Annotated in this window: 49 protein-coding genes (2 of these 49 cut by a window edge); 26 read left to right on the top strand and 23 right to left on the bottom strand. The window is 72.4% G+C overall.

Going from position 1 to position 56891, the window contains the following annotated elements; all coding sequences use genetic code 11:
- A protein-coding gene (locus WBK31_RS25060) for a sulfatase-like hydrolase/transferase (protein ID WP_378787254.1) crosses the window boundary here: on the top strand, positions 1–329 show its 3' end. The gene continues 1033 nt to the left of window position 1, outside the view; the window shows 329 of its 1362 coding nt (coding positions 1034–1362); its start codon lies beyond the left edge, outside the window; the stop codon is at positions 327–329.
- 135 nt (positions 330–464) lie between these two features.
- Here the strand turns inward: WBK31_RS25060 and WBK31_RS25055 are convergent, their stop codons facing one another.
- A complete protein-coding gene (locus WBK31_RS25055) occupies positions 465–2084 on the bottom strand; it encodes a M28 family metallopeptidase (protein WP_378787256.1) in 1620 nt (539 codons plus the stop codon).
- 146 nt (positions 2085–2230) lie between these two features.
- Here WBK31_RS25055 and WBK31_RS25050 point away from each other — a divergent pair, with 146 nt between their 5' ends.
- The gene (locus WBK31_RS25050) at positions 2231–3076 is read left to right on the top strand and encodes an aldo/keto reductase (protein ID WP_364056527.1); all 846 of its coding nucleotides are present in this window, start codon (positions 2231–2233) and stop codon (positions 3074–3076) included.
- Between the two features lie 75 nt (positions 3077–3151).
- Here the strand turns inward: WBK31_RS25050 and WBK31_RS25045 are convergent, their stop codons facing one another.
- The 3 genes from WBK31_RS25045 to WBK31_RS25035 all read right to left on the bottom strand — a co-directional run bounded on the left by WBK31_RS25045 (position 3152) and on the right by WBK31_RS25035 (position 7062).
- Positions 3152–4738: a glycosyl hydrolase family 18 protein gene (locus WBK31_RS25045; protein WP_406673256.1), complete on the bottom strand. Its 1587-nt coding sequence runs from the start codon at positions 4736–4738 to the stop codon at positions 3152–3154.
- A 138-nt stretch (positions 4739–4876) separates the two neighbouring features.
- Entirely contained in the window at positions 4877–5605 is a 729-nt protein-coding gene (locus WBK31_RS25040; protein WP_364056521.1) for an aspartate/glutamate racemase family protein, read from the bottom strand.
- Positions 5602–7062, bottom strand: a complete 1461-nt coding sequence (locus tag WBK31_RS25035; protein WP_364056518.1) for an NCS1 family nucleobase:cation symporter-1 — start codon at positions 7060–7062, stop codon at positions 5602–5604. The genes WBK31_RS25040 and WBK31_RS25035 overlap by 4 nt, the downstream gene beginning before the upstream one ends.
- 96 nt (positions 7063–7158) lie before the next feature.
- On the opposite strand from WBK31_RS25035, the gene WBK31_RS25030 reads away from it, so the two are divergent.
- The 4 genes from WBK31_RS25030 to WBK31_RS25015 all read left to right on the top strand — a co-directional run bounded on the left by WBK31_RS25030 (position 7159) and on the right by WBK31_RS25015 (position 10406).
- A complete protein-coding gene (locus WBK31_RS25030) occupies positions 7159–7767 on the top strand; it encodes a helix-turn-helix domain-containing protein (protein ID WP_364056515.1) in 609 nt (202 codons plus the stop codon).
- Positions 7768–7878: 111 nt separating this feature from the next.
- Positions 7879–9114, top strand: coding sequence for a Tm-1-like ATP-binding domain-containing protein (locus WBK31_RS25025; RefSeq protein WP_406673255.1), 1236 nt, complete (start codon positions 7879–7881; stop codon positions 9112–9114).
- A 43-nt stretch (positions 9115–9157) separates the two neighbouring features.
- On the top strand, positions 9158–9973 hold the full coding sequence (locus tag WBK31_RS25020; protein ID WP_364056509.1) for a phosphoenolpyruvate hydrolase family protein: 816 nt from the start codon (positions 9158–9160) through the stop codon (positions 9971–9973).
- 19 nt (positions 9974–9992) lie between these two features.
- Positions 9993–10406, top strand: a complete 414-nt coding sequence (locus WBK31_RS25015; protein WP_406673254.1) for a cupin domain-containing protein — start codon at positions 9993–9995, stop codon at positions 10404–10406.
- On the opposite strand, the gene WBK31_RS25010 is transcribed toward WBK31_RS25015, so the two are convergent.
- Entirely contained in the window at positions 10393–11382 is a 990-nt protein-coding gene (locus WBK31_RS25010; protein ID WP_406673253.1) for a catechol 2,3-dioxygenase, read from the bottom strand. The two genes, WBK31_RS25015 and WBK31_RS25010, sit on opposite strands and share 14 nt — an antisense overlap.
- Positions 11363–11749 (bottom strand): hypothetical protein, encoded by a 387-nt coding sequence (locus tag WBK31_RS25005; RefSeq protein WP_406673252.1) that lies wholly within the window; start codon positions 11747–11749, stop codon positions 11363–11365. Before WBK31_RS25005 ends, WBK31_RS25010 begins: the two co-directional genes overlap by 20 nt.
- Before the next feature lie 323 nt (positions 11750–12072).
- Here WBK31_RS25005 and WBK31_RS25000 point away from each other — a divergent pair, with 323 nt between their 5' ends.
- Positions 12073–12585, top strand: a complete 513-nt coding sequence (locus WBK31_RS25000; protein WP_378787267.1) for a DUF1932 domain-containing protein — start codon at positions 12073–12075, stop codon at positions 12583–12585.
- 375 nt (positions 12586–12960) lie between these two features.
- On the opposite strand, the gene WBK31_RS24995 is transcribed toward WBK31_RS25000, so the two are convergent.
- Positions 12961–13602 (bottom strand): GntR family transcriptional regulator, encoded by a 642-nt coding sequence (locus WBK31_RS24995; RefSeq protein ID WP_364056494.1) that lies wholly within the window; start codon positions 13600–13602, stop codon positions 12961–12963.
- A gap of 896 nt (positions 13603–14498) precedes the next feature.
- Here WBK31_RS24995 and WBK31_RS24990 point away from each other — a divergent pair.
- The 5 genes from WBK31_RS24990 to WBK31_RS24970 are packed head-to-tail and all read left to right on the top strand — an operon-like array spanning position 14499 to position 21856.
- Positions 14499–14990 (top strand): hypothetical protein, encoded by a 492-nt coding sequence (locus tag WBK31_RS24990; RefSeq protein WP_364056492.1) that lies wholly within the window; start codon positions 14499–14501, stop codon positions 14988–14990.
- 46 nt (positions 14991–15036) lie between these two features.
- On the top strand, positions 15037–16428 hold the full coding sequence (locus tag WBK31_RS24985) for a hypothetical protein (protein ID WP_378787269.1): 1392 nt from the start codon (positions 15037–15039) through the stop codon (positions 16426–16428).
- Positions 16429–16436: 8 nt separating this feature from the next.
- Positions 16437–17948, top strand: a complete 1512-nt coding sequence (locus tag WBK31_RS24980; RefSeq protein ID WP_364056486.1) for a VWA domain-containing protein — start codon at positions 16437–16439, stop codon at positions 17946–17948.
- Positions 17949–17963: 15 nt separating this feature from the next.
- Positions 17964–19076: an AAA family ATPase gene (locus WBK31_RS24975; protein ID WP_364056483.1), complete on the top strand. Its 1113-nt coding sequence runs from the start codon at positions 17964–17966 to the stop codon at positions 19074–19076.
- The gene (locus WBK31_RS24970; RefSeq protein ID WP_406673251.1) at positions 19073–21856 is read left to right on the top strand and encodes a DUF5682 family protein; all 2784 of its coding nucleotides are present in this window, start codon (positions 19073–19075) and stop codon (positions 21854–21856) included. Before WBK31_RS24975 ends, WBK31_RS24970 begins: the two co-directional genes overlap by 4 nt.
- Here the strand turns inward: WBK31_RS24970 and WBK31_RS24965 are convergent.
- Both WBK31_RS24965 and WBK31_RS24960 read right to left on the bottom strand, forming a co-directional pair.
- The gene (locus tag WBK31_RS24965; protein ID WP_406673250.1) at positions 21814–22782 is read right to left on the bottom strand and encodes a hypothetical protein; all 969 of its coding nucleotides are present in this window, start codon (positions 22780–22782) and stop codon (positions 21814–21816) included. The two genes, WBK31_RS24970 and WBK31_RS24965, sit on opposite strands and share 43 nt — an antisense overlap.
- 748 nt (positions 22783–23530) lie before the next feature.
- Complete coding sequence (locus WBK31_RS24960; RefSeq protein WP_364056474.1) at positions 23531–24178, bottom strand: polysaccharide deacetylase family protein; 648 nt, start codon at positions 24176–24178, stop codon at positions 23531–23533.
- Positions 24179–24955: 777 nt separating this feature from the next.
- On the opposite strand from WBK31_RS24960, the gene WBK31_RS24955 reads away from it, so the two are divergent.
- Complete coding sequence (locus WBK31_RS24955) at positions 24956–25156, top strand: hypothetical protein (RefSeq protein WP_364056472.1); 201 nt, start codon at positions 24956–24958, stop codon at positions 25154–25156.
- Here the strand turns inward: WBK31_RS24955 and WBK31_RS24950 are convergent.
- Positions 25122–26594 carry a cytochrome b N-terminal domain-containing protein gene (locus WBK31_RS24950; RefSeq protein WP_364056469.1) on the bottom strand — a complete coding sequence of 491 codons (1473 nt, stop codon included), beginning with the start codon at positions 26592–26594 and terminating at the stop codon, positions 25122–25124. The two genes, WBK31_RS24955 and WBK31_RS24950, sit on opposite strands and share 35 nt — an antisense overlap.
- A gap of 93 nt (positions 26595–26687) precedes the next feature.
- A complete protein-coding gene (locus WBK31_RS24945) occupies positions 26688–27338 on the bottom strand; it encodes a hypothetical protein (protein WP_378787279.1) in 651 nt (216 codons plus the stop codon).
- 165 nt (positions 27339–27503) lie between these two features.
- On the opposite strand from WBK31_RS24945, the gene WBK31_RS24940 reads away from it, so the two are divergent.
- Together WBK31_RS24940 and WBK31_RS24935 are read left to right on the top strand one after the other, a co-directional pair.
- Positions 27504–28721, top strand: coding sequence for an Ig-like domain-containing protein (locus WBK31_RS24940; RefSeq protein ID WP_406673249.1), 1218 nt, complete (start codon positions 27504–27506; stop codon positions 28719–28721).
- Positions 28722–29258: 537 nt separating this feature from the next.
- On the top strand, positions 29259–30125 hold the full coding sequence (locus tag WBK31_RS24935) for a fumarylacetoacetate hydrolase family protein (RefSeq protein ID WP_406673248.1): 867 nt from the start codon (positions 29259–29261) through the stop codon (positions 30123–30125).
- 135 nt (positions 30126–30260) lie between these two features.
- Here WBK31_RS24935 and WBK31_RS24930 read toward each other — a convergent pair whose 3' ends face one another.
- The 8 genes from WBK31_RS24930 to WBK31_RS24895 form a co-directional block, all read right to left on the bottom strand.
- Complete coding sequence (locus tag WBK31_RS24930; RefSeq protein ID WP_364056451.1) at positions 30261–30557, bottom strand: hypothetical protein; 297 nt, start codon at positions 30555–30557, stop codon at positions 30261–30263.
- Between the two features lie 3 nt (positions 30558–30560).
- Positions 30561–31481 carry a hypothetical protein gene (locus WBK31_RS24925; RefSeq protein ID WP_406673247.1) on the bottom strand — a complete coding sequence of 307 codons (921 nt, stop codon included), beginning with the start codon at positions 31479–31481 and terminating at the stop codon, positions 30561–30563.
- 121 nt (positions 31482–31602) lie between these two features.
- Positions 31603–33072 (bottom strand): sulfatase-like hydrolase/transferase, encoded by a 1470-nt coding sequence (locus WBK31_RS24920; RefSeq protein ID WP_364056445.1) that lies wholly within the window; start codon positions 33070–33072, stop codon positions 31603–31605.
- Entirely contained in the window at positions 33069–34037 is a 969-nt protein-coding gene (locus WBK31_RS24915; protein ID WP_406673246.1) for an aliphatic sulfonate ABC transporter substrate-binding protein, read from the bottom strand. The genes WBK31_RS24920 and WBK31_RS24915 overlap by 4 nt, the downstream gene beginning before the upstream one ends.
- A gap of 43 nt (positions 34038–34080) precedes the next feature.
- Positions 34081–34860 (bottom strand): ABC transporter ATP-binding protein, encoded by a 780-nt coding sequence (locus WBK31_RS24910; RefSeq protein ID WP_364056439.1) that lies wholly within the window; start codon positions 34858–34860, stop codon positions 34081–34083.
- Entirely contained in the window at positions 34857–35666 is an 810-nt protein-coding gene (locus WBK31_RS24905; RefSeq protein ID WP_364056436.1) for an ABC transporter permease, read from the bottom strand. The genes WBK31_RS24910 and WBK31_RS24905 overlap by 4 nt, the downstream gene beginning before the upstream one ends.
- A gap of 19 nt (positions 35667–35685) precedes the next feature.
- The gene (locus WBK31_RS24900; RefSeq protein WP_364056433.1) at positions 35686–36930 is read right to left on the bottom strand and encodes an ROK family protein; all 1245 of its coding nucleotides are present in this window, start codon (positions 36928–36930) and stop codon (positions 35686–35688) included.
- 482 nt (positions 36931–37412) lie between these two features.
- Positions 37413–37745 carry a putative quinol monooxygenase gene (locus WBK31_RS24895; RefSeq protein ID WP_364056431.1) on the bottom strand — a complete coding sequence of 111 codons (333 nt, stop codon included), beginning with the start codon at positions 37743–37745 and terminating at the stop codon, positions 37413–37415.
- Between the two features lie 152 nt (positions 37746–37897).
- Between WBK31_RS24895 and WBK31_RS24890 the strand changes: the two genes are divergently transcribed.
- Together WBK31_RS24890 and WBK31_RS24885 are read left to right on the top strand one after the other, a co-directional pair.
- A complete protein-coding gene (locus tag WBK31_RS24890) occupies positions 37898–38812 on the top strand; it encodes an ABC transporter ATP-binding protein (RefSeq protein WP_378787289.1) in 915 nt (304 codons plus the stop codon).
- Positions 38809–39345: an NAD(P)H-dependent oxidoreductase gene (locus tag WBK31_RS24885; RefSeq protein WP_364056422.1), complete on the top strand. Its 537-nt coding sequence runs from the start codon at positions 38809–38811 to the stop codon at positions 39343–39345. The genes WBK31_RS24890 and WBK31_RS24885 overlap by 4 nt, the downstream gene beginning before the upstream one ends.
- Before the next feature lie 263 nt (positions 39346–39608).
- Here the strand turns inward: WBK31_RS24885 and WBK31_RS24880 are convergent, their stop codons facing one another.
- On the bottom strand, positions 39609–40886 hold the full coding sequence (locus WBK31_RS24880; RefSeq protein ID WP_406673245.1) for a serine hydrolase domain-containing protein: 1278 nt from the start codon (positions 40884–40886) through the stop codon (positions 39609–39611).
- A gap of 131 nt (positions 40887–41017) precedes the next feature.
- Here WBK31_RS24880 and WBK31_RS24875 point away from each other — a divergent pair, with 131 nt between their 5' ends.
- The 9 genes from WBK31_RS24875 (at position 41018) to WBK31_RS24835 (ending at position 52845) form a co-directional block, all read left to right on the top strand.
- The gene (locus WBK31_RS24875) at positions 41018–42049 is read left to right on the top strand and encodes a LacI family DNA-binding transcriptional regulator (RefSeq protein ID WP_406673244.1); all 1032 of its coding nucleotides are present in this window, start codon (positions 41018–41020) and stop codon (positions 42047–42049) included.
- A 226-nt stretch (positions 42050–42275) separates the two neighbouring features.
- Positions 42276–43367 carry a Gfo/Idh/MocA family protein gene (locus tag WBK31_RS24870; protein ID WP_406673243.1) on the top strand — a complete coding sequence of 364 codons (1092 nt, stop codon included), beginning with the start codon at positions 42276–42278 and terminating at the stop codon, positions 43365–43367.
- On the top strand, positions 43364–44266 hold the full coding sequence (locus WBK31_RS24865; protein WP_364056410.1) for a PmoA family protein: 903 nt from the start codon (positions 43364–43366) through the stop codon (positions 44264–44266). The genes WBK31_RS24870 and WBK31_RS24865 overlap by 4 nt, the downstream gene beginning before the upstream one ends.
- Complete coding sequence (locus WBK31_RS24860; RefSeq protein WP_406673242.1) at positions 44263–44982, top strand: cupin domain-containing protein; 720 nt, start codon at positions 44263–44265, stop codon at positions 44980–44982. Before WBK31_RS24865 ends, WBK31_RS24860 begins: the two co-directional genes overlap by 4 nt.
- A 12-nt stretch (positions 44983–44994) precedes the next feature.
- Positions 44995–46050, top strand: a complete 1056-nt coding sequence (locus WBK31_RS24855) for a LacI family DNA-binding transcriptional regulator (RefSeq protein ID WP_364056404.1) — start codon at positions 44995–44997, stop codon at positions 46048–46050.
- A gap of 103 nt (positions 46051–46153) precedes the next feature.
- Positions 46154–46894, top strand: a complete 741-nt coding sequence (locus WBK31_RS24850; RefSeq protein ID WP_406673241.1) for a class I SAM-dependent methyltransferase — start codon at positions 46154–46156, stop codon at positions 46892–46894.
- A gap of 112 nt (positions 46895–47006) precedes the next feature.
- Complete coding sequence (locus tag WBK31_RS24845) at positions 47007–49178, top strand: fibronectin type III domain-containing protein (RefSeq protein ID WP_364056398.1); 2172 nt, start codon at positions 47007–47009, stop codon at positions 49176–49178.
- Positions 49175–50299, top strand: coding sequence for a DUF58 domain-containing protein (locus WBK31_RS24840; protein ID WP_364056395.1), 1125 nt, complete (start codon positions 49175–49177; stop codon positions 50297–50299). Before WBK31_RS24845 ends, WBK31_RS24840 begins: the two co-directional genes overlap by 4 nt.
- Positions 50287–52845 carry a transglutaminaseTgpA domain-containing protein gene (locus WBK31_RS24835; RefSeq protein WP_406673240.1) on the top strand — a complete coding sequence of 853 codons (2559 nt, stop codon included), beginning with the start codon at positions 50287–50289 and terminating at the stop codon, positions 52843–52845. Before WBK31_RS24840 ends, WBK31_RS24835 begins: the two co-directional genes overlap by 13 nt.
- A 123-nt stretch (positions 52846–52968) precedes the next feature.
- Here the strand turns inward: WBK31_RS24835 and WBK31_RS24830 are convergent, their stop codons facing one another.
- The 3 genes in view from WBK31_RS24830 to WBK31_RS24820 are tightly spaced (at most 10 nt apart) and all read right to left on the bottom strand, a layout consistent with a single transcriptional unit that may run on beyond the window.
- Positions 52969–55077: a protein kinase domain-containing protein gene (locus WBK31_RS24830; RefSeq protein ID WP_406673239.1), complete on the bottom strand. Its 2109-nt coding sequence runs from the start codon at positions 55075–55077 to the stop codon at positions 52969–52971.
- On the bottom strand, positions 55074–56321 hold the full coding sequence (locus WBK31_RS24825) for a hypothetical protein (protein WP_406673238.1): 1248 nt from the start codon (positions 56319–56321) through the stop codon (positions 55074–55076). Before WBK31_RS24825 ends, WBK31_RS24830 begins: the two co-directional genes overlap by 4 nt.
- 10 nt (positions 56322–56331) lie before the next feature.
- On the bottom strand, positions 56332–56891 hold the 3' portion of the coding sequence (locus WBK31_RS24820; RefSeq protein ID WP_378787297.1) for a hypothetical protein. It continues 64 nt past the right edge of the window; the window shows 560 of its 624 coding nt (coding positions 65–624); its start codon lies beyond the right edge, outside the window; it ends in the stop codon at positions 56332–56334.

Raw genomic sequence — 56891 nt, 5'->3', positions numbered from 1 at the left:
TCCGTACGTCCCGGTGGAAGTACTACGCCGTCGCCGAGGACGCCGACCCCTGGGACGACCCGGCCGCCGCCCGCTATCGCGAGCAGGCGCTGTACGACGTGGTCAACGACCCGTACGAGCTGGTCAACCTGGCCGGGCACGCCTCGCACGCGCAGGTCGCGGCGGAGCTGCGGGAGCGGCTGGTACGCCGGATCGTCGCGGCGGGCGAGGCCGAGCCGGTCATCGAGCCCGCCGAGCCCGTCCCGAGCCGCAACCAGGCGATGCCCGACCCGGCGGCCCGGACGCACGGCGTGAAACCGGTCCGCTTCGGCCACCAGCCCCGCCCCTGAGCCCGGCGTGGCCTGAGCCGGCGCTGGGCGTGTCTGAAGGCGCGGCCCCTGCGCCCGGGCGAGCCGGCACGGCCCCGGCATGCGTGCGCCTCTCCACCCCCCTCCTCTTGCAGGGTGGAGAGGCGCACGCGGGGATCAGCTCGCCGAGCCGGCGGGCTGGTGCGTGTGCTTCCCGGCGCTGCGCGCCGCGCTCGCCGGGGCGGGCCGCGTGGCGCCGATGTCGCCGATGTCGAACGCGTACGTGCCGGTCAGCGTCGCGATGGCGTCGGAGTTCACGTCAAGAGCGAAGTCGTTGATGTTCGTGATCGTGTCGCAGGCGCTGTGGTAGCACGGGTCGAGCGGGAGGCCCGCCGTGCCGCCGAAGATCGCCGCCTCCTCCTCGGTCTTGCGCTCCTCGGCCCCGGTGAACAGGCCGCCCGCCGGGATCCCGGCCTCGATGAACGGCCCGTAGTCCGAGCGTCCGGTGAACGCGGAGGCGGTGAAGGGCAGCCGCCGCCCGGTGAAGAACTTCTCGAAGTCCTCTTCGATCTTGTCGGAGCCGGGAGGACCGGCGGTGCCGAACGCGTCGCCGTCACCGTCGTAGATGCCGAACGTGTAGTTGGGCGAGCCGATCATGTCGAAGTTCAGGTACAGCTTGATCTTGGCTCGCTCCTCCTCGCTCAGCGAGGCCACGTAGTGCTCGGAGCCGAGCAGGCCGAACTCCTCTGCGCCCCAGAAGGCGAAGCGGAGCTGGTTCCTGGGCTTGAGCTTGGCCGCCTGCAGGGCCACCTCGAGGACGCCCGCGCTGCCGGACCCGTTGTCGTTGATGCCGGGCCCCTCCTGCACGCCGTCGAGGTGGGCGCCGAGCATGACGACCTTGTTCGGGTCGCCCTTCTTGCTCTGTGCGATCACGTTGTAGGTGGTCCTGGTCTCCACGATCGGGTCCCAGTTCATGGTGACCGCGGTGCCGGCCGCGGCCAGCTCCTCGCCGACGGAGAAGCGGGTGAAGAACGTCGGAATCGTCACGCCGGGCCCGCCGAGCACCGGGTTGAGGTCCACCTCGGTGCGTCCCTCCTGGCCCTCGTTGAAGACGATGGCCCCGATGGCGCCCGCGGCCGCCGCGTTGTCCGCCTTCACGCGGAAGTCGCAGGTGCCGCGCTGCATGAGCGCGATGTTCCCGGGGGTGAAGCCGGCGAAGTCCTCAGGCTCGCAGCCGGAGGTCGAGCTGTTCTCCGGTCCCGGCGGCAGCGTCAGGTCCACGGCCTGCACGGTGCCGCTGACCGACCCGGCGGGCGAGTCGCCCATCGCCACGTAGTCGCTGAAGAACCCGTACGTGTACGTCTTCGGCGTCCCGCTGGTCCGCTGCAGCACGGGCGGGGTGATGTAGCCGTCGAAGACGAACTCGAAGGGCTGGATCGTCACCTTGTCGCCGGCCCTGCGCAGCTTGCCGGCCACGTAGTCGCGGGAGGCGTCGAACCCGCGGGTGCCGGAGACGCGGGTGCCGTCGTTGGCGTCGGCGATGGCCTGGAACTCCCTGAGGTGCTTCTTGACGTTCTTGCCGGACACGGCCTTGACGAGCTTGGCGACCTCCTTCGTGACGGGGTCCTTCGGCCCGTGCCCGCCCGGTCCGCCGGGCTTGCCGTGACCGCCGTGACCACCGTGCCCGCCGTGCTGGCCGCCGTGCGCGGCGGCGGTTCCGGTGAAGGCGAGGGGTGACAGGGCCACGGCCACGGCGGTGATGGCGCCGAGCATGCCGTTACGTAAGCGGGAAGCCATGGTGCTCCTCGAACGTGGAGGGTGAACCGGGTCATTATTCGCACGTGCCCCGAAACGTATTCATCGGGCGGGTGATAGGGAAGATTTGTCCGCGTATCCGTTGCATCACGGACTTGGAACGTCACTCTCGGAAACGAGGAACTGTCATGTCCATCTCCCTCCCGTCCACCGGCACCGTCACCATCGGCGGCAAGACCGTGCACCGTCTCGGCTTCGGCGCCATGAGCCTGACCGGCCCGGGCGTCTGGGGGCCGCCCGCCGATCGGGACGCGGCCGTCAAGCTTTTGCGGCGCGTTGTGGAGCTGGGGGTGAACCTCATCGACACGGCCGACTCCTACGGCCCGTACGTCAGCGAGGAGATCATCCGTGAGGCGCTGCACCCGTACCCCGAGGATCTGCTGATCGCCACCAAGGCCGGTTTCGTGCGCACCGGGCCCGGCCAGTGGCACGCCGTGGGCCGTCCCGAGTACCTGCGGCAGGAGGTCGAGATGAGCCTGCGCAGGCTCGGCCAGGAGCGGCTCGACCTGCTGCAGCTGCACCGCATCGACCCGAAGGTGCCGCTTGAGGACCAGATCGGCGAGCTGAAGGCGCTGCAGGACGAGGGCAAGATCGCCGCCATCGGCCTGTCGGAGGTGACCGTCGACGAGCTGGAGCAGGCGCGGCGGATCGCCGACATCGTCTCCGTACAGAACCGCTACAACCTGACCAACCGCTTCTCCGAGGGCGTGCTCGACCACTGCACCGAGCAGGGCATCGTGTTCATCCCCTACAGCCCCATCGCCAAGGGCACGCTGGCCGCGCCCGGCGGTCCCGTCGACAACGTCGCCAAGCTGCTCGGCGCGACGCCCGCGCAGGTCAGCCTGGCCTGGCTGCTGGCCCGCTCGCCGGTGGTCGCGCCGATCCCCGGCACGTCGTCGATCGCCCACCTGGAGGAGAACCTGGGCGCCTCCACCGTGACGCTCACCGCCGAGCAGTTCGCCGAGCTCAGCTGAGCCGGGGACGGTGATGTAGACGCGGAAAGGCCGGCCCTCCGCCGCGCGGGGAGGGCCTGCCCACCGTGATGGGGATCAGCTCAGGCCGTTCTTCATGGCCGTGAGCAGCTCGGCGTTCGTCGTGTCGCCGCTGAGCTCCCAGAAGAACGCGCCGCCGAGGCCCTGGTCCTTCGAGTAGCTCATCTTGCCGCCGATCGTGGCCGGCGTGTCGTAGCTCCACCACTGGTTCCCGCAGTACGCGTACGCCGTGCCTCCGACCGTGCCGGTGGCCGGGCAGCGCGTCTTGAGCACCTTGTAGTCCTCGATGCCCTGCTCGTACGTGCCGGGCGCCGGACCGGTCGCGGTGCCGCCGGGCGCCGCCTGCGTGACCCCGGCCCAGCCGCGGCCGTAGAAGCCGATGCCGAGCAGCAGCTTGCTCGCCGGCACGCCCTTGCTCTTCAGCTTCTGGATGGCCGCATCCGAGTAGAAGCCCTGTGTCGGGATGCCGGGGTAGGAGGTGAGCGGCGAGTGCGGGGCCGTCGGGCCCTGCGGCGCGAAGGCACCGAAGTAGTCGTAGGTCATGACGTTGTACCAGTCGACGTACTGCGCGGCGCCGGCGTAGTCGGCCGCGTCGATCTTGCCGCCGTCCGTGCCGTCGGCGGTGATCGCCGCGGTGACCAGGTAGTCGGGGCCGAAGCGGGCGCGCAGCGCCTGCATGAGGTTCCTGAACGCGGCGGGGCCGCTGGAGTCGCAGGTCTCACCGCAGGCGTTCGGGTACTCCCAGTCGATGTCGATGCCGTCGAAGACGTCGGCCCAGCGCGGGTCCTCCACCAGGCGGTAGCAGGACTCGGCGAACGCGGCCGGGTTCTGCGCGGCCTGGCCGAAGCCGTCGGACCAGCTCCAGCCGCCGAAGGAGTACAGCACCTTGATGTGCGGGTACTTCTGCTTCAGCTTGCGGAGCTGGTTGAAGCTGCCGCGCAGCGCGCCCTGGTCCCAGGTGTCGGCGACGCCGTCCACGCTCTCGTTCGCCTGGTAGAAGCGGTCGTAGTCGGCGTAGCTGTCGCCGATCGCGCACTGGCCGTTCGTCACGTTGCCGAACGCGTAGTTGATGTGCGTCAGCTTGGCCGCCGAGCCGCTCGTGTCGATGTTCTTGACGTGGTAGTTGCGCTGGTAGACGCCCCAGTTCACGAAGTAGCCGAGGACCTTCTTGTCCCCGTCGTCGCCGCCGTCGCCGTCACCGGGGCCGCCGTCGTCTCCGCCGTCGCCCCCGTCACCGGGGCCGCCGCCGTCGCCAGGGTCGCCGTTGTCTCCGTCGCCGTCACCGGGGTCGCCGCCGTCACCGGGGTCGCCGCCGTCACCGGGGTCTCCGCCGTCGTCGCCTGAGACCTGCTTCCACAGGGCGGGGACGTTCGGCGGCTCCCAGCCGGGCAGCGCGGTGTGGCTCTGGATGCATTCGTACTCGACGCCGTTGTACGTGACGCGCGTGCCGGCCGTGTACGAGGTCCCGGCCGCCCACTCGGTCGCCTGCGCGGCGGCGAGCGGGGCCGAGAGCGGGGCGGACAGCGCGGAGGAGGGGGAGGTGGTGGAGGCGAGGGCCGGGCCGGACCCGGCGACGACCGCGGTGAGCGGCAGCGCCAGAGCGGCCAGCCCGGCGAGGGCCTTGCTCAAGGTGGGGTTCTTCATGATGCTCCGACATCCGGTCGAGGGGTGTACGGGGGATGGGATGTCTGGGATCAACTATTAGGAAACTTTCCTGTCAGTTGTGTGCCGACAGTAACCCCGACCTGTGCAGGCAGTCAAGACCTCTGTGTCAGGAACGTGTCAGATCGTGAAGTCGCGCAGCAGGCCCGAATAGCGCTTGGGGCGTGGCGGGGCGTACTCGCCGCGCGTGCTCGTCCGCAGCCCCAGCGCCACCAGCGACTCGGCGAACCGCGTCGCCACCGCCACCCCGTCGATCACCGGCACGCCCGTCGCCCGCGACACCTCGGCGCAGAAGTCCGCCATGCCCGCGCAGCCCAGCACGATCGCGTCGCTGCCGTCCCGCTCGGCCACCTCCGCGCACAGCTCGGTCACCGCCGCGCGGGCCGGCGGCTTCTCCAGGTCGAGCACGGGGATCTCGCAGGCGTGCACGCCCCGGCAGGCGGCGGCGAAGCCGTACCGGTGCGCGAGGTCCCACGCCCTGCCGGTGGTCCTGGCCAGCGTGGTCACCACGCTGAACGTCCTGCCGACCATCGTGGCGGCGTGCATCGCGGCCTCGGCGATGCCCAGCACCGGGCCCGTCGCAAGCTCGCGCGCCGCGTCCAGGCCGGGGTCGCCGAAGCAGGCGATCACGTACGCGTCCACGCCCTCGCGCTCGCCCGCCGCGATCTCCGCCAGCACCCCCGGCACCGCCAGCGCCTCGTCGTAGTGGCTCTCGATCGACTCCGGCCCCATGGCCGGGCTCACCGCCGTCACCTCGGTGGACGGCGACGCCACCGCCCTGGCGCACCGGCCGATGGACTCGGTCATGGCCAGGGCGGTGTTCGGGTTGATCACACGGATACGGGTCATGCCGGAATGATCCTCGGTACGCGCCGCTCCAGCAGCACCATCGCCGCGAACCCGAGCCCGCAGCCGATGAACCAGCTGAAGTCGGCCAGCCAGGCCAGCTCGACCGCCGTGACCCACTTCGGCACCAGCACCGCGGCGATGGCCGGCACCCCGGCCGCCGCCGTGGCCCACACCGCGTTGGGGTTGTAGCCCTTGCTGAACCAGTAGCGCCCGCCCGGGTCCAGCGTGAACATCTCGTCCACCGAGACCCGCTGCCGCGCGCACACGTAGTAGCCCGCGATCAGGATGCCGAACAGCGGCCCGATCAGCGCGCCCAGCAGGCCCAGCGTGTAGTGGATGGCATCGGGGTTGCCGTACCAGTTCCACGGGGTGAGCAGCACCGAGCCGACCGCCGCGATCATCCCGCCGGTGCGCCAGCTGATGCGCTGCGGGCTGACGTTGGAGAAGTCGAACGCCGGCGAGATGAAGTTCGCCACGATGTTGATGCCCACGGTCGCGATCACGAACGTCAGGCCGCCCAGCAGGATCGCGAACGGCGTGTCGATGCGCTGCACGGTGTGGATCGGGTCGGTGATCAGCTCGCCGAACACCGGCACCGTGGCCGAGGCCGTGATGACCGTCAGCAGGGAGAAGAACAGGAAGTTGACCGGCAGGCCGAGGAGGTTGCCGCGCTTGACCGCCTCGAACGAGCGGCCGTAGCGGGAGAAGTCGCCGAAGTTCAGCATCGGCCCCGAGAAGTACGACACGACCAGTGCGATCGCGCTCAGCATCACCGGGATCGACTCGGCGAAGCCCAGGCTCTCGCCCTGCGACAGGTCGAGGCTGATGTTCTCCCATCCGGCCCGGCTCACCAGGTAGACGGCCAGCACCAGCATGACCACGTACACGGCGGGCCCGGCCCAGTCCACGAAGCGGCGGATCGCGTCCATGCCGCGCCAGAACACCGCCGCCTGCGCCACCCACAGGATCGCGTAGCAGATGTAGCCGAGCGCGGACAGGCCGAGGAACGTCGGCTCGTTGAGCGCGGCCGTGGCCGGCCAGAACTTCAGGAAGATGATGATGAGCGACTGCGAGGCGAGGTAGGTCTGCACGCCGTACCAGGCGATGGCGATCGAGCCGCGCACGATGGCCGGGATGTTCGCGCCGAGCACGCCGAACACCACCCGGTTGATCACCGGATACGGCACCCCGGTGACCTGGCTGGGCCTGGCCACCAGGTTGCAGAAGACGTTGACGATGACGATGCCGGCGAGCAGCGCGAAGAGCACCTGCCAGCTCGCCAGGCCCAGCGCGAACAGGCTGCCCGCGGTGACGTAGCCGCCGACGCTGTGCACGTCGGACATCCAGAAGGCGAAGATGTTGTACGACGACCAGGTCTGTTCGCGCAGCGGAGCGAGGTCCGCGTTGGTGAGCCGTGGGTCGTGGGGCGGGGCTTGGGCGACGGTGGGCTGTGTCATGTGCGGCATCCTTGGGGGGTAGGGTCGCCGGACGGTGTTAAGCCATCACTTAACACTTGAGGGCGTTCGGCCCGATTGCGCAAGTGTTAAAGACGTGTGACGGAGGCCATGGAGGGCCTGGAGGCGATCAGCGGCGAGCGGCTCGGCAAGCGGCTGCGGGAGCTGCGCACGGAGTCCGGCAAGTCGCTGCGGGCGGTGGCCAGGGAGCTCGGCATCTCGCCCAGCGCGGTGTCCCAGATCGAGCGCGGCACGATGCGGCCGTCGGTGAGCAGGCTCATCGCGTACGTGTCGGCCATCGGAGCGCCGCTCGCGGCGGTCTTCGACGGGTACGAGCCGGGACCGCCCGGCAGTAGCGCTGGGAGCGAGGTTCTGGTGGCGCGGGCGGGCGAGACGGCGCCCATCAGGCTCGGCGGGGGAGTGACGTTCCGCAGGCTCTCACCCCGCCCGACCCCAGACGTCGAGTTCTTCGAGTCCACCTATCCGCCGCACGCGGTCTCCACCGCGCACGGCCGCTTCCTGCACCACGAGGGCTACGAGGTCGGCACGGTGACGGCGGGGGAGCTGACGATCGAGTTCGAGTCGGAGACCGTCACGCTGGCCGAGGGCGACTCGATCACGTTCCCGTGCAGCCGCCCCCACATCATCGGCAACCGCTCGGACACCGTCACCGCCGTCGCCACCTGGCTGATCGTGCACGGCCGCTGACCTGCTCCTCCACCGGCTCCTTCACGGGCGCGATGTCGCAGGCGTGATCCCCTGTGCGGCTGGGCAGGCTGTCGGATGGCAGCGAACGCGTCGTCCCTGAAGGAGACCGGCATGGCGGTACTACTGCTGGGCACGCTCGACACCAAGGGCGCCGAGTACGCCTACGTCCGTGACCTGATCACGGCGGCGGGACAGGAGGTCGTCCTCGTCGACACGGGCGTCATGGCCGGCGCCAGAGCGCTGGTGCCCGACGTTGCGGCCGAGGAGGTGGCCGAGGCGGGCGGGGAGAGCCTGGAACGGCTGCGCAGTGCGGGCGATCGGGGCGCGGCGCTGCGCGCCATGGCCGCCGGTGCCGCGCGCATCGCCCGCGACCTGCACGAGCAGGGCCGGCTGAGCGGCGTGCTGGCGCTGGGCGGCAGCGGCGGCTCCTCGATCGCGGCCGCCGCCATGGCGGCGCTGCCCGTCGGCCTGCCCAAGCTGCTCGTCTCGACCATGGCGTCCGGCGACGTGTCGGCGTACGTGGGGCAGAGCGACGTGACGCTCATGTACAGCGTCGTCGACGTGGCCGGGGTCAACTCGATCTCCCGGCAGATCCTCGGCAACGCCGCCGCGGCGATCGCGGGGATGGCCGCCGCGTACGACGCCCGCAGCCGTACCGGACCGACCGGCGACGATCGGCCGCTGGTGGCGGCCACGATGTTCGGCGTCACCACGCACGCCGTGGACGCCGCCCGCGCGCGCCTTGAGGAGCTGGGCTACGAGGTGATCGTCTTCCACGCCACCGGCTCGGGCGGCCGGGCCATGGAGGCGCTCATCGCGAGCGGCTACTTCGCCGGGGTGCTCGACCTCACCACCACCGAGCTGGCCGACGACCTCGTGGGCGGCGTGCTGTCGGCGGGGCCGGACCGGCTCACCGCGGCGGGAGCCGCCGGGGTTCCCCAGGTCGTGAGCCTGGGCGCGCTCGACATGGTCAACTTCGGGCCGATGGAGACCGTCCCCGACCGGTTCCGCGACCGCAACCTCCTCGTGCACAACCCGACCGTCACGTTGATGCGGACGACGCCCGAGGAGAACGCCGAGCTGGGCCGGCGCATCGGCGCGAAGCTGGCCGCCGCCAGCGGGCCCACCGCGCTGTTCGTGCCGCGCGGCGGCGTCTCCGCCGTGGACGTGCCCGGCGGGCCGTTCCACGACCCGGCCGCCGACGCCGCCTGCTTCGACGCCGTGCTCGCGGCCGTGGCGGGCGGCGACGTGCAGGTGGTGGAGAGCGCCGACGACATCAACAAGCCCGCATTCGCGGTCGCCGCCGCCGAGCGGCTGCACGAGCTCATCCAGAAGGGGACGGCATGAGACGCGCCGGGGGTACCCGCCGGGCGCAGGAAGGGAGGACGGCATGAACCGTGAGGAGGCGCTCGGCAGGCTGCGCGCCGAGCGGAACGCGGGCCGGCTGATCATCGGAGCCGGCGCGGGCACCGGCCTGTCGGCCAAGGCCGCCGAGGCCGGCGGCGTCGATCTCATCATCATCTACAACTCGGGCCGGTTCCGGATGGCCGGGCGCGGCTCGCTGGCCGGGCTGCTGCCGTACGGGGACGCCAACGCGATCGTGGTCGAGATGGCCGGCGAGGTGCTGCCGGTCGTCAAGGACACCCCCGTGCTCGCCGGGGTGTGCGGCACCGACCCGTTCCGGCTCATGCCGCAGTTCCTCGACCAGCTCGCGGCCATGGGCTTCACCGGCGTCCAGAACTTCCCCACGGTCGGCCTCATCGACGGTGTCTTCCGTACGAACCTGGAGGAGACCGGCATGGGGTTCGACCTGGAGATCGAGATGATCCGGCTGGCCGCCGAGCGCGGCATGCTCACCGCCCCCTACGTCTTCACGCCCGAGCAGGCCACCGCCATGGCGCAGGCCGGCGCCGACATCCTCGTACCGCACATGGGGCTGACCACCAAGGGCAGCATCGGCGCCAAGACCGCGCTCACCCTGGAGGAGTCGGCCGTACGCGTGCAGGAGATGCACGACGCCGCCGTGGCCGTCAACCCCGACATCATCGTCCTGTGCCACGGCGGGCCCATCGCCGAGCCGGACGACGTCCGCTTCATCCAGGAGCGCACCAAGGGCATCGCGGGCTTCTTCGGCGCCTCCTCGATGGAGCGCCTGCCCGCCGAGCGCGCCATCGCCGACCAGCTCCGGGCCTTCAAGGCCCTCTGACGATCGAGGGAGACCGTCCATGCACCGCAGGCCCGAAGACGTACCGACCATGATCTTCGACTGGGGCTCGATCAAGTGGCACGTCACCCCGGCCACCGTGCCGGGCGCGTCGTCCACGTTCGGCGAGGTCGTGATCAACCCCGACCGGGGCCACGAGCGCCACCAGCACCCGGCCTCCGACGAGGTGCTCTACATCATCGAGGGGGAGGGGCGGCAGATGGTCGGCGACGAGCCCGAGTTCGAGGTGAAGGCGGGCGACGCCGTCTACATCCCCATGGGGACGCCGCACTCGACGTTCAACACCGGGTGGCGGCCCCTGCGGATCATCGCGACGTACACGCCGGGCGGCGCCGAGGAGGCGCTGCGGGAGCTGCCCGGCTTCGTCGAGCTGCCGCCGGGCCAGCACCCGAGCTGGGCCGTCAAGCTGGGCTGACGCCCTCGTCCTGCGTCTTGTCCTGCGTCTCGACCGGCGGCGTGCCGTGCGTGTGGAACGACTCGATCGTCTTCAGGCCCCACGCCTGGCCCTTGGCGCGCTCGGCCTCCGTCCAGGTGATCGTGCGCCAGTCAGGGGCCAGGATGAGCCTGGTGAGCGGGTTGCACAGCTCGATGCGGTTGCCGCCGGGCTCGTAGACGTACAGGAAGAAGGTCTGCTGGATGGCGTGTTTGTGCGGGCCCGTCTCGATGAACACGCCGTTCTCCAGGCAGATGTCGGCGGCGCGCAGGATGTCCTCGCGGGTGTTCGTGGCGAACGCCAGGTGGTGCAGCCGCCCTGACGTGCCCGTCCAGTCGTCGGTGTAGACGACGTCGTACGACTTGTTCGCGAAGTGCAGCCACTGGGCCGAGATGCGGCCGCTGTCCAGCCGGATCTGCTCGGTCACCCGGGCGCCGAGCGCGTCGCGGATGAACGCGCCGTTCGCCGCCGCCTCGGCGGCCAGGAAGTTGACGTGGTCGAGGCGGCGGATGCCGATGCCGTGCGAAGGGTAGGCCTGCGGCTGGTTCTTCAGCGCGGGCCGCAGCTCCTCGGGCGGCTCGTACCACTCGGTCTCCCAGTACAGGCGCAGCTCGTGGCCGTCGGGGTCGCGGAAGGCGTACGTCGGGCCGCGCCCCGGCTCGCCGTCGCGCCAGCCGATGCCGAGCCCCGCGTCCTTGATCGCACGTACCCGGCGGTCGAGCGCCTCCTGGCTGCTCGCGCGCAGGCCCGTCGCCCGGATGCCGGAGGTGCGGTGGGCGGTCAGCGTGAGGCTGTGGTGCTCGTAGTCGTCATAGGTGCGCAGGTAGACCGAGTCGCCGTCCGCGCCTGCCCGCGTCATGCCGAGGATGTCGGTGAAGAACCACAGGCTCCGCTCCGGCTCGGGGGTGAGCAGTTCGACGTGACCGAGGTGGGCGACGTCATGCAACAGGGCGTTCATGGCAGGTCATGCTCCGTCGGCTAGGGATCGGGGGTATTTCGGTCCCGTCGACCAGCTTGGGCGCGGTGCGTACGTTCGCCGCGCGTATCGCCGTCGGCGGGTTCGTGGACAGGTCGAGCTCCACCTCGACCTGGAGGTGGCCTGTGCGGTGGCGCGGGCCGGGGCTGCCCATGACGCGCCGGTCCACCGGCTCGGGGCTCTCCAGCAGGGGATAGTCGCCCGCGTCGAAGAACTCGATCTCGGCGCCCAGGGCCGCGGCGGCGTTCTCCGCCTCCTCGCGGCGGATCGCCTTGATCTCCTCCAGCGTGTGGCCGGCCCGCCACGCCTTCGCGGACTCGCCGCGCTCGCCGAAGCTGGGGCGGACCACCTTGGCGCGCTGGCCGCCAGCCCGGTGACGAGGGCGATGGCGCCGGCCGCCCGCCAGACGAAGCCGCCCGCGTGGGCGCCGATCACCCGCAAGGGTGCTGGGTGCGGTCGGAGCCGTGGTCACGCGCCGACGCTAAGAGCCTGATGATCGATTGTCAACACTTCCTGCGATCAGCCTTGTGTTGCCGGGCTACTTCGCTCGCTCTAGCGTTAATGTAGACAATATTGTTAACGAGATGCTGAGTCGGCGGCCTGGATCCGTACCGGCTAGGGCCGTACGGAGGGCCGGAGGCGGCGCCGCGCAAGCCGCTGCGCAGCGTCCTGGTGAAGGGGCTCAGCGCGTTGATCACCGAGTCGCAGCGGGCGGCCGACGCTGCGGGCCTGGGCGACTGGTTCTGGAAGCATCTCGTGGAGACGGTCACGGACGCGGACGAGGAGTTCGTCGTACGGCTGCTGCGCGGCGCGGCCCAGCACGGCGTGCGCCGCGTCCACGAGATGGAGGCCGCCACCGCCATGCTCGACCCCCTCACCGTCCCCCAACGCCATGACCCGCGCCACCGCCGCCACCCTCGACACGGCGACCCGCAGCGGCCTCCCACCCAGCCCTCGCACTACGTGAGACCCGCCCCCGCCCCCGCCCCCGCACCGGCGCGCCGCCGCGCCCGGCGCCACGTGGATCCCCGCGGGCTCGCCGCGCCGAAAGGCGGTCCGCCCATTCGGGCCAGGTGGTCGTGGGCGAGCGAGGCGGCTCGCTGGAAGGGCCGTCGTGGCACCGTCGCCCCGTCAGTTCTGGGGGCCGTAGGGGACCCACTCTGGCCGACGGGGTGGGTGCGCTGATGGCGGAGCGCGTCTTTCGCGTCGGGAGGCGGAGCGTGTCTTTTGCGTCGGGGGGCGGAGCGTGTCTTGCGCGCTGGGAGGCGGAGCGTGTCTTCTGCAGCGGGACTCGTGTCCCAGCTGGAGGGGCCGGCCGACGACCCACTGCCCTGCCCCGGGCTCTACTGCCCTGCCCCGGGCTCAGGGGGAGGTGGTGCCGCCGCGTCTGGCGGTGGCCGAGTGCGTAGCGCCCGCCCCTGAGCACGGGCGAGTCACGGAAGTCCGGCGGCTTCAGCCGGGAAGCGAGACACCCGCTGCCGCCCTAGCACGGGCGAGTTCCCCGCACCCGGGCTCGTGCCCCGGGGAGCGGGACCGACGGCGAGCCTGCCGGAAAGCGGGTCACTCGAGGGTGGCTTCGAGGGCTTTGGCGACGCTGCGGAGGTGCTGTTGCATGGCGGTCTGGGCCGCTTCCGGGTCGCGGGCGACGATGGCGGCGACGATCAGCTCGTGCTGCGGCAACGATACGGCGGCCCGCCCCGGCTGGCGGGCGAGGCGGAACTTGTGGCGGACCACCTGCGCGCCCAGCCGTTCGATGATGGCCGCCGACGTGCGGTGGCCGGCGATCTCGCGCACCTTGGCGTGCAGGGCGGCGTTGAGCTCGGAGTAGCGGTCGAGGTCGTTGCCGTCGACGGCGGTGCGCATCTCGGCCACCAGCCGCCGCAACTCGCCGGCCTGCTCGGGCGTCACCCGCTCGGCCGCCTTGGCCGCCGACAGCCCTTCGAGCACCATCCGGACCTCGGTGATCTCGATGGCCTCGGCTTTCGACACGGCGCGCACCCTGGCACCCTTGTTGCGCAGGATCTCGACGAGCCCTTCGCCGGCAAGTTCTTTGAAGGTCTCGCGTACGGCGGCGCGCGGTGCGCTGAACTGCTCGCAGATGTCGGCTTCGACCAGCCGCTGGTTGGGCACGAAGTCGCCGCCGAGGATGGCGGCCCTGAGCCGGTCGGTCAGCGTCTCCCCGCGCGGGGACCCTGCGGTCACGCGATCCTCCCGGCGCTGATCGGGTCGGTGTCTTGTTCGACAATATTATGAACAATCTCCGAACGCCCAGGACTCTGCTTCCCCGCGTCTCCGCGCCTCGCGTCTCCGCGCCCCGCGCCCCGCACCCCGCGTCCCTGCGCCTCGCGTCTCCGCGTCCCTGCGCCTCGCGTCTCCGCGTCCCTGCGCCTCGCGTCTCCGCGCCCCGCGCCCCGCGTCTCCGCGCCCCGCGACAACGCGAACCGCGAGACACACCCGACAACGACCGCGGCCCACGCCGCCACAAGCGGCTCATCTGCCGTCAGAAGCGTCCGTGGCCAGAGCGAGCGGCGGTGCCTCACCTGTCCGCGCTGAATGCGGCCTATGGGCGCGCGCAGCCTCCCACGTGTCGCCGGAGGTCGGCCTGCCTGTGCGCGGCAGCGCTCTACCTGCGCGCCCGAGCGTTCCACGTGTCGCCGGAGGTCGGCCTGCCTGTGCGCGGCAGCGCTCTACCTGCGCGCCCGAGCGTCCCACGTGCGCGCGGAAACGCCTCGTCCGCCGCCGGAAGCGGCCGACCTGCGGGCGGAAACGCCTCGCCTGTCAGCAGAAGTGGCGGACCTGCGCACAGGAGCGCCTCACCTGCCGCGAGAAGCGGCCCGCGTGTGCGTGGGAGCGCCGGTCACGCCCACGGCGACAACGCGGTCGCACTCAAGCGCCCGCGTGTGCGCGGGAGCGCCTCACCTGCCCCCAGAAGCCTCCGGCCTGCGCGCAGAAGCGGCCCACCTGCGGGCTTGATCGTTTCGCTGAGTTCTGTCAGTCGGCTTCGGTAAGTTCCACGATCAATTGATCAGCCGGCCGTACGGATCCGGGCATTTCCGCCTGCGCTCGTGCGCCGGCCGGGGTTAGGGGGTTCTGACATCGTGGACGCGGACGAAACCGCGTGGGAGCAGCGTAGCGCCGTGCGGGTGGTGCCGCCCGTGCAGCCGCGCAAGCTGGCGAAGGTGCCCTTCGTCGAGCTGGCCGACGGCCGGTTGCAGGGCGTCGTGTCGAGCGGGTCCGACATCGAGCGGGTCTACGTCTCGTCGATCGCCGCCGGCACCCTCGCGCTGAGTTGCAGCACCAACAACAACCGCCCCTGCGGCGGCCTGTACGGCCACGCGTGCAAGCACATCAACGCGTTGGCGGCCGAGGCGGTCGTCCAGTACGGGCTCGACCGGGTGGCCCGCTACCTGCGCATCGAGGTGCCGCCGGGCGGCTCGCTGATGGACCAGGTCAACGGGCCGGTCGAGCGTACTCCGGCGGCCGTGGTGTTCAGCAGGTTCCTGCGCCACTTGGCCTACCTCGAGGTGCCCGACAGCGCCGATCCGCTGGCGGAGCTGCACTGGTTCCCCGCGACGGGGGCGGTGCGCTGATGCCACTCATCTCGACGGAAGACATGACGGACAGGGCGGTGCGGTGATGCTCGACGTACAGCTCGGAGAGCTGATGGGCGCGGCCCCCGCGGGGGTGGACGAGGCGCTCGCCCTGGTGACGGGATTTGACGAGGCGCTCACGTACGGGTTAGCGCGGCTCGGCGATGAGCGCGCGCAGGCGCTGAACGCCCTGGCGGGCGCGCTGGCGGGCACTCCCGTCGGCGAGCGGCTGGCCGAGGCGGTGGCGAAGGTGGCCGCGGGCTCGGTGTCGGACGAGCACCTGGCGGCGCTGGCCGGCGGCCGGGCGGCGCTGTTCGGCGCGGTGCACGACACGCTGCTCGCCCGGCTCGACGCGGCGCTCGGGCGTACCCGCGCCGCCGTCGAGCAGGCCGGGCCGGGCCCGGACGCCGAGGTCGCGGACAATCTGCTGGCCGGATGCCGGGCGTGGCTGCGCGAGCTGGCCATCACGGGCTGGCGCGGGGTCGATCACGACCTGGTCTCCTCCGCCGACCAGACGATCGAGGCGCTGCTCGCCGAGCCGGCGCTGCGCGGCCTTGCGGTGCTGCTCGACGGCCTGGCCGCGGAGCTGCGCGCCTCGTCGCCGGTCGCCACGATGGACCGCGTGCCCGCGCGCCGCTGGGCCGACCTGTGGACGCGCGCGACGCTGCTGGCGCAGCGCGGCCCGTGGCGGGACGAGGCCGAGGAGGTGTCGGGTCGGCTGCTGATTCTGGGCGTCGACGTGCACGAGCACGCCACCGCCGTACGCGTCCAGGTGCACGCCGTCCTGGAGCCCTCGGGAGGCGGGCAGGCCCGGCTGGTACGCACGAGCGTGGCCGCCGCGAAGGTCGACACCATCGTCGGCCCGACCGTGTGGCGGCTGTTCGGCGGGCACCCGACGCTGCTCGCGGCGCTGGCCGAGCATCGCAGTCTGGAGATCACCGACATGCCGCTGCTGCCGGGCGGCGACCTCATCTGGCACGACGACAGGGCCCGTACGGGCGATGAGGCCGACCCGCTCGCGGTGGCCAGGCTCCAGCTCCCGGTGGCGACGGCGGCCGCGGTGACGCCGCTCGACCGTCATCCCGTACGCATCGCGGAGCCCGTCTTCGTCGAGGGGTACAAGAGCGACGGCAGCTCGCTCAAGCTGGGCGAGCACACGATCGCGTTCGACCTCGACCGGCTGCCCTCCTGCGGCCCGCTCACGCCCGCGCTGCTCAAGGCGTCCACGGCCTGCATCGGGCTGCTGCGCTGGGACGCCGGGCGATGGACGCTCCAGCCGCTGGGCGTACAGGCCACGGTGAAGAAGCAGCCGGTTGCGGCGCACACCGGCGACTGGGCGCAGGGCCCCACCGACCCCAAGGTCGTCAAGGCCGAGGCCAGGTCCGGTGACGTGGTCGCGGTGCTGCGCGAACGAGCGGGACGGTTGCTGCGCAAATGAGCGAGCACATGAATGGACACACCGATCTCACCGACCTCACCGAGAACGCGACGCCGGCCGGCGACACGACCTCGTCGGCCGAGGACGCGGCCTCGCCGGGCGGCTCGCCTGCGGTGGCCGGCGGAGGCGGGCAAAGTGCGGGTGCGGCCTTGCCGGGCGGCTCGCCTGCGGTGGCCGGCGGAGGCGGGCAGAGCGCGGGTGCGGCCTCGCCTGCGGTGGCCGAGGGCGGCGGGCAGAGTGCCGATCAGACGCGGCGGCAGGTGCTCTACTGGCGGCTGCTGTCGCGGCTGTTCAGCCCCGAGGAGGAGCCCGCGCTCGAAACCGCCAGCGTCGGCATCGTCGGCGACCTCGGCCTGCCGCCCGCGCTGCTCGACCCCGGCGTCTCGATCGACAACCTCGTGCAGCGCTTCCCCGAGCTGGCCGCCGAGTTCCACGACCTCATGGCCGACAAGGACCACGGCCCCGGCGACGAGGTGCGCCGCGCGGCGCTGGTGTCGAAGCTGCTGCTGAACGTGTTCGCCACCGGCTCGGGCAACGTCACCGCGACCCGGCTGGAGAGCTGGAAGTCGGATGCGGCCTGGTTCGAGCGCGGCATGGGCTGCGAGCCGGGCGGGCTGCGCCATCGCGTCGGCGACGAAGAGCTGGCCAAGGTGCTCGCGAACATCGAGGGCGACCTGGTCAAGCGCATGCACCTGCGCGAGGTGCTGGCCGACCCGGCGCTGGCCAAGCAGCTCACGCCCAGCATGTCGCTCATCGAGCAGCTCCTGCACGACAAGTCGAACCTGTCGGGCGTCGCGCTGGCCAACGCCAAGGCGCTGATCCGCAGGTTCGTGGACGAGGTGGCGCAGGTGCTACGCACCCAGGTCGAGAAGGCCAGTGTCGGCGACATCGACCGTTCGGTGCCGCCGAAGCGGGTGTTCCGCAACCTCGACGTCGAGCGCACGATCTGGAAGAACCTCACCAACTGGAACGAGGAAGACCAGCGCCTCTACGTCGACCGCCTCTACTACAAGCAGACCGCCCGGCGCACCACCCCGGCCCGCATGATCGTGGTGGTCGACCAGTCGGGCTCGATGGTCGACGCGATGGTCAACTGCACCATCCTCGCGTCCATCTTCGCCGGGCTGCCGAAGGTCGACGTGCACCTCATCGCGTACGACACCAGGGCACTCGACCTGACCCCGTGGGTGCACGACCCGTTCGAGGTGCTGCTGCGCACCACGCTCGGCGGCGGCACCGACGGCACGGTCGCGATGGCGCAGGCCAGACCGAAGATCAGCGATCCGCGCAACACCGTGATGGTGTGGATCTCCGACTTCTACGACAACCGCTCACTGATCAACGACTTCGAGGCGATCCACCGTTCGGGGGTCAAGTTCATCCCCGTCGGCTCGGTCAACAGCTCCGGCCACGCGAGCGTCGACCCGTGGTACCGCCAGAAGCTCAAGGCCATGGGCACCCCCGTGCTCTCCGGCCACATCCGCAAGCTCGTGTCCGAGCTCAAGAACTTCCTCGCTTAGGAGACCCCGATAACCATGACCGACATGCTGCGCGCGCCCGCAGAGGTGAAGTACGCCGAAGAGCTCGACTACCTCGAGTCCATCGACACCGCGCCCAAGCCGTTCTCGTGGCGGCTCAGCCCCCGCATGATCCGGATCTTCATCCTCGGCTCCGAGCGGGCCGACGGGCTCGACAGGGAGATCCCGCAGAAGTGGTTCGGCGACCGCAGCTTCGTCGAGCGCAGCATCGTGACGCTGGCGTCCGACCGCGGCCTGCTGCTGATCGGCGACCCGGGCACCGGCAAGAGCTGGCTGGCCGAGCTGCTCGCGGCGGCGATCTGCCGTAACTCCACGCTGGTGGTGCAGGGCACGGCCGGCACCACCGAGGACCACATCAAGTACTCGTGGAACGTCTCCATGGTCATCGCCAAGGGCCAGTCCCGCGAGTCGCTGATCCCCTCGCCGATCATGACGGCGATGGAGCGGGGCGTGATCGGCCGGTTCGAGGAGCTGACCCGCTCGACGAGCGACGTCCAGGACGCGCTCATCTCGATCCTGTCGGAGAAGTACGTCTCGATCCCCGAGCTCGACGACGACAACATCGTCTTCGCCAAGCCGGGCTTCTCCATCATCGCCACCGCCAACAGCCGCGACCGCGGCGTCAACGACCTGTCGTCGGCGCTCAAGCGGCGCTTCAACTTCGTGCGCATCCCGGTGGTGACCAACAAGAAGAGCGAGGCGGAGATCGTCCGCTTCCGCACCGAGGAGCTGCTGCGCCGCCACCAGATCGAGCTGGACCTGCCGCCCACGCTGCTCGACATCCTGCTGCAGAGCTTCGCCGACCTGCGCTCGGCGGCGGCCTCGGCCACCAGCGACGACGACAAGCTGGAGTCGGCGCTGTCCACGGCCGAGCAGATCGGCGTGCTGGAGGACGCGATCCTGCACAGCCACTTCTTCGGCGACCGGGTGCTGCGCGCGCAGACGCTGGCGAGCTCGCTGGTCGGCTCGCTGGCCCGGCGCAGCCCCGAGGACCTCGCGATCCTCAACAAGTACTGGCACGGCGTGGTCGAGCCGCGCAGCAAGAAGGAGGGCGGCGAGTGGCCGGAGTTCCTCGAGGGCGGCCGGCAGGCCATCGCGACGCTGTCATGATCGATCAGTCGAGCCCCTTCGGCTCGCTCCGCGAGCAGCTTCTCGACGCGGCGGAGACGTTCGCCGGCGGTCCCGTCGAGGTCGCCGGCATCCTGTCCGGCATGGTCGACGACGTCGACCGGGCGCTGCGCGAGGAGCTGGAGATCTTCCCGGTCTGCCACCACTCGCCGGCCTCGGCGCTGGCCATGGTGCGCAGGCTGCGCGAGAAGCAGCCGAAGGTCATCTATCTGGAGCTGTGCGAGGACCTGCAGCCGCTGCTCACCGAGCTGCGCAACTGCAAGCTGCCGGTGGCGGTGCAGGCGTTCGCGACCGACCTCGACGGGTTCCCGAAGTCGTGGGCGCCGCTCAGCGTGGTGGCGCCCATCACGGAGGCGTCCGCCGAATACCAGGCCATCGCGTACGCGCTCGAAACCCCCGGCGTCGAGCTGGTGCTGGTGGACCGCTCGACCGACCACGTCTTCCAGTGGGCGCCCGAGAAGGAGGACAAGCCCAAGCCCGACGAGGGCGCGGGCCTGCACGGCGACGCGGTCGGCGTGGAGATCGGCGACCTGCGGCCCCGCTTCGCCGAGCTGGAGGAGCACCTGCTGCACCACGGCAAGGTGCGCCACTGGTCGGAGTGGTGGGACCAGTACGTCGAGCAGCCGCTGTCCGGCGCGGACTACGACACCTACCGCCAGGTCATGGTGCTCATCGGCAGCCTGTTCCGGCGGCTGCGGCCCGAGGGCGACGCGCGCCTGTCGGTGGACGAGGACCGCGAGCGCTACATGTGGACCAGGATGCGCGAGCACCTGGCCGCCTCCGGCGCCGACCCCGCCGACTGCCTCTACGTCTGCGGCGCCTTCCACGCCGCGAGCCGGGTCGAGCAGTTCGGGCTGAGGTCCACGGCCACGTTCGAGATCAGCCCGCGCACCGGCACGAAGTGGCTGTACGGGCTCATCCCCTCCAGCCACTCGGCCATCGAGGCGCAGTTCGGGCTGGCCCCCGGCTCGGTGTCGATCGCGGCGGCCACCTGGAACAAGGCGCTGACGCGCAGCAAGCTCACCCCGTTCCGGCTGGCCGGGCAGAAGGGCTCGGCGGGCAAGGGGAGCAAGCGCCAGGCCAAGCTGCCGCCGCCCGCGCCGCAGGGCGAGGTGGCCGACAAGCTGACCGGGTTCCTGTCGCGGCCGCCCGCGCTCGACCCGCTCGACGAGGCCGAGCTGCTCGGCTGGTCGGTCGACATCGTCAGGCTGGCCCGCCGCAACGGCTACCTCGCCAGCACCGCCGACGCGATCGCGGTCTACGAGACCTCGATCCTGCTGGCCGGCATGCGCAACCGCGCCAGGCCCACCCCGTACGACTTCCAGGACGCCGCCGTCACCTGCATCGAGAAGGACGTCGTGCCGGGACGGCGCGACGTGCGGCGGCTCTGCGAGATCCTGCTGGGCGGCGACAAGATCGGCGAGGTCGGCTACGACGCGCTGCCGCCGCTGGCCAGGGACGTCTACGACCGGCTCGCCCCTCTCGGGCTCGACCTGAGCAAACGCACGATCCAGCGGGCGCTGCTCGACTTCACCGCGGAGCCCGAGCTGCGGCCCTGCTCCGACGTGCTGTGGATGCTGCGCTACCTGCTGCCGTCCGACGCCGTACGGCCGATCATGGGGGAGCGGCGCCTCGGCGAACGCTCCATCCAGGAGAGCTGGGACCTCGCGATCGGCAAATACCAGCGCTCGATCATCGAGCTCGGCTACGAGGGCGTCACCGTCGAGCAGGTGCTGGAGCAGCGGCTGCGGCGCTCGGTGTGGGATCCGAAGGCCACCGCGTCCGTCGTGCTGGCGGCGGTCGAGGACGCCATCCTGTTCCTCGGCAGCCGCCGCTTCGCCGACGAGCTGGGGGAGCGGGCGGTCGAGCTGCTCGCCGCCGAGCGGAGCGTGGACGACGCGCCCGACGTGCTGCGCCGTATCCGGCGGCTGCTCGCCCACTACCGGGCCACCGAGCCGGAGCTGCCCGCGTGGTGCGAGAAGTTCGTGACGTCCGGCTACGCCCACTACTGCACGCTGCTGCCCACGGCGTTCGTCGACGACGACACCGGCGTACGGCAGGTGGGGGCCATGCTCGGCTTCCTGTTCCACATGGAGAGCCTGGCGCTGGCGCTCGGCTGCGACCGCGCCCAGCTCGAGCTGGCCGTGCAGCAGTCACACCCCGAGTCGCCGGCCAAGGTGGCGCTGCTGTGGGCGGCCCAGCACCAGCTCGGCCTGCTGCCGCCGGCCGAGCTGCGGTCGCGCTGCGACGAGCTGCTGGCCAACCCGCTGGTGATCCCGTCGTTCCCGCAGTACGTCATCGGGTTCGTCCAGGCCCTGGAGCCGGTGCCCGCGCTGTCGGGGTTCGTGGTCGAGGTGATCTCGAAGGCGTTCGGGCGGCTGCCGGACAGCGTGCTGCTGCCGTGGCTGCCGAAGCTCATCACCGCGCTGCGCGATGGCGCCGCCGAGCTGATGCCGATGCTCGTACGCGAGGCAGGGCGGACGTTCCCCGGCTCGCTGACGGCGGTCGACTCGTGGGTGCCGCCGTGGACCGCCCGCCCCAAGCCGGCCGCGCCCGCCGCCGCTCCGGTGGCGGGCGGGCCGGTGGCCGAGCTGCTGCGCGCCCACCCGGCGGCCTGCGACGCCGTGGCCGGGGTGCTGGGCTGCTCCGGCGAGTGGCTTGCGCCCGGCGAGGGCGCTGCGCCCGGCGCGGATCCGCGGGTGGCGGCGCTGCTGGCGGCTCACCCCGAGTCTGCGCTCGCGGTGGCCGGGCTGCTGGGGTGAGGCGGGCGGCAAGCCGTTGACCGGTCCCGGTCGCCGTCTCCTGATCCGGTGTCAGGAGGCGGCGGGGGCCGGGCGGCAGGTGGCGCCGGGCGGGGGCAGACGGAGATCGGTGAGGTACGCGTACGCGTGCGCGATCGTGTACGGGTCCCCGTCAGGTACAGCCCGTGCCCTGGGCCGTCGAACCTCACGGTGCGCGAGCCGGGCACGCGCCGTACGAGGTCGGCGGTGTCCGTGGAGTCGGTCCAGGTGCCCGCGCCGAGGAACGGCGGCAGCCCCTCCGGCAGCGCCCGCGCCGGGTTCGTCGCCGGCGTGGGCCAGCCCGCGCAGCCGAGCCGGTGCCACACCTCGGCTCCGGCGAGGTTCGGCGACCTGCGCTCCCCGAGCGCCCGCACCTTCCGGTACTCGCGGTGGTCGCGGAAGCGCAGGCCGTCCAGGCACTGGGTGGCGTTCATGCCGACGGGCGACGGCGGCTTCAGGCTGCCGGTGCCCGCCCGTACGTACGCCGCGAAGCCGCCCGCGTCCCCGCCCTCGGCCTGCCTGATGGCCTGGCGCGGGTAGCCGGGTGCGGGGCCCGGGGCGAACAGGTGCGGCATCGCGGCCACCTTCATGTCGAACCCGGTGTACGTCACCCGCGCGTCCCCGCCCGGCAGGGGTTGTTCGTCGGCGCCGTCCTCGATCGGGAGGTGCCTGCGATCGGCGGCCACCCGCGCGCCGTCGACCGGCAGGGGCTCGCGGTCGGCGCCGGCCACCAGCCTGCGCCAGCGCGCCCCCATGCCGTGGCCGCACACGTCCGTGTTCTGGTCGCACCAGGCCAGGAAGCGCCGGAACTGCGCCTCGTGCGTGCCTTCCTGCACTCCTGCGCGCTCGCCCGTACGGTGGCCGCCTGGCGCGCGTACTCGCGCACGGTGTCCGGACGGGTCAGCCACGGGCCGGTGGTGAAGCATCGTCGGGGAAGGCGTCCGTACGTGCCGGCGTTGCGCGGCTCGAGGCTCACCACGTCGAACCGTTCGCGCAGCTCGGTGAAGCTGTCGCGGGAGGAGGTGAGGTCGTCGATGCCGGACCCGCCAGGGCCGCCGGGGATGCTGAACACCGTGCCCGCCCGCCGTCCCGTCGCCGGCAGCTTGGCGATCTTGATGGTGAGCTTCCTGCCGTTCGGGTGTTCCAGTCCAGCGGCACCTCGATGGACGCGCACCGCAGGTCCTGTGGCCGTCCCTCGCCGTCGCAGGCAGCCCACTTCAGGGCGTCCGGCGTGGCCGGGGCGGTCGCCGGGGTAAGGGTCATCGTCAGGGCGCCGATCGCGGATGTGGTCATGCCCTCAACGCTCGCCGTCGCGGGCGTGGAACTCGATAGCGGTACGACCAGTCTTCGAGGTAGTGCCCGCACTACCTCTGCGGCCGGCCTGTGACGGCGAAGGTCGACGCCGACGACGTGCCCGGCTACCGGGCCGATGACGGCCGAGTCGTGCGGCTGGACGGCCGTGCAGCCCGCGCAGGCCGGGCCGACCGGCCTGCGCGGTGTCCCTGCTACCGATGCCGCATCCTTTCTCGACGGACTTCATGTGCGATCACCGCTGACACGACGAGATACGGCGGCGGCGCGGCCTCGGTTCATCGGACGCGACGATTTCTCGCGAACCCCCGGCGGGACCGAGCGTGAGGCTCTGCGAGCCGCCGGTCAGCCCTTGCCCGCGCGGGCGGCGCTGTAGACGGTCTTCGGCGGCTTGCCGTTGAACAGCCGGCTGACCGTGACGAACCGGTAGCCGCGCTTGGACAGGATCTTGAGGATGCGGGGCATCGCCCGCACCGTGGACGGGTGGATGTCGTGGAAGAGGATGACGCTGCCCGGACGTATGGACCTGACGGCCTTACGGACCACCTTGCCGCTGTCGCGGTGCAGCCAGTCCAAGGTGTCCACGCTCCACAACACCATCGGCCGCCCGGTCAGCCGGCTGACGGTGGCGTTGATCGCCCCGTACGGTGGCCGGACCAGCCTCGGCACCACCCCGATCGCCGACTTGACGACGTGGTCGGTACGGGCGAGCTGGGTGCGCACCCCGGCGGCCGTCAGCTTCGTCAGGTCCGGGTGCGACCAGGTGTGGCTGCCGATCTCGTGCCCCGCCGCGTACGCCTTGCGCACGATGCCGGGGTTCGCCGCCACGTTCTGCCCGACGACGAAGAACGTCGCCTTGGCGCGGTATCGAGCCAGGTGTCCGAGCAGCGCGTCCGTGTACGCGCCAGGCCCGTCGTCGAACGTCAGCGCCACGCACTTCACCCGGCGGCAGTTGACCGGGCGTGCCGCGCCCGCCTTCCCCGGCGCCTGCACCGCCCCGGTGGTCGTGGCCGGTAAGCCGCCTCGCGTCCGCCCACGGGCCTGAGCTCCGGAGGCGCGGGTGGAGGTTTCGGAACGTTCCATAGCCCGGCCGGAGGTCGCGGGTTCGCGCTCTGGCGCGCCTGCCCGTGTCCCGGCTTGGCCGGGGGCCGCGGGTGGACGGGCGCGCACGCTGGCCTGCGCTTTGGCCGGAGGAGCGGAAGCGGGTTTGCGCCCCAGCGGGTCGGCCTGCGTCCGCCCCAGCGGGTCGGCCTGCGTCCGCCCCAGCGGGTCGGCCTGCGTCCGGCCCAGGACAGAGGGCGTGGGATCGCCGGCTTGCGCCTCCGGCTGGGGAGAGGGTGTGGCGGCATGGGCGCGCTCGCGGGCCCCCGGCCGGGGCGAGGAGCCCGATCCGCTCGAGGTGCCCGACGCGCCCGAGGCTGCCGATGTTCGGGGAGCCGATTTGTCGGATCTCGTCCCGGACGATGTTCGGGGAGCCGGTCTGTTGGATCTCGGCCCGGACTCGGCGGAAAGGGTCGTGCGGGGCCGGCCGTCGGCGGCTTCGCCGCCGTCCCGTCCCCCGGTGAGCCTGGTCGTGTCGCAGCCTGCTGCCAGCAGGGCGGCCAGGGCGAGCGCTCCCGCCGTCCCCCGTCTCGCTCCAGCGCGGGCAGGCCGGCGCGGTGGTGTGCCGATGTTCATGCCGTTCCCCCTTCGCGCACCGCCCCCGGTGCGTCCCCCTGAACGGAGGCCCCGGCGAGGCGGCCGGGACCGTACCAACGGGTTGGACTACCGGTGATCGTTCTTGGTTCGCGGGAAAGGCACGTATGGCCGGAAAGGGAGACCGCGGCCGGGGTGGTGTCGTTGCGCATGCCCGGACTGCTCGCCCTGCTCAGCGCGGCCTGCCTGGCCGCCGGGCGCGGTCAACGGGATGAGGGCCTGCGCACGCGCGCCCTGTCCGTCATGTTCGACGGCCTGCGCGGCTCCTCTCCATGACCTGCGCCGGGTACGGCAGGGGCTCGGCCCGCAGTACCGCCGCCTCCTCCTCGGTCACCGGGCGTTCGATCTCGGTGAAGCCGCCGCCGGGTCCGCGTACGATCACCCCGGTCTCCACCCCGTGCGCGACGGTGTGCCGGTCGCGCAGCCGCAGTCCCAGGCAGATCCGGCGGGTGACGACGTACCCCAGGACCGGCCCGGCGACGATGGCGACGCGGAAGATCCAGGTGGTCGCGTTGAGCGAGATGTGGAAGGTCGAGGCGATCACGTCGTTGCCGCCGGCCGCCCACAGCACGCCGTAGTACACGATGCCCGCGACCCCGAGCCCTGTCCGCACGGGCACGTCGCGCGGCCGGTCGAGCAGGTGGTGCGCGGCGTGGTCACGGGTGAACCGCCGCTCGGCGAACGGGTAGAGCGCCAGCGCGGTGAACAGCAGGCCCGGCGCGCCGAGCGCGGGGATCAGCACGCTCATCGTCACCGTGGAGCCGAAGACGGTGAACTCCCACGGCGGCATGATCCGCAGCGCGCCCTCCAGGAAGCCCATGTACCAGTCGGGCTGGGATCCGGCGCTGACCGCGCTGGGCAGGTACGGCCCGTACAGCCAGATCGGGTTGATCTGGAACACCGTGGCGAGCAGCGAGATCACCCCGGTCACCCACAGGAAGAACACCGTCGTCTTCGCCAGGAACGCGGGGAAGAACGGCGCGCCGCGCACCTGCTCGTTCCGCAGCCCCTTGGCCCGGAACTGCGTGTGCGTCTGCCGCCACGTCAGCACCACCGCGTGCAGCGGGAGCAGCACGAGCAGCAGGGCGGGGATCAGCAGCACGTGCAGGCTGTAGAGGCGGGAGATGATGTCCTCGCCGGGGAACTCCCCGCCGAACAGGAACATCGCCAGGTACGTCCCTACCAGCGGCACCGAGATGATCACCCCGTGCAGGATGCGCAGCCCGGCCCCGGACAGCAGGTCGTCCGGCAGCGAGTAACCGAACAGCCCGTTGATCAGCACCAGGGCGAACAGCGCCACGCCGATCAGCCAGTTGAGGTCGCGCGGCTTGCGGAAGGCTCCGGTGAAGAAGTTGCGCAGCAGGTGGGCGACGATGGCGGCCAGGAAGATGAGCGTCGCCCAGTGGTGCATCTGCCGCATCAGCAGGCCGCCGCGCACCTCGAAGCTGATCTCCAGGGACGACGCGTACGCCTCGCTCATCGTGACGCCGCGCAGCGGCGCGTAGCCACCGTCGTAGACGACCTCCTGCATGGACGGCTTGAAGAAGAACGTCAGGAAGACGCCGGTGAGCAAAATGACCACGAAGGCGTATAACGCGATCTCGCCCAGCAGGAACGTCCAGTGGTCGGGGAAGACCTTCCGCATCGCCTTCTTCAGGAACCCGGCCCCGCCGAGCCGGTCGTCCAACGCTCTGGCCAGTGAGCTGCCCTTCATCGCCGCTCCGCATGCCCCTTGCCCGCACCTTCATGAAACAAGACGGGGCAGGGGCCGCGAATGTGACAGTCACCGGCCGGTGGATGTCTTCTCTCAGGCGAAGCGTTCGACGGTGACGGGGATGAGGCCCTGTTCGCGTACCGCCTGGCGGTGGTGGTGCAGCAGCGCGCCGAGCGCGGTGAGCGGGCCGGAGCCGAGCCTGGCGGTGACGTCCACGCACCAGGCGATGCCCGCGCCGATCCGGCGCAGCTCCCAGGTGAAGCCGTGGCCGCCGGAGCTGGCCGACGCGGTGCCGACCACGCGCGGGTCGCCGGTGGCCGGCTTGAGCCGCAGCGCCGTACGCGCGTTGGCGAGGCCGTCGGCGCCCAGCTCGCCGGCGAACAGGATGCGGTAGCGGCGCGCTCCTGAGCCGCCGAGGTTGAGCGGGGCGGTGGTGGGCAGCGTACGGCGCTCCTGGAAGAGCGTGCGCAGCCCGGCCTCCTCAGGCAGTACGCCGCCGCCCATCCGGGCGAAGGCCTCGCACGCCTGCTGCCTGCTGACCGGCGTGACCCGCCCGCGCAGCGAGCTGTCGGCGCGGATGGCGCGGCTCAGCTCGGCGGAGGAGGACCAGGCGCCGATCTCCGGTCTCCACTCGGCGCCGTCGATTCCGGCCGCCGTGTAGTCCTCGCACAGGACGAACTCCTCGACCAGGAGCCCCGCGGGCGTGCGATCGCCCGCGGTCGCGGAGATCAGGTAGTAATCCACCGGCCCATGATTGTGGGCGGCGGAACGCCAGATCAAGATCATTCAATCGCGCCGCGCGTGCCGGTGCCCGCATGCGCGGCGCCAATCCGGGCAGGTGTCCGCCGGATCTCCAGAAACGGTCTAATGTGGATATTTCCCTCTATATCGGGCACGGAGGCATCGGCGATGCGGAACGGCCGGACCAGTCCCACCCCCACCTCCACTCTCATCGTCGTCGCGGCGGCGGTGGCGCTCGCCGTCACGGGGTGCACGTCGCCGGGCGGCGGTACTCAGGGCGGACCGGATCAGGGCGAGCAGAGCGGGCGGTCGCAGCGGAGCCCGGCGGCCACGCTGACGATCACCCCCGCGAACGGCGCGAAGAAGGTCGCGCCCGACACCGGCATCGCCGTCAAGGCGACCGGGGGCGAGGTGACGAAGGTGACCGTGGCCGACGCCAAGGGCCGCACCGTCAAGGGCGCCATCGGGAGCGACGGCACGTGGCGGCCGGAGTGGCCGCTGCGGCCCTCGACGACGTACACGGTGAAAGCCCAGGCCGCCGGCGCCGGCGGACTGCAGGTGAACGGCACGTCCACGTTCACCACGCTCAATCCCAAGCGCGTGCTGGAGAGCGGCATGGCACCGCTCGACGGCGAGAAGGCCGGCGTCGGGATGCCCGTGCAGCTCCTGCTGTCGCGGCCGATCACCTCGCGCGAGGCGCGGGCGGCGATCGAGCGGTCGCTGGTGGTGCGCATGTCCGAGCCGGTCGAAGGCGCCTGGAGCTGGGTGAGCGACCGCGAGGTGCAGTTCAGGCCCCGTGAGTACTGGCCGGTCGGGGAGAGGGTGACCGTCGTCGCGCACCTGGCGGGGCTGCGGGCGGGACCGGGGGTGTGGGGGACGAAGGATCGCAGCCTGACGTTCACCGTGGGACCCGAGCACATCACCAAGGTCAGCGCCAAGATCCACAAAGCGGTCGTCCGCGAGAACGGCAAGGTCGTCAAAACCATCCCGGTGAGCCTCGGCAGGCCGGGCGACGACAGCTATTCGGGCGTCATGATCGCGCAGGAGAAGGCGGCCGACATCGTCATGGACTCCGCCACGATCGGCGAGCCCGGTGAATATCGCATCAAGACCAAGTGGAACGTGCGGATGACCTACAGCGGCACCTTCTTCCACGCCGCCCCCTGGTCCACCGGCGCGCAGGGGAACTCGAACGTCAGCCACGGCTGTGTGAACGCGAGCCCGGCCGACGCCCGCTGGTTCTACGACTTCACCCAGCGTGGCGACATCATCGAGGTGACCGGTACGTCCAGGAAACTGCGATTCGGCAACGGGCCGACGCCGTGGGCCAAGTCGTGGGAGGACTGGCTGGCGGGCGGCGCGCTCGGCAAGCCTGTCACCGGATAGGCGACATTTCCGGTTATCGCCGCTTGCTTGTGCGGCGGTAAAGGACACAATCGGGAATCCTTTGGCGGCGTATACCGCAGTGGTCCATACCGGAGAATTATCATGAGGGCCACAACAGGAACGCTGTCCCGTTAAAGGAGCACATAATCCGGAACCGCCGCGAAACCGGAAAATCCTTCCAGGAGCGCCGGCCGCTCCGAATAGCGCACACATCCCCGGAGACGGGCTGCGAGCCTGGCCCCGCCGTCGGAAGGAAGGCGTGTGGTATCGGGTGCCTGAATATGGAACCGGCCGGGGGCTGATCCCGCTCCCGACTCTCGCCCTGTGGCTGCTGGTCTGGCTGCTCAACTGCTACGAGTTCCTGGTCACGTTCTGAACCGGGGCCTCGTACGCGGGCGCCGGACGGCGGCCTGGCCGCCCGCGTGCCCACAACCCGGACCGCCCCTCCCCATCGTCCCGGCGACCTACTAGGTTGATCCCAGGGGACGATTCATCGGATGTCATGATCCCCCTCGTCTGATGAAGCTAGGAGCAGGAATGCGGATCGTACGGTTCACCAGCCCTCTGAGCAGCGCCGACGCGGTCGGGGTCGACGACGGCGAGCAGGTGGTCGAGCTCTCCGGTATCACCACGGTCGGCGAACTGCTCCGGCTGTCCTCCGACGAACTGCGGGAGCGGTGCGCGGCGGCCGACGGTCCGCGCCACCCCTCGGGCTCCGTCACCCTGCTGCCGCCCGTGGACGGCCGCATGGAGGTGTGGGCCGCGGGCGTGACCTACCGGCGCTCCCGCGAGGCGAGGGTGCTGGAGAGCGAGCGCGCCGCCGACGTGTACGAGCTGGTGTACGACGCCGAACGTCCCGAGCTGTTCTTCAAGTCCGTGGCCTGGAAGGTCTCCGGTGAAGGCGGCCGCATCTCCGTACGCGAGGACTCCGAGATCGACGTGCCGGAGCCCGAGCTGGGTCTCGTCCTGAACGCCCACCGTGAGATCGTCGGCTACACCGTCGTCGACGACGTCAGCTCCCGCACCATCGAGGGGGTCAACCCGCTCTACCTGCCCCAGGCCAAGATCTACCTGGGCGGTTGCGCGGTCGGGCAGGCGATCCGGCCCGCGTGGGAGGTCGCCGACCCGTACGCGCTGGACATCGCGCTCACCATCGTCAGGGACGGCGAGACCGCCTGGGAGGGCAAGGCCAGCACCTCCCAGCTCAACCGGCGGCTCGACGACCTGGCCGGCTACCTCTTCCGCGCCGACTCCTTCCCCGACGGCGCCGTGCTCGCCACCGGCACGTGCCTGGTGCCCGACCTGCCGTTCACGCTGCAGCACGGCGACACCGTCACCATCTCCATCTCCGAGGTCGGCACGCTGACCACCGGCGTGGTCCGCGGCCTCGACGCCATGCGCTGAGCGCCCTTCGGGCTTCGGCCCGCCAGGACGCGCCGCACCCGGTCCTGCCGGGCAGCGGCGCGTCCGGCGTGTGAGGGCGGGGTGTGTCCAGGTGCGCCTGCTGCGTTGTGCCTTCAGGCCGGGTGGTGCGGCGGGTCAGGGGTCGGTGGGGATGGTGGCGGCGGTGGCGCGGAGGGTCGCCGCGCGGCGGCGGAGATTGTCGGCGGTGGCCAGGCAGGAGTCCTCCAGGTCGGCCAGCTCGCGGCGGAGCCTGACCACCTGCGTCAGGTAACGCTCGGCGGCCGGCCCTTTCCAGTACGACTCGCAGTCGGCGGGCCGCGCCGGGATGCCGTCGAACGCGCCCGCCAGGCCCCTGGCGTACCGCATGAACGCGGCCGCCAGCGACTCCTTGTCGGCCGCCTCGCGAAGGAGGAGCTGGTGCCTGGTGGCCATGGGTCAGCCGCCCTCGGCCGCCGACCGGCCGCCCGGTGTGCCGATGACGGTGGTCCAGGCGCGTTCGCGCAGCCCGTCGGCCCCGGCGCCGGGCTGCAGCGCCTCGTGCAGCGCGGTGGCGAGCGCCTGAGCGGCGGCCGGGTCGGCGGTGGCGGCGTTCAGCAGGGTGCGCGACTCGCGCGGATGCTCGGCCAGCAGCTGCTGGAAGGCCAGCGGGTCGGCGGCGTACGGCTGGAGCAGGTCGCGGGGGCTCCACGAGGCGTCCTGCGGGCGGTTCAGCAGCGCCAGCGCGACCCGGTTGAGCACCGTGCCCGACTGCTCGGCCCCCGTGACCAGCGCCGCCAGTGCGGCGGACGGCGCGCTGTCCACCAGCTCGTGCCAGGCGTCGCCGAGCCGTCCTGTGCGTTCGGCGCTCGCGTACGCCCGCGCCAGCGGCCTGCCCTGTTCCCCGGGCAGCCCTTCGAGCAGCCGGGTGAACACCTCCGGGCCGAGCGCCTCCAGCAGCGCCGCCGCGTAGGCGGGGTCACCGGCCTCGCCCTCGATGGCCGCGACGGCCCTGGCGGCCTGCGGCCCTGCCGCGCCATCGCCCGAGGCCAAGATCGCCTGGGCCGCGGTCTCCGCCGCCTGCCGCGCGTCCGGCTCGGAGGGGAAGGGGAAGGTGGCGGTCAGCATGCCGCGTTCCCGCACCGGCACGAGCTGCTCGACCGTGTCGATGCGCCACGTCAGGTCCTGCTGGGACTCGTGGAGGAACATCCAGGCGCGGTGCATGGCGGTGGTGCCCTGGCGGCCCGCCCAGTCCTGGCCCGCCTCGGCGATGGCCGCGTCGAGGCCGGGCCGGGTTCCGCTCAGGTACGCCTTGACCGCCTCCATCCGGCGGATCAGCTCGTGCGCGCCACGGGGGTCGATCCCCACGAACTCCCCCATGAACTCTCCCAATCGGTGCTGTTGTGCCAAGGCGGGAGTCAAGCACACGAACCGGGCTCCGCGACACGCGTTTGCCGGAACGGGAATCGGTCGGCAGAGCCAGGGAGCACAGCGGCTCCGCTCAGGCGGTCGAGCCCTCCTTCTCGAACGAGCTGAGCGTCGGGTCGTAGTCGAGGGCGCCGATGTCGTACATCGGGGTCATCCAGTGATAGAAGTTGTCGCCCCGCTCCCGCAGCAGGTCGTACAGCCGCCGCATGAGACGCCGCCGCACGGGCGCCAGCTCGGGGTGCGTGTAGCGGTTGCTCAGCTCGTACGGGTCGGCCTCCAGGTCGTACAGCTCGTTGACCGACTCCGGGTTGACGATCAGCTTGTAGCGGTCGTCGCGGATCATCCGCTGCGGGTAAGGGAAGTGGTGGCCGTGGAACTCGGCCAGCAGCTCGGCGGGCCACTCGGGGTGTTCGCCGCGTACGAGCGGGAGCAGGCTGCGGCTGTCCACGGCGGGCGCGGTGTCGCAGCCGGCCAATTCGAGGATGGTCGCCGTGCAGTCGGTCAGCGTGACGAACTCGTTCCTGACCTGGGCCGGCTGCCCGGGGACGCGGATGATGCCGGGGATGCGGTAGATGTCCTCGTACATGGCCGGGCCCTTGTCGTGCAGGCGGTGGGCGCCGGTGAACTCGCCGTGGTCGGCGGTGAAGAAGACGGCGGTGCGGTCGGTGAGTCCCAGCTCGTCCATGCGGTCGAGGATGCGGCCGATCTGCCGGTCGATCAGCGTCACGTACCCCCAGTAGACGGCGATGAGCTTGCGGGTGACCTCGATGGGGATCGTGTCGAACGTCCAGTGCGCGCTGTAGTTGCGCTGCACCGGCGGCTTGCCCTCGAACGTCTCGGCGATCGACGGCGGCAGCTCCACCAGGTCGGGGTCGTACATGTCGAAGTACTCGTCGGGCAGCAGGTACGGCAGGTGCGGCCCGAAGAAGTGGGTGGCGAGGAAGAACGGCCGCCCGTCGGCGGCGTACCGCTCCATGTGCTCGATCGCCCTGGTGGCCAGGTAGTGCTCGAACGTGGCCTCTTCCGGCTGATGCAGCCGGGCGGCCAGCAGGTTGCCCTGGTTGCCGTTCGGAGTGGTGCCGCGGATCAGGTCGGAGATCCGGTACGGCGGCAGCCCCCGCTCCTCCAGGTAGGCCAGGTAGTCAGGGTGATCGACGGGGTTGTGCCAGCCGGGCAGGTCGGGCCCGTCGAAGCCGTAGGAGGCGGCGTTGCGGTGGGTGCCGCCGTGCCACTTGCCGATGAGGCCGAGCCGGTAGCCGCGCGCCTTGAGCGCCTCGGGGAAGGTGAAGGCGTCCTCGCGCAGGTCCTCCAGGTAACCGACGTTGCGCTCGTAGTTCGCCAGCAGCCGGTGCCGGAACGGCGCCTGCCCGGTGAGCAGGCTGGCCCGCGCGGGCGTGCAGATGGCGGTGGGCGTGTAGAACCGGTCGAAGCGGGTGCCGCTCGCGGCCAGCCGGTCGAGGTTGGGCGTGGCGACGTGCGGATTGCCGTAGCAGCCCAGGGTGTCGACGCGGTGCTGGTCGGTCATCAGGAACAGCAGGTTCACTTCGTGAAGGCCTTCGTGTAGAGATCGCCGGTGTAGTACGCGGAGGGGTCGGGCTTGGACGTGAGCTGGCCCGTGCTGACGAAGAAGTCGCCGAGGCTGTTCAGCCACTTGGCCACCGTGCCGTCCTTGGTCTTGGCGACCAGGTCCTCGGTGGTCATCGTCTGGACGTTGGCCGCGTCGGCCTTGACCTTGGCCGGGTCGAGCTTGAGCAGCCTGGCGGCCTCGGCGACGGCCTCGTCGGGGTGGGCCGCCCGCCAGTCGTTGGCCTCCTGCAGCACCTTGATCACCTTGGTGGTGAGCTCCTCGTCCGCGTCCGGCGCGCCGACGAACGCGGTGGGGAACGAGCTGTCCGGCCACTGCCTGGTGCTGGCGAGCTCCACCATGTCCGGCACCTGCTGCTTGATGTTGTCGATCAGCGGGTACCAGATGCCGGCCCCGTCGATCTGCCCGGACGCGAACGCCGAGACGACCGTCGCCGGGTCCATCGGCACCTTCTGGAGATCCTTGACCGACATGCCGGCCTTCTGCAGCGCCAGGTTGAGCACCATGTCGCCGGAGGTGCCCTCCGGCACGCCGACCTTCTTGCCCTTGAGGTCCTGGATCGACGTGATACCGGGGCGGCCGATGACGCGGTCGGCGTACGCGAGCGTGTTGATCGCGACGACCTTGGCCTTGCCCGAGGCGGGCAGCCACATCGCGCCGGGGCCGATGTAGCCGAAGTCGAGGTCGCCCGCGCCGAGCGCCTGGATCTGCAGCGGCCCGTTGGTGAACACCTTGATCTCGGGGGTGAGCCCCTGCTTGTCCCACAGGCCCTGCTTCTCGGCGATGGCGAGCAGGCTGGCGCCGTTGTAGTCGCTGATGTAGCCGAACCTGACGGTCGAACCGTCGTCGGAGCAGGCGGTGACGGACAGTGACAGCATCGTCACGGCTGTGGCGGCCGTCAGGGCGCGGCGAAGCAGACGCATGGCCGATCAGTCCTTCTTTCTCGAGCTTTCTCGTCTAGGGGGTTCAGGCCGCCGGCGCGGCGGGCGCCTGGTGGTAGACGGCGTGCCAGACCTCGTTGCGGATGCGCCCGAACTCGGGGGAGAGCCGCATCTCCTCGGTCCTCGGGTACGGCAGGTCGACGTCGATGACCTGCTGGATGCGGCCGGGCCTGGCGGCCATGACGATCACCCGGCTGGCCAGGTAGACGGCCTCGTCCACGTCGTGGGTGATGAACATGACCGTGCGCTGCTCCCTGCTCCAGGTGGAAAGGAGCCGGTCCTGAAGCCGCACCCTGGTCAGCGCGTCGAGCGCGCCGAACGGCTCGTCCATGAGCAGCACCTGCGGGTCCACCGCGTACGCGCGGGCGATCGCGCAGCGCTGCTTCATGCCGCCCGACAGCGTCTTGGGCAGCGCGTCGGCGAAGTCGGCCAGGCCGACCAGCTCGATCGCCTGCTGGGCCCGGCGGGCGCGCTCGCCGGCGGGCAGGCCCTTGAGCTTCAGCCCGAACTCGACGTTCTTGCGCACGGTCAGCCACGGGAACAGCGCGTACTGCTGGAAGATCACTCCGCGGTCGGGGCCGGGCCCGGTCACCGGGCGGCCGTCCACCAGCACCTCGCCGCCGGTCGGCTCCACCAGCCCGGCCGCCATGCTCATCAGCGTGCTCTTGCCGCAGCCCGACGGCCCGACGACGGTGACGAACTCGCGGTCGGCGATGTCCAGCGACACGTGGTCCAGCGCGGTGAAGACGCCGTCCTTCATCGGGTACGTCTTGACGACGTCCCTGAACGAGATCTTGTTGTTCATCGGCGCTCCTGCCAGTCGGTGAGGCGGCGCTCGGCGAGCAGCAGCAGGCGGTCCATCAGCAGGCCGAGCACGCCGATGGTGATCAGGCCCACGAAGATCGTGGACAGGTCGTAGTAGAGCTGCGCCTGCTGCATCCGGAAGCCCAGGCCCTCCTGCGCGGCGATCAGCTCGGCGGCGACCAGCGTGCCCCAGGCCGCGCCGAGCCCGACCCGCATCCCGACCAGGATGAACGGCGTCGAGGCCGGCACCACGACCCTGAGGAAGATGGTGCGGTCGGACGCGCCGAGCACGCGGGCGGCGTTGATCAGCGTCCGGTCCACGCCCACCACGCCCTGGAACGTCGAGACCACGCTCGACAGGAACGCCGCGAGGAAGATGACGAAGATCTTCGGCCGCTCGTCGATGCCCATGAGCACGATGGCCAGCGGGATGATCGCCAGCGGCGGGATCGTCCTGAAGAACTGCACGTACGGCTCCAGCAGGCCGCGCGCGGTGGCGTACCAGCCCATGAGGAAGCCGACGGGGATGGCGAGCAGCGTGCCGAGCAGGAAACCGATGAGGACGCGGCGCAGGCTGGCCAGGGCGTCGGTCACCAGCGTGCCGTCCGAGATCAGCTCGACCGCCCTGCCCGCCACCTCCAGCGGGTTCGGCAGTCCCTGCACGCCGAAGCCGGCCAGCGCCGTCCAGACGAGCAGGCCGGCGACGACGGCGACGAGGTTGAGTACGAGGGCGCGCCGCGAGCGCCCGGGGCCACGCCGCGCGGCCGGAGCCGCCTGCGCCTTGCCCGTCGCGGTGAGCTGGGTCATGGGTGGTGCCTCGATTGCGTCATGGTGAAGTGAGCCTCTCCGCGAGATCAGGCCCGGCCGGATAGCGGGAGAGCAGGGGAGATTCGTGCAGCACCAGGGCGATGCCGCCGAGGGCGCCCGCGGCCTCGCCGAGCGTGGCGAGACGCAGGCTCACCCGGTGGCGGGAGACCGGCATGATGTGGTCGTGCAGCGCCCGCTCGATCGGCCCGACCAGCGCGGCGCCGGTCTCGATCAGCTCGCCGCCGATCACGATGACGCTGGGGCCGATCGCGTTGCAGACGGCGGCCAGCACCTCGCCGATCTTGCCGCCTGCCCGCTCGAGCACGGCCAGCGCTCCCGGGTCGCCGGCCTCCACCGCTGTGACCAGCTCGCGCACGTCTCCGGCCTGTCCGCCGGAGGCGCGGTAGGCGTCGAGCACGGCTTTGATGGAGGCGACGGTCTCCAGGCAGCCTCTGCCGCCGCAGCCGCAGGGCGCGCCGCCGGGCTCGACCGTGATGTGGCCGAGCTCGCCCGACAGCCCGTACGCGCCGCGGTGCAGCGAGCCGCCGACCACCAGCCCGCCGCCGACGCCGTGAGACAGCCGCAGGTAGAGCACGTCCTGGCCGCCCGCGGCCGCGCCCCAGATGGCCTCACCGAGCGCGGCCAGCCTGGTGTTGTTGTCGAGCAGCACCGGGACGCCGAACCGCTCGCGCAGCAGCACCTGAGCGGGATGCGGCGCTCTCTCCCCGGTGGCCGGCGCGCCGCCGCCTTCCCGGCCGTCCGCTTCCTCGGCTGTGGGGCCCTCGACCTGGGCGCCGACCACGCCGACGCCGATCGCGTCGAGCGCCCCGAGCCGCAGCGCTCCCGAGCCGGTGCCGGTGAGCGAGCCGATGAGCCGCTCGGCCAGCTCGACCCGCCGCTCCCACGGCAGGTCGGCGTCGTGCGGCTCGCTCGCGGAGCCGACGATCTCGTGCGCCAGGTTGACGGCCGCGACGTGCAGGCCGCCCCTGGCGAAGTCGATGCCGATGGCCTGGCCGGCGTCGGGGTTGAGGGTCAGCGTCTCGGCGGGTCTGCCGCGGCCGCGCGGCGCTTCCTGCGGGGACGCGGTGACCACGGCGCCGCTCGCGACCAGCTCGGCGAGGATGTCGTACAGGGTCGTCCTGGACAGCCCGCAGCGCTTGCCCAGCTCGCCCCGGCTGAGGGGGCCGTGCTTGCGCAGCAGGCCGAGCACGAGCTCTTCGTGCCCGCGCCGCAGTTGCGACAGAGGGCCACTGGGTGGTGCCATGCGGAGAGTCTGCCGAGGCGTCCCGTTTTTCGTCAATAATCCGGAAAAAGAAGCGCGTGCCGCGATGTGAGCTCTGAGCTGGGATGACGCTGCTGCGAGGGGTTGCCCGGGCGGTCGTAACGTTCGCGTAACGGCCTGCCGCCGGGTGTGGACGCGCACCGTCGGTGAGGCCGCCGTCCGGCGATCGATCGCGCCCTGCGTTGTCACTTCAACGGTGCGCGGCTCTGCGGGGCTGTTCCGGCGCGGTGGTGCTGTGCGTGTCGCGCCGGCGTCGCGCCGTCCGGCATGCGCCCCTGTTCGCCGGTCGCACGCCCGCCCGGCACGACGCCGTCCCTGGCGTGGCGCCGTCCCCGGCGTGGCGCCGTGCCCGGCGCGGCGTCGCCCCCCCGCATGGCGTCGCCCCCGCATGGCGTCGCCCCCGCATGGCGCCGCCCCCTGGCCGCAGAGTGGCGGCAGGGGGCGGCGAAGGGGAGCGCGGCGGGTCAGGCGCCCTTCTTGACGGCCATCTCGCCCAGCTCGGACCAGTCGTCCTGGGGGATGGTGGTGTTCACGATGCGCGGAGTCTCCGCCAGGTGCGGCGGGAGCGTCTGCTGAGCCTTCTTGAAGTGCTCCGACTGGACGTGGGCGGCCCCGGCCGCGTCGTCCCTGAACGCCTCCACCAGCACGTACTCGTTCGGGTCGTCGAGGCTGCGCGACCAGTCGAACCACAGGCAGCCGGGCTCCGCCCGCGTGGCCTCGGTGAACTCGCGGGTGATGTCCGGCCAGGCGTCGGCGTGCTCGGGCAGGACGCGGAACTTCGCGGTAATGAAGATCATCGATACCCCTCGATGTGAATCGTCAGGCGGCTCTATGGCTGACGATAGCGGCGGAGTATTGTCTTCATCTCATGTAGGAAATGTTGACTTTGTGGGCGATGGCTCGTAGCTTCATACGCATGAGTCAGGGCCCGCATCTCAGCTTGAGAGGCGTGACGCTGGAGGCCGGCGATCCCGCCGCCCCCGTCACGGTGCTGTCGGGCGTCGATCTCGACGTGCCCGGCGGCGAGCTGCTCACGCTCGTCGGCCCCAGCGGCTGCGGCAAGTCGACCATCTTCGCGCTGGTCGCGGGGCTCGTCCGGCCCACCCGTGGGCAGGTGCTCATCGGCGGCGTCCCCGTCACCGGGCCCGCGCTGGAGCGCGGCGTGGTCGTCCAGCAGCACGGGCTGTTCCCGTGGCGCAGCGCGCGGGCCAACGTGGAGTTCGGGCTCGAGGCCCGCGGCGTGCCCGGGCGGGCGCGCGACCGGCGGGCCCGCGAGCTGCTCGAGCTGGTGGGGCTGGCCGGGGCCGAGGAGCGTTATCCGTACGAGCTGTCTCTCGCGGACCGGCAGCTCGTCGCCCTCGCCCGCAGCCTCGCCTTCGACCCGGGCGTGTTGCTGCTGGACGAGCCGTTCGCCGGGCTGGAGGCGCGCGACCGCGCCCGCCTCGGCGCAGAGCTCGTCCGCGTCTGGCGGAGGACCGGCAAGACCGTGCTGCTCATCACCCACGACCTCGACGAGGCCGTCAGGCTGGGGCGTCGGGTCGCGGTGATGACGGCGGCGCCGGGCCGCATCAGAGAGATCGTGGACGCCGGCCCGCCGGGGAGACCCCGCGGGCCCGGCCGGCGGCGTGCGGCCGCCGGCACGTGTGGAGCCTGCTGCGCGGTGAGGTCGCGGCGGCCAGGGAACGAAGGGTGGCGGCCGCGCATGGCTGACACGACACGACTGGACGAGCGCGACGGCGACGTCCACTGGTACGACCTGCCCGACGACGAGGCCGAGGAGGACTGGGTGAGCGACGAGGAACGACGGCCGGAGCCACAGGTGCGCGGCGGCCTGCTTCGCGTCATCGCGGCGGTGATCCGATGAGCGTCGTCGTCCTGGTGGGCAACCCCCGGAGCGGATCCCGCACCTTGACCGTGGCCGTCGAGGCCGCCAAGGCCGTCGGGCAGCGCATCGACGGGCTCGCGGCGGCGGACTCGTACGAGGTGATCGACCTGTCGGCGCTCGGGCCGCAGCTGTTCGGGCCCGGCGCGTCCAGCGGCGTGGAGGTCGCGCTGGAGCAGGTGGCCGAGGCGAGCGTACTGGTCGTGGCCAGCCCCACCTACAAGGGCACCTACACCGGGCTGCTCAAGGCGTTCCTCGACCGGCTGCCGCCGAACGCGCTGGCCGGGAAGCCGGCGCTGCCGCTGCTCGTCATGGGCGACGCCCGGCACGCGCTCGCGGTCGAGGTGCACCTGCGGCCGCTGCTGGTGGAGCTGGGCGCGACCGTCCCCACGCCGGGGCTGGCCGTGCTCGAGGCGGACCTGCCGAAGCTGGACGAGGTGCTCGCGGCCTGGGCGGAGCGCGTCGCCCCGCAGATCGCCCCCCAGGTCGGCTCGCGCATCGACACCCCCGCCTGAGCGGCGTTCGCGAGGGCGCGTCAGACCGCGGCGGCGGCCGGGTCCGTGGAAAGAGCAGCAGTGCCGCCGCCGCTCACATCGGGTCGCCACCCAAGGTGACCCGCCGCGTGAACGCTCCGTCCCGGCGGTGTGGGGGGCCGCCGGGACGGAGCCGGGCGTTCATACGCTGATCTCTCCGCCTTGACAAGATCTTGGCAGGCCCTGAGGACGTACCGGATCGACTGCGCAGGAATCCGCACAACGAACGTGCCGCGCGCCACACCTCAGCGCTTGACCCGCACCTGATCCACCGCGAACGGGACGAACTGCGGCGCCGCCGCCCTGGCCTGCGCGTTCCCGCCGGTGCCGCACGCCGCGCGCAGCAGGTACTCCAGGCTGGCGTAGTCGATCGCGTGTGGCACCACCTGGCCGTTCTCGTCCACGGTCTGGTACTTCGTCCTGTTGACGCCCATCGAGACCTGGCGCTTGCCGTCCTCGCTGGTCAGCGACTCCGTGGCCATGCCGAACACGCTGCCGCTGTGCCCCCAGAACCGGCCGCACGGCAGGTCGTAGGCGTAGATGCCGAGCCCGTAGTCCAGCAGCCCGCCGGCCGCCACCGGCACCGTCTTCCGCATCTCCGCCAGCTCGGCGGGACCGATCAGTTCGCCGCGCAGCAGCGCGCGGTAGAAGCGGTTGAGGTCGTCCATCGTGGACGTGAGCGCCCCGGCCGTGTTGAGGAACGACACCTCGTAGACGCTGTAGTCGCGCGGCGGGTCGATCAAGCCGAACAGCGACTCGTACGCCTTGGAGTGCGGGCCGGGGATGAACGGCGTGCGCGGGAACGACGTGTGCCGCAGGCCCGCCTTACGGATCACGTGGCGCGTGATGTACTCCTCGGGCTCCATGCCCGTGACCTTCTGCAGGATCATGCCGGCGAGCACGTAGTTCGTGTTCGAGTAGACGCCGGGCGTGGACCCGGGCTCGCCCGTCGGCGGGGCGTCGAGGCCGAGCCTGGCGACCTCCAGGCGGGTGAAGCGGCGGAAGCGGTTGTCGTCGAGGCTCTGCGGCGAGCCCTCGTACAGCGAGGGGAACGCGGGGCCGACGAAGTCGGCGATGTGGCTGGTGTGGTTGAGCAGCATCCGTACGGTGATCCGCTGCCCGCGCTCGCCCGGCACCACGTCAGGCAGGTAGCGGCCGATCGGGGCGTCCAGCTCGACCTTGCCGCGCGCGACCTGCTGGAGCAGGGCGACGGCGGTGAACGTCTTGGTGATGCTGCCCACGCGGTGCACCATGCCGGAGGTGACCGGGCGGTTCGTCCGCACGTCGGCCACGCCGGAGGCGCCCTGCCAGCTCTTGGCGCCGTCGCGTACCGCGCTGTAGATGCCGTACATGCCGGCCTCGTGCACGGCGCCGAGCGCCTGGCGCAGAGCCTGCCGGTCGAGCCCGGTGCCGGACCCGGCCTCGGCCGCCTGGGCGGGCGTTGCGGCGACCAGGACGCCGAGCGACATCGCGACGGCGGCGGCGCGGCGGACGGCGGTCTTTCCCAACTGTCGCATCGTCATGCCGCCAGCATGATCGAAAGCGGCCCCTTCAGGGCAGTCGCCGGTGTCACGAGGTCCGTATGACACGCGTCATATGCGCCGGGACAGTACGCTGCAATCCCTGCCCGAAGCCCACGAGAGGACGATCGCGGATGCCCCACGCGGCGCGGCCCACGGTCACGCTGCACGACGTGGCCGCCGCCGCGGGCGTGTCGATCTCCACCGCCTCCCGCGTGCTCAGCGGCAGCACCAGGAAGGTCGCACCCGAGTACGAGGCCCGCGTCCTGGCCGCCGCGAAGGCCCTGCGCTACACCGCCGACGCCGCCGCCAGGGCCATGCGCAGGGCGGGCGACTCCATCGCGCTGGTCGCCGACGACCTGACCACGCCGTCGATGGGCATGGTGGTGGCCGCCATGGAGCGGGAGGCCAGCACGGCGGGCGCGTTCGTCACCGTCTCCGCCACCATGGGCGACGCCGAGCGGCAGGCCGAGACCGTGCGCGTGCTGCGGGCGCTGCGGCCACGGGCGCTCGTCGTCACCTCCAACCGGTACCTCGCGAGCGCGCCCGGCGACCGGCTGGCCGAGGAGCTGCTGTCGTACAAGCGGGACGGCGGCCGGGCGGTGATCTTCGGCGACACCGACCTGCCGTTCGACGCGATCGGCTTCGACAACCACGGCACCGGGCGGAGCGCGGGGGAGTACGTGGCCGGTCTCGGGCACCGGCGGGTGGCGATCCTCGCCGGCACGCCCGGCATGCGGAACCTGGCCGACCGCACGGCGGGCTGCGTCGCCGGGCTCACCGCGGGCGGTGTACGCGAGCGCGACATCCTCATCGTGCCCTGCCCGGTCAGCAGGGACGGCGGCTTCGCGGCGGCGCGCGAGCTGGCCGCCGCCGGGATGGACGGGCGGGAGGCCGTGCTCGCGGTCAACGACATCATCGCCATCGGCGCCCTCTCCGGCTTCCGGGAGGCCGGGATCGACGTGCCCGGCGACGTATCCGTGACGGGCGTGGACGACATCCCGCTCGCCCGCGACGTCACGCCGCCGCTGACCACCGTGGCGCTGCCGCTCGCCGAGGCGGGCGCGCGGGCGATCCGCTTCGCCCTGGCCGATCCCGGCCCGATCCGGCACGTCCGCCTGACCGGCCGCCTCGTCGCCCGCGCCACCACCCGCCCCCGCCGCTGACCCTCCCGGGCCCGCCTCATCGCCCGCGCCGCCGACGCGCGGCGAATACGTACCGGTGTCCCGAATGTCCACTCTTGACGCTCCTGTGACAGCCGGGGCAGACTGCGGAATACGTTTTCCCATCACGGCCGTGCCGGCCACACGAGCGGTCCCGGCAGGGCCGCCGGCCGAAAGCGACCGCGCCGTTCCCCGGCGGCGCGCGACCGACCCCCGGACGAAGGAACACATGTCTCGACAGCAGTACCGGGCCGCGATCATCGGCACCGGAGGGATCGCCCATGCCCACGCCAGGGCCGTGCAGAACTCCGGAGGACGGGCGGAGCTCGTCGCCGTGGCCGACGTGGACGCCGGCCGGGCCCGCGAGTTCGCCGACAAGTACGGAGTCCCCCACGCCTACACCGACGCCGAGGAGCTGCTGCGCGAGCAGGAGCTCGACGTCGCGCACCTGTGCACGCCGCCCCAGCTCCACGCCCCGCTCGCACTGGCCTGCCTGGAGGCCGGGGTGACCGCCCTGGTGGAGAAGCCGCCGACGCTCTCACTCGCCGAGTTCGACCAGCTGATCGAGGCCGAGAAGCGCGCAGGCGCGCACGTCGCGACCGTGCTCCAGCACCGCTTCGGCGCGGGCGCGGCCCGGCTGCGCCGCCTGGCGGACGCCGGAGACCTGGGCCGCCCGCTGGTGGCCACCTGCCTGACCCAGTGGTACCGGGGCGAGGACTACTACGCGGTCCCGTGGCGCGGCACCTGGGAGTCGGAGGGCGGCGGCCCCACCATGGGGCACGGCATCCACCAGTTCGACCTGCTGCTGTCGGTGCTCGGCCCGTGGACCGAGGTCACCGCCATGGCCGCCCGCCAGGCCCGCCCGGTGGAGACCGAGGACGTGTCGATGGCGCTCGTGACGTTCGAGAACGGCGCCATGGCCACCGTCGTGAACTCGGTGCTGTCGCCGCGCGAGACCTCCGTGCTGCGCTTCGACTACGAGCACGCCACCATCGAGGTCGAGCACCTGTACGGCTACACCGACGACGACTGGACGGTCACCCCGGCGCCCGCCCACGAAGAGATCAAGACGGTGTGGGAGTCCGACCGCACCGAGGGTTCGAGCGGGCACAGCGGCTGGTTCGCGGCCGTGCTCGACGCGCTCGACCGGGGCGAGAAGCCGCCGGTCACCACCGAGGACGCCCGCCGCACGATGGAGTTCATCGCCGCGCTGTACGCCTCCGCCTTCACCGGCGAGCGGGTACGGGCCGGGCAGATCACCGCAGACAACCCCTTCGCCCGCAGGATGGACGGCACGGGCGCACCTTGGAGGAACCAGTGAACTTGCAGGCCACCCACACCCTCGGCAGGTCCGTCGCGGTCACGGCGGGCGACGTCGAGCTGTTCACCTACGTCTACCGCCCGGACACGCCGGTGCTGGAGTCGCCCAAGCCGTACCTGCACCCGGTCCGCACGCTCGGCGGCGCGCTCGTGTCGCTCTACCGGCCGCACGACCACGTCTGGCACAAGGGCATCGCCTGGTCGCTGCCGCACGTGGGCGAGCACAACTTCTGGGGCGGCCCGACGTTCACCGACGGGCGCTACGTCCAGCTCGACAACAACGGCAGCGCCGTCCACCGCGAGATGACGAAGCTCACGGCCGACGGCGGCCGGGTCGAGATCGCCCACACGCTCGGCTGGACCTCCCAGGCCGGCGCGCCCATCATCGAGGAGGAGCGCGCGCTGAGCGCGTCCGTGGTGGACGGCGACGCCTGGACGCTGGTCTTCGAGACCACGATGACGAACGTCTCCGGCGCCACGCTCGACTTCGGCTCCCCGACCACCAAGGGCCGCGAGAACGCCGGCTACGGCGGCCTGTTCTGGCGCGGTCCCCGCTCGTTCACCGGCGGCATCATCCAGTCGCCCGGCAAGGCGGGCGGCGACGAGCTGCGCGGCGAGCGCGCCGAGTGGTTCGGCTTCCGCGGCCGGCACGACGAGACCGGCGAGTGGTCCACGATCGTCATGGTGGACGACACCGCCAACCCGCAGCATCCGCCGCAGTGGTTCGCCCGCTCCGAGTACTTCGCCTGCTTGTGCCCCGCGCCGTTCTTCAGCGAGGAGGTGCCGCTGCCCGACGGGCAGAGCCTGCGCTTCCGGTACGCGGTCGTCATCGCCGACGGCGACCGGGGCGAGGACGGCACGGCCGAGCTCGCCGCGCGGGGGAGGGAGGCGCTGCGATGACCGCCGCTCCCGGGGCCTTCCCCGGCGGCACGTCGGTCAGCCGCCTGTCGGTCTACTCCGGCAACGCCTGCGCCGACGGCCTGGAGGGCGGCACGCCGCACCTGCACACCGCCTCCACGGAGGCGTACGTGGTGATCGGCGGCGAGGGCGCGCTGCAGACGCTGGACGCGCGCGGCCTGCGCGAGACCGAGCTGCGTCCCGGCACCACCGTGTGGTTCACGCCCGGCACCATCCACCGCGCCGTCAACAGGGGCGGCCTGGAGGTGGTGGTCGTGATGTCCAACGCGGGGCTGCCGGAGGCGGGGGACGCGGTCATGACGTTCCCGCCGGACGTCGTGGCCGACCCTGACCGCTACCGCGAGGCCGCCACGCTGCCCGCCACCGATGTGGCGGAGGCGGTGCGCCGCCGCAGGGAGCTGGCCGTCGAGGGGTTCCTGCAGCTCGTGGACGGCGGGCCCGGCGCGCTGCGCGCCTTCTACGACAGCGCGGTCGCGCTCGTCCGCGGCCGGGTGGGGGAGTGGCGGGGCATCTGGGAGCGTACGGTCGCCGAGGAGACCCGCCGCACCTCCGCCGTGCTCGACGCCCTGGAGCGCGGCGACGGCGGTCACCTGATGGACGCGGCGCTCATGGAGTCGCCCGCGGAGGAGCGGTGGGGCATGTGCGGCCACCTGCGCGCCCACGACGTCACCCACCCCGTCGTCCGCACCCGGGCGTGAGCGGTGAGCGGCGTGGCTGACGGGCCGCAGGGGCAGGCCGCGCCGCCGACCTTGCACGACGTCGCCAGGGAGGCGGGGGTCTCCGTCGCCACCGCCTCCCGGGCGCTCAACGGCAGCGCCCGCAACGTCCGGGCGGAGAACGTCGCCCGCGTCCGCGCCGCCGCGCAGCGGCTCGGCTACCGGCCCCACCTGTCCGCCCAGGCCATCGCCAGGGGTTCGACCAGGACCGTCGCGCTGGTGGTCCGCGACGTGGCCGACCCGTACTTCTCCGCCATCGCCGCAGGGGTGATCGAAGAGGCCGAGGCCGCCGGGCTCATCGTCACGATGGCGGTGGCCGGCGGCTCGCCGGAGCGCGAGCTGCAGATCGTCAGGACGCTCAGGGGCACCCGCCCGCGCGTCGTCATCGTCACCGGCAGCCGCATCGACGGGGCCGGCACCAGGGACGCGCTGGTGGAGGAGCTGGAGGCGTACCGGACGGCGGGCGGGCGGGCCGTCATGATCAGCCAGCGGGACCTGCCGTACCCGACCGTGACCATCGACAACGCGGGCGGCGCGGCCGAGCTCGCCCGCGCCCTGCTCGGCGCGGGCTACCGGCGCTTCGCCGTCCTCCACGCCCCCGCCGCGCTGCGCACTTCGCGCGAGCGGCACGAGGGATTCCTGGCCGGGCTCGCCGGGTCCGGCGTGCCCGAGCCGATCGCGGTCGAGACCGACTTCACCCGCGACGGCGGGTACGCGGCGGCACGGCGGCTCGCCGAGCGGGGGATCGGGGACGTCGACGCGGTGTTCGCGGTCAACGACGTGATGGCGATCGGCGCGATGACCGGGCTGCGCGAGGCCGGGGTGAGGCCGGGCCCGGACGTCGGCGTGGCCGGGTTCGACGACATCGCGCCCGCCGTGGACGTCGTGCCGGCGCTGACCTCGGTCGCGGTGCCGCTGCGCGAGGCGGGCGCGGCCGCCGTACGCCTCGCGCTGCCGGACGGCGACACCGGTTGCGAGGCCGGCGCCCGCGAGGCCGGGGTGCGCCTCCCCGCCCGCGTCATCCTCCGCGCCAGCACCCCACCCCGCTGACCGTCACCGGCGAGGACGGGGCCGCCGAGCCGCGCCGCCCCTTCTCATCTCCCACCCGATGATGCGGTGCGCGGTGGCGGGGCCGTCCGGCAGGCTCGCGGGCATGAAGGGCTACGACGACCTGATCCGCGAGGCGCTGGACACCCCCTTCGAGGGCTGGGACTTCTCGCTGTTCGGCGACCGCGTGACGCACGAGGGGGGCCTGCCGTGGGATTACGAGACGATGGTGCGCGACCGGCTCCCTGCCACGAAGGCGCTGCTCGACCTGGGCACGGGCGGCGGCGAGCTGCTCTCCTCGCTCGCCCCGCTGCCCCCGCGCACCGCCGCGACCGAGGAGTACGCCCCCAACGTCCCGGTGGCCAGGGCAAGGCTGGAACCCCTCGGCGTCGAGGTGGCCGAGGGCACGGCCGCGTTCGATGACGCCTCCTTCGACCTGATCATCAACCGGCATGAGTCGTACCGGCCGGAGGAGATCCGCCGCCTCCTGACCCCCGGCGGCACGTACCTCACCCAGCAGGTGGGCGGACGCGACCTGGAGGAGCTGAACGCCGCCCTGGCCGCCCCGCCCCACGAGGACGCCGCATGGAACCTCGCCGGCGCCGTCGCCGGCCTGCGGGCGGCGGGACTCGACGTCGTGTGGAGCGAGGAGGCCGCCTTCACCACGACGTTCCACGACATCGGGGCGCTCGTGCTGTTCCTGCGGCTGATCTCGTGGCAGATCCCCGGCTTCGACGTGACGGCGTACGACGCCCGCCTCCGCTGCCTGCACGAGGAGATGACCCGAGGGCGCCCGCTCAAGGCCACCGCCCACCGCTTCGCGCTGCTGGCTTGCCGACCCGGCTGAGGTGCTATTTCACGACATTTCCACGTTATTTGAAGGGACCTCGGGATCCTCCGGACGCGCCCTAGTGTGTCCGCGGACACGTATGCGCATGAAGTTCGCGGGAAGTGAAGCAGTGGCCGTTCGGTGGCGGAGCGCGGCGGGGCGGCGGGCGGCGGGGATCGTCGCGGCCGCGCTGGCCGTCGCGCTGGTAGGAGTGGGCCTGTTCCTGGGCACGGGTGTCTCCAGTGCCCGGCCGAAGCTCTCCGACGTGGGCGCCTGGCTGGCCAGCGCGCTCAACGGCGAGGTGGTGCACGCCAACGGCCTGTCCGGCCAGCTCGACGGCCGGGTGGACCTCGCCTCCGCCGACGGGCAGGAGCTCAAGGTCGTACAGGACGGCGACAACGTGCTCGTCATGGACGAGTCCACCGGCCAGGTCAGCCGCATCGACCCCACCCAGCTCGAGGTGGCGCAGACCGGCAAGCTCGGCGCGGGCGGCATGCAGCTCGTGATGGGCGCGGGCAAGGCGTACGCCATCGACCCGCGCGGCGGCACCGTACAGCAGCTCAACCCGCTGACGGTGGACACGATGGGCGCCCCGATCACGCTGAAGCCGCCGCTCGGGCAGGGCGGGCTGGACAAGAACGGCACGCTGTGGGTGCCCGTCCCCGAGGAGGGCACGCTCGTCCAGATCAACGGCGATCAGAAGGGCAAGGCGGTCACGGTCGGCGAGCCCGGAGACCCGCTCACGCTGACGATCGCGAACGGTGTCCCGCTGGTCACCAACTCCGCCGCCGCCACCGCCCTGGTGATCGGCGGCACCGGCACCAGGCTGCAGGTCAGCCTGCCCAGCACGATCACCGATGCGGGCGGCGCCGGCCTGCTCGTGCCCGCCGTCGCCGAGAGCCAGGTGGTGCCGGTGCTCGCGCCGAAGCAGGGCGCGCTCGTGCTGGTGGACACCTCCACCGGCGCGCTCACCACGGTCGCGGTCAAGGGCGGCAAGCTGGGCGCGCCGCAGGCGCTCGGCCGCCGCATCTACATCCCCGACGAGAGCGCGGGCAAGCTCATCGTGTACGACACGGTGGCCAAGCGCTTCGAGGCCGACCGGGTCGTGACCGGCAAGTCGGGCCCGCTGGAGGTGTTCGTCAAGGACGGGCTGCTCTGGGTGAACGACCAGTTCAGCGAGGTCGCCCTGGTCATCGAGGAGGACGGCAGGCAGCACCGCGTCGGCAAGTACGACGAGGCGCTCGGCCAGAACGACACCCCGACGCCGCTGCCCGAGCCCACCAACGTTCCGACCGTCGTGCGGCCCACGGTCGTCACCACGGCGACCACGAACGTCCCGACCGCGACGACCACGGTGCCCGCGCGGACGACGACCGCCGTGCCGACGGTGACGGTCACCGCCACCCCCACGCCGACGGTCACCCATACGCCGACTCCCACGCCGACCCCGACACCGACTCCGACCCCCACGCCGACGCCGACGGTCACTCCCGACCCGCCGGGCGGTGTCACCGCTAACTCCGGCCCCGGCTGGATGGAGATCGTCTTCACGCCCTCGTCCAAGGGCGAGGTGACCGGCTACCGGCTCAAGGGCGGCCCGAGCGACGGCGACGTCACGCCGTCGCAGGTCAGGCCGGACGGGCCGTTCCAGTTCCGGGTCACCGGCGGCAGGTGCGACCAGGAGTACACGTTCCAGGTCGTCGCCGTGTACGACGGCGGCGAGGTCGAGTCGGCCCCGTCCATCCCGGTACGTCCCTGCGTCGCCCCCGGCGCACCCTCCGGCTTCACCGCCAAGGGCAAGAACCACGGAGCCGACCTCACCTGGTCGGCTCCCGAGAACGCGCAGGACGGCGTCACGTACATCCTGGAGGGCCCAGGACAGCACCCCGCGCAGCCGGAGGGCACGAGCGCCGAGGTGACCGGGCTCAAGAACGGCCAGAGCTACACGTGGACGCTGCGCGCCAGGAACGAGGCCGGCGAGAGCGAGGAGCGCGCCGAGGCCACCGCCGACCTGAAGCCGCCGTCCGCCCAGTTCAAGAACGCGAACAACGACGACGTGAACACCCTCATCCGCTCCGCGCCCGGCGGCGGCGAGGTGGGCAAGATCCCGAAGGGCGTGTACATCACGCTCACCGTGCTCTGCCAGCAGAAGGGCCCCGCCTACACCGACGAGTACACCGGCCAGAGCAGCGACGTCTGGAACAAGATCGAATCGCAGTACGGCAACGGCTGGCTCAACGACGTGCTCGTGAACACGCCGAAGGGGGGCTTCCCCGCCGCCCCGCTCTGGGAGTGCGAATGATCACCCGCGCGGGGTGGGGCCTCGCCGCGGCATCGGCGCTGGTCTACGCGGCGGGCGCGCCGCTCGGCTACGGCCAGGCGGCGGTCCTCGCGGTGACCGGGCTGGCCGCCGTGGGCGCCGGCGCGCTGTGGACCCTGCGCGGCGCCCGGCTCGAGGTGCGGCGCGAGGTCACGCCGGTCAAGGTGGCCCGGGGCGAACCGGCCGTGGCCGTCCTGCACGTGCGCAACGCCGGCCGGTGGCGGCACTCCGGGCTGGTCGCGCGCGACACCTGCAGGGACACCACGGTGACCGTGGACGTGCCGTCGCTGGCGCGGCGGTCGGCGCGCACCGTGTCGTACCGGCTGCCCACCCGGCGGCGCGGGCGCACGCAGGTGGGGCCGCTGCTGCTCGACCGCGGCGACCCGTTCGGGCTGGCGCGGCGCTCGATCGCGTACGGGCGGGCCGACGTGCTCCTCGTACGGCCCCGCACCGTGCCGCTCACGCCGCTGCACTCCGGGCGGCGCCGGCACCTCGACGGGCTCGCCTCCCGCTCCGCCCCGGCCGGGGCGAGCAGCTTCAACGGCCTGCGCGAGTACGTCATCGGAGACGAGCTGCGGCACGTCCACTGGCGCTCCACCGCCAGGACCGGCACGCTCATGGTGAAGGAGCTGACCGACGTCAACCTGCCGGACACCGTCGTCGTGCTCGACACCCGCGCGTCGTCGTACGAGGGGGACGACGCGTTCGAGCTGGCCGTGGACGTCGCCGCGTCGGCGGCCTGCGCCGTCGCCCGCGACCGGTTCCCCGTACGGGTGCTCACCGGGGACGGCGAGCTGCTGCACGCCAAGGGCGGCCCTGGCGAGGACGAGGAGGTCCTCGACCGGCTCACCCTCGTGGAACGCTCGGACCGCGCCGAACCCCCGCGCCACGCGCTCCGCCAGGCGGGGGCGGGCGGAGCGCTGGTGCTGGTCAGCGGCGACCACGCGGCCCTGGCGGACGCGGCGGCGCTGCGGCGCCGCTTCGACCAGGTCCTGTTCGTCCGCGTCGGCGCGCCCGCAGCGGATGGCGGGCCCCGTGCCGCCGGGGTGACGGTCATCGAGGCGGCCGACCTCGGCGAGCTGGCGGCGGCATGGCCACGCTGACCCCACCCCCACCGGCCCCCGGCGGCCCCTCTCCCGACGGCCACCCGACGGGACACACCGCGGCCACGGGACGACCGCCCTCCGGCACCGCGGGTCCCGCACCCGCGCAGCCTTCCGGCGCGACGTTCGCGCAGGCCGCACCGGCGCAGTCCCAGGTTCCGGGACAGCCGCCGTCCCGCTCCGCCCCGGCGCAGACCTCCATGCCCGCGCCCGGGGAGAGCAGCCCGGCGTCCGGGCCGGGCGGCGGGTTCGCCGCTGCCGGGAGTGGCGCGGCGCCCGCCGGAGGAGCACCCGGCTCGGGCGGTGCGGCAGGACCGGCCGGGCGAGGCGACGCGGCGACGGCGGCCGCCCACGGGACCTCGGCCGGGCAGGGCCGCGAAGGCGGGTCCCGATCGGGCGCCGGGGAGCGGGAGTCCGCTGGGCGGAAGGCGGCGGCCGTCGTCGTGGCCGGGCTGCTGGCGGCCTGTGCCGGGCTGGCGTTCGACGGGGTGTTCCCGCTGGAGTCGCTGCTGCCCGTGGTCGGGCCGGCGGCGGGCGGGCCGTGCGTGCTGGCGCTGGCGCTGTCGGGGCGGTTGCCGCTGTGGGGGACGATCCCGATCAGTGTGCTGGCCTGGCTGACGACGGTGTCGGCGACCCTCTTCAGGGAGCAGGCGTGGCTCGGGTTCCTGCCCGGACCGTCCGCCGCCGGCGCGGCGTTGACCGGTGTGCGCGACGCGGGCGGGTGGCTGCTCACCACCATCCTGCCCGCCGCCCCGGGCAGCCCCGCGATCGTGCTGGTCAGCTTCCTGGTCTGGGCCGCCGCGACCGTGGCGGCCGAGCTGGCGCTGCGCCGTCGTGCCGCGATGCTGCCCGCCGTCGCCGCGCTGCCGGTGTTCGCGGTGGCCGTGGTGCTGGGGGTGGCCGGGGGCGGGACGGTCGTGCCGTACGCGGCCTGCTTCGCGGGCCTCGTCCTGCTGCTCGGCCTGGTCAGGACCGGCAGGTCGCCGCTCGCCGTGGCGGCGGGGGTGCCGCTCCTCGCCCTGCTGGTGCTGGCCGCCACCGTCGTGGCGCCCGTGCTGCCCATCGCCGAGCGGCCCTTCGACGTACGGACCCTCGTCGAGCAGCCGCCACCGCGGCCGATCAAGGGCGTGAGCGCGCTCGACCAGGTGTCGGCGTGGCTGCAGAACCCGCGGCGCGAGCTGTTCACGGTCGAGACGTCGTCCGACGCGAACCTGCGGCTGGCCGTCCTGGACACCTTCGACGGTGTGAGCTGGACGTCCAGCGCCGGCTTCGTCCCCACGGGCGGACGCGTGCCCGGCGCCGACGACGCCGCGCGCGAGACCGTGGAGCAGCGCTTCACCGTGCAGAAGCTGCCGGGCCCGTGGCTGCCCGCCGCCGACAGGCCGCTCTCCGCGACCGGTACGGACCTCGTGGTCGATCCCGCCACCGGCATGCTGGCCAGCACGCAGGCGCGGGAGGGCCTGACGTACCGCGTGACCTCAGGAATCCGGAGATATCCGGCCGCCGAGCTGCGCCACGCCACCCCCGCCGACGACCCGGAGCAGCGCCGCCTCCCCGACGGGCCCGACGGCCGCACGCCGCCCCAGCGCGCCCGCCTCGGCGAGATCGCCCGCCGCGCCACCAAGGGAGCACGCAGCCCTGGCCAGCAGGCCGCCAAGCTGGCCTCCTACCTGCGCAAGCACGCCGTGAACGACGTCAACGCGCCTCCCGGGCACAGCTACCGCAGCATCGAGTTCTTCCTGACCGAATCGAAGCGGGGGACGACCGAGCAGTTCGCCGCGTCGTTCGCGCTGCTGGGGCGCGCGCTCGGGCTGCCCACCAGGATCGTCGTCGGGTTCCGGCCGGGAGAGAAGAAGGGCGGCGTCCGGCAGGTGCGCGGCGGCGACGTGCTGGCCTGGGCGGAGGTCGAGTTCGACGGCATCGGGTGGGTGCCGTTCTATCCGACGCCGTCCCGTACGCGCTCCGGCGACGGCGGCGACGTCGCCGAGGGCGCGCCCAAGCAGGCCAAGGAGATCGAGCAGGCCATCAACGACTCCGCCGGTCAGGCCGAGCCGACGCCCAAGCCTTCCACCGACCGCCCCACCCCGCCGCCGGTCCCCGACGAGGACGCCTCGGCCGGGCCGCTGATGTGGCTCGCCGCCGGCGGGGGCCTGGCCGCCGTCTACCTGCTCGCCGTAGCGATCGTCCCCGCCGTACGCCGGGCGCGCCGCCGCAGGGCTCCTTCGCCCGCCGCCCGCGTCGTCGGAGCCTGGCGGCAGACCGTCACCCGGCTCCGCACGGCCGGCCTGCCCGTCACGACGGGGACGCTGACCGCCGGTGAGGTGGCGTTCCTGGCGGAACGGGCGCTGGACCCCGCCGCCCGCGAACCGCTCACGGCCCTCGCCGAACTGGCCAACCTCGCCACCTTCGGCGACACCCCCGTGGACGCCGCGGACGCCGACCTCGCCTGGCGGCACTATGCCGCTGTGGATGCGGTGGTGAAGGGGAAGGTGGGGGTGCTGCGTCGGGCGGCCGGGCGGCTGTCGCCGGTGTCGCTGTTCGGCTGAGGTCGGCTGGACGGGTGCGGCTGAGGTCGGCTGGACGGGCCCTCGTGGGACTCGGTCCAGGTGAGCGGGACGGCGCGTGGCTCGGCTGGAGGTCTGCCCGGACGGGGCGTGGCTCGGCGAAGGTCAGCTGGAGGGTGGCGTGACCAGGGGGAGCACGATCGGGGGCTGGACGTCGTCCTCCGTGCCGGTCTCCGCCGCGCCCCTGATGCACAGCGACGACGACCAGGCCACCGAGGACGGCTGCCCGAGCGCGACCACCGCGCCCACCTTGAAGCAGTAGCCGGTGCCGGGGTCGAGCTTGCCGACCGTGTACGTGGTGCTGCCGCTCGGCGCCGACATCAGCCGGTCATCGGGGGCCTGCTGGACGATCACCGGGTACTGGGTCTTGCGTGCCGACTTCCACGACAGCGTCACCGTGGTGCCGTTGTCGGCGACCAGCTTGAGGTTCTTGGGGCGGTAGGCGGTGAGCGTGGCCGGGTCGGGGGTCCTGAGCGTGGCCGGCGGGGAGGTGGCCGGGTCGGCCGTGCCCTGCTCGGGAGCCGGCGACGGCACGGCCTGCGGCTGACCGCCGGTGGCCCGCGCGTCGGGCTGCTGCCGCCCGTCTCGGTTTCGCGTGTCCTGAGGCTGCTCGCTCTGCGGCCGGCCGTCGTGGACCACACCGTCCTGAGGCCGGCCATCGCCGGACCGGTCGTCGCTCGACTGGTCGTCCTGTACGGCCGGGTCACCGGGCGGCGTGGCGCCGGCCCCGCTGTCGGCCGTCAAGGTGACGCCCCGGTCGCCGCTCATCGCCAGCGCCACACTGCCCGCACCGGCCAGTACGGCAAGCGCGGAAACGCCCGCCACGATCAACGGCATCCGCCCGCGCCGCCGCTCCTGCGCGGCCTCCTGGGCCTGCGCGGGCGCACTCGCCTCGGGCGGCGGCGGGAGGAACGGCTGCGGCCCCGCCGGGGGCCTGACCCGGGAGCGCTCCGAGTCCACGGTCCACACCAGCTCCCGGGGCCCCGACCGCTCGGCACCGGAAACCTCGCCCTGCCCGGTTCCAGACGCCTCTCCGCGCCCAGGCGGCCCGGCCGGTGAAAGGACCTTAGCCTCCGACTGCTCGGCCGACGACGACGGCTCCCCGTAACCGGGCGCGCCCGGCACGGGCAGCCGCGCCGTCCGCGGCAACTGAGGACCGGGCTCCGGCAACAGCGCGGTGCGCGGCAGCTCCGCGGCCGACTGAGCTGAGGGCGCGGCCGAGGATCCGGACGGATGCCCGGCCGGCAGGGGCCCGCCGGCCTCGCCGAACGGCGGCCGCGACCCCGCCGCACCCCCCGGCTCGCCGCCGATGACGTGCGGGCCGTTGGCGGGGCCACGCTGGTCGGTGGGAACGCCTGCGGGCGGATGCTGCCTGGTCGGGGTGCCGGTCGCCTGGGGCAGGGCGTTGTGTGCGGGAGCGGCGTGCTTGTCGGCGGTGGTGGCCAGGTCGGTGGCGGCGGGGCGCGCGGCCGGATCCTTGGAGAGGGCCTGAATCAGGGTGGCGGCCAGGTCCTCGGGGACCGACGCGGGCAGTGGCGGCGGGGCCTCGGTCAGGACGGCGAGGGCGAACTTTGCCACGTTTCCGTCCAGCGCGAACGGGGGACGGCCCGTCAGCAGCTCGTACGCCGTCGAAGCCAGCGCGTACACATCCGAAGCGGGCACGGGCGGGCGGCCCTCAAGCTCCTCCGGGGAGGCGTGTACCGAGGGCGGCGTTCCGTCCGGCAGCTCCACTATCGACATCAGCGCCGACATGGCGAATCCGGTCAGCTTCACGCCGTTCCCGGCCGGCACGATGTTCTCGGGGATGACGCGGCCATGGACGCCGCCCGCCGCGTGCGTGGCCGCGACGGCGCGGGCCACGGCCGCCACGAGTGCGGCGGCCTGGTCAAGTGGCATCGGGCGGTCGCGGCCCGGGCGTTCGGCGAGGGTGGGGCCGTCGTGCGGGGGCGTCACCAGGTACGGTCGCCCGTCGCCGGTCGCGCCCACCTCCAGGACGGGGATCACGCCGCCGTGGGCGGACAGCTCGGCGGGGAAGCCGAACCCGCGGATGATCCGCTTCAGCGCCCGCTTGTCCACACGGTGGCAGGCCAGCGTCTTGACCAGTACGTCCGCCCCGGTCGTCGCCGAGCGCGCCCGGTGCACGGTCCAGGGGCCGTCGTGGCCGGCCGGTCCGAGCAGGTGATGACCGCGTACCCGGTCGGCGAGCGCGGTCATGTGATCAGGGGCGGGCCGCCCAGGTCATCGCTGTCGAACGGGTCGTACTCGGTGAGCGGCATCTTCATGCGCTCCCGCTCGCGCTCCTGCCCGGCACCGGCCGCGCCGCCGAGCGGCGGGATCATGCCCATCGGCCCGCCGGTGAGGCCGGCCGCGCCGGGCGTGGCCGAACCGCCGAGGCCGCTGCTGCCGAGGCCGGTGGCGGCGACGCTGCCGGGCACGACCGTGGGGCCTGAGCCGGTGGGCGTGCCGGGCACGAACGCCTGCGGCGCGGGCACGTTCGCGTTGGGCAGGCTGGACAGGTTCGTGGCCGGGTTGCTCAGCTCGGCCTGGTGCAGCGCCGGGTTCTGCGGCTCGGGACGCTGCAGGCCGGGGTTCGGGAGGCCGGGGTTCCGCAGTGCCGGGTCGTCCGAAGACGGAGTCCGCATGTCCGGGTTCTGCTGGGACGGGTCCGGCTGCGCGGGGTTCTCCAGCCCCGGGTTCTGCGACGACGGATCCTGCGACGACGGGTCCTGCAGCGAGGGGTCCGGAATCGACGGGTCGCGCAGCGACGGGTCTTCGTAGTCCGGCATGTCGGGAACGCCCGAACCGGGGAGGCCGTCGCCGAGGTCCGGCGTCGAGCCGAACCCCTTGTACGGGTTCTCGGTCAGCCCGCCGCCCAGGCCCAGCCCAGGACCGGCCCCGAAGTCCGGCATCCCGGTCGCCGGAGCCGTGGCCCGCTGCTCCACGTGGTCGCCGATGGAGTGGTAGACGTCCTGGATGAAGCGGTTGAGCTGCTGCAGGTGGTGGCGGGCGAGCGCGTGGGCGTTGGTGTCGGTGCCGACGACGTCGCCCATCCAGTCGTCCAGGTCCACGCTGCCGGTCCTGGGCACGTTGTTGTGGAACCAGGGCAGGACGTCCCTGCCGTACCAGATGAGGGGCTGGCCCACGGACTGGGCGGCGAAGCTGAGCCGGCCGAGGTCGCGCTGGAGCTCGCCGATCTTCTCGAAGATGCCCTCCAGCGACTCGCCGCCCAGGGTCTCGGCGATGCGGGCGGCCTCGCGGTGCAGCGTCTCCACCGACTCGGCGCACATCTCGGCGATCTCGGTGTACCTGCGCCCGGCCTCGGCCACCTTGTCGGGCTTGGTGGACTGGATGAGGTTGGAGATGTCGTCGCTGCTCTCCGCCTCGCCGTACTGCGGCAGGGTGCCGTCGATCTGCGGCACCCGCGGGTCCTTGAGCGCTCTGACCCAGTAGTCGGTCATCGGGCCTCCGTCACTTCCTGACGCCGCCCGCGATGGCCTGGTCAGCGCTCTTGGCGGTCTTGACGGTCTCGTCGAGTGCCTGCACCACGGCCGCGTACACCTGGGTGATGCGCCCGATCGCCTCGTCGATGGTCCGGTACGCCTGGTCGGTGGTGAACTTGAGGTCCATGGCGGCCTGCCACGTGCCGAGCTCCCGCTCGGTGAGCTGGGCCCGCGTGAGCCGGACCTGCAGGCTCTCGCCCGCCGCGCCCTGCAGCCGCTCCAGGTCCTGGCGCAGCCGCTCGACCGGGGACGATGGGAGCGGCCTGCCGGACTGCGGGTCCTCGTACTCGCCGATCTTGATGAACATCGTCTTGCTCGTCGTGCCCGGGTCCACACGGTTGGCCGCGAGCAGTTCGTCGAGCTGCGCCTGGGCCGGGGCGGGCGGAGGCTCCGGCGGGTAGTCGCCGTTGCGGTGGTCGTGGATGTGGTCGGCGTAGGCGTCCTCGACGCTGCGCGGCCCGACGTGCTCCTCGTGCGAGGAGATCGCGTCCTCGTGGCCGACGGTCCGCGTGGGACGCTGCAGCCGCG

Source organism: Nonomuraea sp. N2-4H (assembly GCF_045291505.1).
In the GTDB taxonomy this organism is placed as follows: domain Bacteria; phylum Actinomycetota; class Actinomycetes; order Streptosporangiales; family Streptosporangiaceae; genus Nonomuraea; species Nonomuraea fastidiosa.
The sequence above is the reverse complement of the archived record's forward strand: the minus strand, read 5'-3'. Positions and strand labels throughout refer to the sequence as shown.

Excerpts from the sequence above, each read along its gene's own strand:
- WBK31_RS25040 (WP_364056521.1), bottom strand. The coding sequence starts at position 5,605 with ATGACCCGTATCCGTGTGATCAACCCGAACACCGCCCTGGCCATGACC.
- WBK31_RS24980 (WP_364056486.1), top strand. The coding sequence starts at position 16,437 with ATGAATGGACACACCGATCTCACCGACCTCACCGAGAACGCGACGCCG.
- WBK31_RS25025 (WP_406673255.1), top strand. The coding sequence starts at position 7,879 with ATGGCGGTACTACTGCTGGGCACGCTCGACACCAAGGGCGCCGAGTAC.
- WBK31_RS24985 (WP_378787269.1), top strand. The coding sequence starts at position 15,037 with ATGCTCGACGTACAGCTCGGAGAGCTGATGGGCGCGGCCCCCGCGGGG.
- WBK31_RS24975 (WP_364056483.1), top strand. The coding sequence starts at position 17,964 with ATGACCGACATGCTGCGCGCGCCCGCAGAGGTGAAGTACGCCGAAGAG.
- WBK31_RS24895 (WP_364056431.1), bottom strand. The coding sequence starts at position 37,745 with ATGATCTTCATTACCGCGAAGTTCCGCGTCCTGCCCGAGCACGCCGAC.
- WBK31_RS25020 (WP_364056509.1), top strand. The coding sequence starts at position 9,158 with ATGAACCGTGAGGAGGCGCTCGGCAGGCTGCGCGCCGAGCGGAACGCG.
- WBK31_RS24915 (WP_406673246.1), bottom strand. The coding sequence starts at position 34,037 with ATGCGTCTGCTTCGCCGCGCCCTGACGGCCGCCACAGCCGTGACGATG.
- WBK31_RS24870 (WP_406673243.1), top strand. The coding sequence starts at position 42,276 with ATGTCTCGACAGCAGTACCGGGCCGCGATCATCGGCACCGGAGGGATC.
- WBK31_RS24930 (WP_364056451.1), bottom strand. The coding sequence starts at position 30,557 with ATGGCCACCAGGCACCAGCTCCTCCTTCGCGAGGCGGCCGACAAGGAG.
- WBK31_RS24875 (WP_406673244.1), top strand. The coding sequence starts at position 41,018 with ATGCCCCACGCGGCGCGGCCCACGGTCACGCTGCACGACGTGGCCGCC.
- WBK31_RS25050 (WP_364056527.1), top strand. The coding sequence starts at position 2,231 with ATGTCCATCTCCCTCCCGTCCACCGGCACCGTCACCATCGGCGGCAAG.
- WBK31_RS25015 (WP_406673254.1), top strand. The coding sequence starts at position 9,993 with ATGCACCGCAGGCCCGAAGACGTACCGACCATGATCTTCGACTGGGGC.
- WBK31_RS24835 (WP_406673240.1), top strand. The coding sequence starts at position 50,287 with ATGGCCACGCTGACCCCACCCCCACCGGCCCCCGGCGGCCCCTCTCCC.
- WBK31_RS24950 (WP_364056469.1), bottom strand. The coding sequence starts at position 26,594 with ATGAAGGGCAGCTCACTGGCCAGAGCGTTGGACGACCGGCTCGGCGGG.
- WBK31_RS24830 (WP_406673239.1), bottom strand. The coding sequence starts at position 55,077 with ATGACCGCGCTCGCCGACCGGGTACGCGGTCATCACCTGCTCGGACCG.
- WBK31_RS24905 (WP_364056436.1), bottom strand. The coding sequence starts at position 35,666 with ATGACCCAGCTCACCGCGACGGGCAAGGCGCAGGCGGCTCCGGCCGCG.
- WBK31_RS24940 (WP_406673249.1), top strand. The coding sequence starts at position 27,504 with ATGCGGAACGGCCGGACCAGTCCCACCCCCACCTCCACTCTCATCGTC.
- WBK31_RS24970 (WP_406673251.1), top strand. The coding sequence starts at position 19,073 with ATGATCGATCAGTCGAGCCCCTTCGGCTCGCTCCGCGAGCAGCTTCTC.
- WBK31_RS24825 (WP_406673238.1), bottom strand. The coding sequence starts at position 56,321 with ATGACCGACTACTGGGTCAGAGCGCTCAAGGACCCGCGGGTGCCGCAG.
- WBK31_RS24860 (WP_406673242.1), top strand. The coding sequence starts at position 44,263 with ATGACCGCCGCTCCCGGGGCCTTCCCCGGCGGCACGTCGGTCAGCCGC.
- WBK31_RS24925 (WP_406673247.1), bottom strand. The coding sequence starts at position 31,481 with ATGGGGGAGTTCGTGGGGATCGACCCCCGTGGCGCGCACGAGCTGATC.
- WBK31_RS25055 (WP_378787256.1), bottom strand. The coding sequence starts at position 2,084 with ATGGCTTCCCGCTTACGTAACGGCATGCTCGGCGCCATCACCGCCGTG.
- WBK31_RS24885 (WP_364056422.1), top strand. The coding sequence starts at position 38,809 with ATGAGCGTCGTCGTCCTGGTGGGCAACCCCCGGAGCGGATCCCGCACC.
- WBK31_RS24935 (WP_406673248.1), top strand. The coding sequence starts at position 29,259 with ATGCGGATCGTACGGTTCACCAGCCCTCTGAGCAGCGCCGACGCGGTC.
- WBK31_RS25045 (WP_406673256.1), bottom strand. The coding sequence starts at position 4,738 with ATGAAGAACCCCACCTTGAGCAAGGCCCTCGCCGGGCTGGCCGCTCTG.
- WBK31_RS24880 (WP_406673245.1), bottom strand. The coding sequence starts at position 40,886 with ATGACGATGCGACAGTTGGGAAAGACCGCCGTCCGCCGCGCCGCCGCC.
- WBK31_RS25010 (WP_406673253.1), bottom strand. The coding sequence starts at position 11,382 with ATGAACGCCCTGTTGCATGACGTCGCCCACCTCGGTCACGTCGAACTG.
- WBK31_RS24850 (WP_406673241.1), top strand. The coding sequence starts at position 46,154 with ATGAAGGGCTACGACGACCTGATCCGCGAGGCGCTGGACACCCCCTTC.
- WBK31_RS24910 (WP_364056439.1), bottom strand. The coding sequence starts at position 34,860 with ATGAACAACAAGATCTCGTTCAGGGACGTCGTCAAGACGTACCCGATG.
- WBK31_RS25035 (WP_364056518.1), bottom strand. The coding sequence starts at position 7,062 with ATGACACAGCCCACCGTCGCCCAAGCCCCGCCCCACGACCCACGGCTC.
- WBK31_RS24900 (WP_364056433.1), bottom strand. The coding sequence starts at position 36,930 with ATGGCACCACCCAGTGGCCCTCTGTCGCAACTGCGGCGCGGGCACGAA.
- WBK31_RS24840 (WP_364056395.1), top strand. The coding sequence starts at position 49,175 with ATGATCACCCGCGCGGGGTGGGGCCTCGCCGCGGCATCGGCGCTGGTC.